Consider the following 50,884-nt stretch of genomic DNA (forward strand, 5'->3'; position numbering starts at 1 on the left):
CGGGCGTCGCCGTCGTGGTCGAAAAGGCCCAGGGCACCAAATGCGCGCGGTCGTGGAAGATCCTCCCCAGCGTGGGCGAAGACGCCGAATATCCCGATGTGTCGCCGCGCGACGCGGCGGCGCTGCGCGAATGGAAGGCGCTCGGAGTGACGGTTTGACCCATCCTTTGCGCCCCGGCGTCATCGCCGCCATCGTGGCACTGGCGCTCGATCAGGCCTCGAAACTCTGGCTGCTGTTCGTGTTCGACATCGGCCACCGTGGGGCGGTGAAGTTGACGCCGTTCTTCGATCTGGTGCTGGCATGGAATGTCGGGATCAGCTTCGGCTGGTTTCAGAACGACAGCCCGACCGCCCAGATCGTCCTGATGCTGGTCAAGGCCGTGGCCGTGATCGTGCTGGCGATCTGGATGGCCCGTTCCCGCACCCCGATCGCGACCATCGCCCTCGGCCTGATCATCGGCGGGGCTGTCGGCAACGCCATCGACCGCTTCGCCTACGGCGCGGTGGTCGATTTCGCCCTGTTTCACGTCCAGATCGGGGGAAAACCCTTCAATTGGTACGTGTTTAACCTTGCCGATGTCGCGATTGTTGCCGGGGTAGCGGCCCTGCTGTATGATTCCTTGCTGGGGGTACCCGCCGCAAAAGCGCCCTGATCCCGGCTGATACGACCCCCTCGAGATTGAAGCTTGCAGGAGTGGAGATTGCGCCCTGGATCGGCGACCCACGGGAACCTTTGAATAGGAACAACGCGATGCGCGAGACCGAGGCTAGCGGTTGGATGGTGCGGAGTTCGTCGAGAGCGCCGGTGCGTGCCCTGCGACTGAGCACCGTCATCATCGGCGCCGCCGTGGGAGTGGGAATTGGCCTTGTGATGACCGCCGGCGCTGCGCGCGCGGGCGACGATGAAGTCGATCAAAGGTCCTTCTCGGAAAGATTCGTCGACAGCTACCATTCGATGATCCGCGGCAAAAACATGGACAATGGCGGGATCGACTATCGGGAGCGATCGCCGCTGGTGGTGCCTCCGAACCTTGATCTGCCGCCGCCGGCCGCCGGGTCGAGTCCGGCGAATGTCACGAACTGGCCGAAAGATCCGGATGAACGTCAGCGCAAGGCCATCATCGCCGCCAAAAAGAAAAATGCGCTTCCTGCCGTTGTCGTGACGGCTGCTCCCGCCGCGGGCGCGGTTCGGCCCATCAATATCGCTCCGCCCGTCGCAGAGCCCGTCGCCCCTGTTCCCGGCACAACGCGTCCCGCCTATGCGAATGACGCCAATGGAACAGCCAAGATCGATCCCGTCTATGACCAGCCCGGCGATTTGTTCACAGGCGGAGCTACGGCGCTGGTCCCATCGAGTGTCAGCGAGACTCTGGGCCTCGACAAGCTGAACCTCGGTGGTCTCTTCGGCAGCAAGAAAGCAGATGCCGCCGCGCTGCCGCCTGGCACCGAGCCGACGCGCGAAGCCCTGACCCAGCCTCCTACAGGCTACCAGACGCCGTCGCCGAATTATCCCTACGCCGTCGAGTCGAAGGGAATATTTAGCGGGCAGTCGAACCCCGACCGCAACCCCGCCGCCCAAGCGTCTAGCGCATCCAGCGTCGTGCATTAGCGCCCTCCGTGTCTCGGCTGCCTGGTGACGTCATCGCCAGCCGCCTATCGTCCGATGCCGTGATGTCTCCCGAACGTTTCTGTTCGGGCCTTCCAGATAGGCCATAATGACCTCGCACCGCTTTACGGTTTCGCTCTTCGCCGCGCTGCTCCCGGCGTTCGCAGTCTCCGCCAGCGGCGCGCTCGCCCAGACCACGGTAACCTCGGCACCTCCCGCCACATTTACCCTTGGCAACGGTCTTCAGGTGGTGGTGATCCCGGATCACCGCACGCCGGTCGTCACGCAGATGATCTGGTACAAGGTCGGCTCGGCTGACGAGACCCCCGGCAAATCGGGTCTGGCGCACTTTCTCGAACATTTGATGTTCAAGGGCACCAGCAAACATCCGGCCGGCGAGTTTTCACAGACCGTGCTTCGGGCCGGCGGCAACGAGAATGCGTTCACCTCGACCGACTACACCGGCTATTTCCAGCGCGTGCCGCGCGAGGAACTGGCCAGGATGATGGAATTCGAGGCCGACCGCATGACCGGCCTGATCCTGAAGGATGAAAACGTGCTGCCGGAGCGCGACGTCGTGCTCGAAGAATACAATATGCGGGTCGCCAACAACCCGGAAGCGCGGCTGACCGAGCAGATCATGGCGGCGCTTTATCTCAACCACCCCTATGGCCGCCCGGTGATCGGCTGGCACCAGGAAATCGAGAAGCTCGATCGCGAGGATGCGCTGGCGTTCTATCGGCGCTTTTATGCGCCGAACAACGCGACGCTGGTGATCGCCGGCGACGTCGAGGCCGCCGAGGTGCGCCCGATGGTGGAGCGGACATTTGGTGCGGTCGCCGCACAGCCGGCAATACCGGCGCAGCGCCTTCGGCCGCAGGAACCCGAGCCGGCCGCGCCGCGCACGGTGACGCTGTCCGACGCCAGGGTCGAACAACCGAGCCTGCGGCGCTATTATCTGGTTCCGTCCGCCGCCACCGCCGCATCGGGAGAAAGCCCGGCACTCGACGTGCTGGCGCAACTGATGGGAGGCGGCAGCAATTCCTATCTCAATCGCAGGCTGGTGGTCGACCGGCCGCTCGCCGTCAGCGCCGGTGCCGGATACCAGGGCACATCGCTCGACGCGACGCAGTTCACGATCTCGGCCGCGCCGAGAGCCGGGGTCGAATTCGCGCAAATCGAGCAGGCGATCGACGATGTGATCGCGGATATCGAGCAAAATGGGGTTCGCGCCGAGGATATCGAGCGCGTCAAGACCCAGCTGATCGCCGAAGCCATCTACGCCCAGGACAACCAGGCGACGCTGGCGCGCTGGTACGGCGGCGCCCTCACCACCGGCCTCAGCATCGACGACATCAGAAGCTGGCCGGATCGCATTCGCGCCGTCACCGCCGAACAGGTCCGCGCGGCCGCGCAAAAATGGCTCGACAAGAAACGTTCGGTGACCGGATATCTGATCAAGGACGCCAAGCCGAAACGTGAGGAGAAGCGCTCGTGACCCATTGTATCGTTGGCGCGCGGCGCGCGGCCTTCATTTTTGCCGCGTGCCTGACGCTGATGCCATGGGCGCCAACGCCGTCACACGCCGCAGCCAAGATCCAGCATCTGGTTTCGCCCGGGGGAATCGAGGCCTGGTTCGTGCAGGACGCCACCGTACCCTTGATCGCGATGGAATATGCCTTCGGCGGCGGCGCGACGCAGGATCCGGCGGACAAGCCCGGCGTCGGCAACATGGTCGCCGATCTGATCGATGAAGGCTCGGGCGATCTGGATTCCCAGACGTTTCACGAACGCCTCGACCGCCGCGCCATCGAGCTGAGCTTCAGTTCGGCGCGGGATTATTTCCGCGGCTCGCTGCGCATGCTCAAGGATAACAAGGACGAAGCGTTCGACCTGCTTCGGATGTCGCTGACATCGCCGCATTTCGAGAGCGCCGATGTCGAACGCATTCGCACGCAGATCCTCTCGGGCCTGAGGCACGACACCTCCAATCCCGGCGCCCTGGCCAGCCGCAAATTCCTCGAAATCGCCTTTGGCGACCATCCCTATGGCCGGCAGGCCAGCGGCACCCTGGAAAGCGTTCCAACCATCACGATCGCCGATCTGAAGGACTATGTCCGCCGCGTGCTGGCCAAGGACACGCTTCGGATCGCCGTGGTCGGCGACATCGACGCGGTCTCGCTCGGCAAATTGCTCGACCAGACCTTCGGCGGATTGCCGGCCAAAGCCAGCCTCACGCCGGTGGCCGATATTGAGGCTGCGCGGCCGCCGCAGCGCGTCTTCATTCCGCTCGACGTGCCGCAGACCGTGGTGACGTTCGGCGGCCCCGGCATCAAGCGCAACGATCCGAATTTCATGGCCGCCTATGTGGTCAACCACATTCTCGGCGGCGGTACGCTGTCGTCGCGGCTCTATCGCGAAGTCCGCGAGAAGCGCGGCCTCGCCTATTCGGTCTATGACGCGCTGTTGTGGATGGATCATTCCGCCGTCTTCGTCGGCAATACCGCAACCCGCGCCGATCGCGCCGGCGAAACCATCGATGCGGTCAACACTGAAATCCGCCGCATGGCCGAGGACGGTCCGACCCAGCAGGAACTGGATGAGGCCAAGTCCTATCTCAAGGGCTCGCAGATGCTGGCGCTCGACACCTCCTCGAAGCTGGCGTCGGCGCTGCTGCAATACCAGCTGGACCGGCTTCCGATCGACTACATCGAGAAGCGCAATGCGATCGTCGACGCCGTGACCCTTGATGACACGAAAAAGGTCGCCCAGCGCCTGTGGGGACATGGCCTGCTGACCGTGATCGTCGGCCGCCCGCCGGCCGCCGCCGCTCAGCCCGCGGCCGCGACCTCGACCAAGGCGAACTAGCTAGACCGGCGCTCCGGATGCAGTGCATCCGGATTCCCTGTCCTTCAGCGCCGCGAACAAAACCGCTATCCTTGGGCGACCCGATTCCCGTCAGGGGAAATCCTGGCTTTTGGTGACGCCATGCTGCGGATTTCCCGCGACCTCACAATCGATGAGAATGACATCGAGATCAGTTTCGTGCGCGCCTCGGGACCGGGCGGGCAGAACGTCAACAAGCTCTCGACGGCGGCACAATTGCGGTTCGATACAAGCCGGATCACGCTGCCGGCCGATGCGAAGGCGCGGCTCAACCGGCTCGCCGGCCAGCGCATGACCAAGGACGGCGTGATCGTGATCCATGCGCAGCGTTTCCGCACCCAGGAGCGCAACCGCGCCGACGCCATCGACCGCCTGCTCGAACTCCTGCGCGAGGCGATGATCCGGCCGATTCCCAGGCGCCCGACCAAGCCGACACTGGGATCAAAGAAACGCCGGCTCGAAGGCAAAAAGCGCCGCAGCGACGTCAAGGCAAAGCGCGGCTCGGGCGGCTTCGACGATTGAGGCGCGCATCAAAGGAACGTTGTTATTTTCATTTATAGTTCCTTGAATTATAGTTCATATATCTATAGGTTATAGAAATGCGAAGGTAATTGTGCGCATCTTCAAAACCAAGGCTCTTGCCCGTTTTACGAAACGCGAAGCCATTGGCGATGATAGCCTCGTGGCGGCGATCGAAACTGCGAGGCGTGGTTTGATCGACGCCGATCTCGGCGGCGGCCTCATTAAGCAGCGGGTCGCAAGGCCGGGGCAAGGCAAGAGAGGCGGCTTTCGGATGCTGATCGGATTTCGGTCAGATCGCGCAATCTTCCTGTTCGGGTTCGCCAAGAATGAACGCGACAACATTGACGACAAACAACTTACGACGCTCCGTGAAATCGTCGCATCCTGGTTTGCCGCCGATGACAAGAAAATAGCGCAGGCGCTAAAGGACGGACTTTTAATAGAGGTGAAACATGGCCAAGAAGACAAAAACCAACCGCCGGCTAACTGAGGAACTGCTGGAAACCGCGCAGGACATGCGCGCGAGCGGCCTCATCAGTAAGGCCGCCCATGAAAAAATTACCATGCGCCACTTGGGTGACGGACCTACCGCTTCCACGGCAGTTCTATCCGGCAAGGAAATTCGGGCCCTGCGTGAGAAGGCTAATTTAAGCCAAGCGGTCTTTGCTCACTACCTGAAACTAACAGTGGGCTATGTGTCGCAACTCGAACGCGGCGCAAAGCGTCCCACTGGTCCCGCGCTTGTTTTGCTCGATGTCATCAGACGAAAGGGTATTGAGGCAATTTTGTAATTCTCGACCACTCGGCCTGCGCTCCTGACCCCGTTACGTCCTGGGAACAACGCCTCTCTCCACGTGAACAATGGGGAGAGATGACCAAACTCTCTCTGTCGCCCTCCCACGGAGCCGTAAAAGTCCCTAAATTCCCTCTCTACTCCCACGAGTCGCGCCACAGCCCATGCCCGTCCGCCAGCTCCCCGAACAGGTCGTCAACCGCATCGCCGCCGGCGAGGTGGTCGAGCGTCCGGCCAGCGTGGTCAAGGAACTGGTGGAAAACGCCATCGACGCGGGCGCCAGCCGGATCGATGTTTTCACCGATGGTGGCGGCCGGCGCCGGATCGGCATCACCGATGATGGCGACGGCATGACGTCTGGCGACCTCGCGCTGGCGGTCCATCGCCATGCCACCTCCAAACTCGATGACGAGGATCTGTTGCAGATTCGCACGCTTGGATTTCGCGGCGAGGCGCTGCCCTCGATCGGCGCGGTGGCGAAGCTCGGCATCACCACGCGCCATTTAAGCGAGCCGCATGCCTGGTCGCTGGCGGTCGAGGGCGGCGAAAAATCCGCGATCATGCCGGCGGCGCTGTCGCGGGGCACCCGTGTCGAGGTCAGCGATCTGTTTTACGCGACGCCGGCGCGACTAAAATTCCTTAAGACCGACCGCACCGAAGCCGAGGCGATCCGCGAGGTGGTGCGCCGTCTGGCGATGGCGCGGCCCGACATCGCCTTCACGCTGGCCGGCGAGGAACGCGCGCCCGTGACCTGGGCCGCCGCATTGCCCGGCGCCGCCGGCCGCCTGACCCGGCTCGGCGATATATTGGGCGCGGATTTCCGCAGTAGCGCGATCGAAGTGCGCGCCGAACGCGAAGGCGTCGTCGTTGAAGGCTTTGCCGCGGCGCCGTCGCTGACCCGCGCCAACGCGCTCGGGCAATATCTGTTCGTCAATGGCCGGCCGGTGCGTGACAAGCTGATATTGGGGGCGGTGCGCGCGGCCTATTCCGATTATCTGCCGCGCGACCGCCATCCGGTGGTGGCGCTGTTCGTCACTTCCGATCCGCAAGAGGTCGATGCCAATGTGCATCCGGCCAAGACCGAAATCAGATTCCGCAATGCCGGTCTGGTCCGCGCGCTGATCGTGCATGCGCTGAAAGAAGGCCTCGCCCGCGAAGGCAAGCGCACCGCGGCCAACAGCGACGGCGCGGCCATCGCCTCGTTCCGTCCGTCGTTCGTGCCACCGCCGCGCGCCAATTGGGACTGGCGCCGCTCGCCGGCCCATCCGGTGGGGCCGCTGCCGGCCGGCGCCGCCGCAGCCTTTGCCGAACCCGGACAGGCCGCATTCGATGTCGGCACGCCCACCGCGGACGTGCGCTTTGCGGACGCACCATCGGCCGATCTGCTCGACCGCCCGCTGGGCGCGGCGCGAACGCAGATACACGAGACCTATATCGTGTCGCAGACCCGCGACGGCCTTGTCGTGGTGGACCAGCACGCCGCCCACGAGCGCATCGTCTATGAAAAGCTGAAAGCCTCGCTGGCGAAAAACGGCGTGCAGCGGCAGATCCTGCTGATTCCCGATATAGTCGAACTGGACGAAGCCACGGTCGAGCGGCTGGTCGCGCGCGCCGACGAACTGGCCTCGTTCGGGTTGGCGATCGAATCCTTCGGGCCCGGCGCAGTCGCGGTGCGCGAGACGCCGTCGCTGCTCGGCAAGACCGACGCGGCGTCATTGCTGCGCGATCTCGCCGAACATATGGCGGAATGGGATGAGGCGTTGCCGCTGGAGCGGCGCTTGATGCATGTCGCGGCCACCATGGCCTGCCACGGCTCGGTGCGCGCCGGCCGCCGCCTCAAGCCCGAGGAGATGAATGCGCTGCTGCGCGAGATGGAAGACACGCCCAATTCAGGCCAATGCAACCACGGCCGGCCGACCTACGTCGAATTGAAGCTGAGCGATATCGAGAAGCTGTTCGGGCGGAGGTAGGGGCTCGACGCTTCGCATACTCGGTCGTCATCGTCCGCGAAAGCGGACGATCCAGTACGCCGCACTGTTCGAGATAATCTCCGACGCCTCGGAATACTGGATGCCCCGCTTTCGCGGCGCATGACGGCGGTGGTTGCAGCGATCACCCAGCCCGTAAAAACACAAACTCGGTATCGTCATACACCCGCCGCTCCAGCTCCTCGAAACCATCCGGCGCCGCGAATTCCGCCGCCTTGGCTTCCTCGACCACCAGCAGCGCGGCTGGCGTGAGCCAGCCGCCGTCCCGCAACGAGGCCAGCGCCTTCTCGGCCAATTTTTTTGCGTAGGGCGGATCGAGAAACACCAGCGAGAACGGCTCGACCGGGTGCGCCGGGCCGAGATCGCCGGCATCGCGGCGATAAACTTTGGTCACGCCGCCAAGCCCGAGCGTTTCGACATTGTTGCGCATCAAGGCGCGGGCCTCGGCGCCGTTGTCGACGAACAGCGCGAATTTAGCCCCGCGCGAGATCGCCTCGATGCCGAGCGCGCCGGTGCCGGCGAACAAATCGAGCACCCGCGCATCCGCGATCGGATCGTCATAGGCATGAACCAGGATATTGAACAGCGACTCGCGCAACCGGTCCGCGGTGGGACGGATGTCGCGCGATGACGGTGACGCCAGATTGCGGCCCTTCAATCGCCCCCCGACGACACGCATCGAATCCTACTCGTCCCGCGGCTTCAGATCGCGTTTGCCGTGGTAGCCGCGCTGCGGACGCCGCGGCGGGCCGAAGCCACTGGCCTCGGCCTCGTTGCGCGCGCGCGCTTCGTCGCTGCCGGTGCGCTGCACCAGCACGCGACGGCCCTTGCGATCGGCGATCAGGCCGTTCTTGCCGGCCGGCTTGAACGGCTTTTTGCCGCGCGGCGCATCGCTGTCTTCATGGCCGGATTCCGGTGGTGGCTCGCCCTGCATCGGCCGGTTGAAATCCGCCCCCGCCAATGCCGCGATCTTCTCGCCGAGCTGCTCGCGTAGCACCCGGGTCTTGACCTCCTCGACCTCGCCTTCGGGAAGTTCGGCGAGCTGGAACGGACCGTAGGACACCCGGATCAGCCGGTTCACTTCGAGACCGAGATGCGCCATCACGTTGCGGACTTCGCGGTTCTTGCCTTCGCGGATCGCAAATACCAGCCAGACATTGGCGCCCTGGTCGCGCTCCAGCGTCGCATCGATCGGGCCGTATTTGACGCCGTCGACCTCGACGCCTTTTTTCAATTCGTCGAGCTGTGCCTGCGTGACTTCGCCATGGGCGCGAACCCGATAACGCCGCAGCCAGCCTGTATCCGGCAGCTCGAGCGCGCGCGCCAGCCCGCCATCATTGGTCAGGAGCAGCAGGCCTTCGGTATTGAAATCGAGCCGGCCGATCGAGATCAGCCGCGGCAGGCCCTCCGGCAGATTGTCGAACACCGTCGGCCGCCCCTCGGGGTCGGCATGGGTGGTCATCAACCCGCGCGGCTTGTGAAACATGAACAGCCGGGTGCGCTCGCGCGGCGGCAACGGCTTGCCGTCGACCGATATGACATCGTTGGTGGTGACATCGAGCGCCGGCGAATTGATCACGCGGCCATTGACCGTGACGCGGCCCTGCACGATCCATTCCTCGGCGTCGCGGCGCGAGGCCAGCCCGGCCCGCGACACCACCTTGGCGATGCGCTCGCCGGATTTCTTTTCGCGCGGCGGCTTCGGCGGACGCCGCTCGTCCGGCTTGCGTTCGCGATATTCACCCCGGCCGCCGAACGCCGGGCGCTTGACGAAAACCTTGCTGTCATCCTCGTTGTCGCGCCGCGGCCGATCGTCACGATCGGTGGAACGCGCGTCGCTGCGCGGATGCTCCTGCCAGGAACTTCCACTTTCGCGAGGGCGTTCGAATTTCGGACGATCCTCGCGGCCCTCCCTGGGACGATCGAACTTCGGCCGCTCGCGAAACGGGCGATCACCGCGCGGGCGGTCACCCTGGGGACGATCTCCTTGGGGACGATCCTGGCGCGGACGGGAAAAGCGCGGACGCTCATCGCCGCCGCGGTCGTCACGAGGCTTATCGAAACGCGGCTTGTCGAAACGAGGCTTGTCGAAATTTCTTGCACCGTCGCGGGGGGAACGTGAATTGCGCCCCTCATGGTCTGGCGAAGAAGCATCACGCTTTTGCCATGGCTTGGAATCGCTGCGATCCGGACCACGTTCGGGGCGGCTGCCAAAATCCTTGCGTGGGCCACGGTCTCCAGGGCCGCTATTGCGGTCCCGCGGAGCGCCACGGGAGAATTTCTTGTCGCCGCCGAATTTTCTCTCGGGACGATCGCCGCGCGGACGGTCGCCATCACGCGGCGGCCGCGCGCTGTAGGGACGATCTCCCTGCGGCCGGTCACCGTCCTTGCGGAATCCTTCGCCACGCGGCGTATAGGGCCGCTTCTCACCACCGCCGTCGCGCGACGCGTAGGGTTTCTTGTCGCCGAATTTCCGGTCGGAAAATCGCGCGGCGGGACGGGCATCACTACGGTCGGAGCGGGGCGCTCGGTCGTCGCGGTTGTAATTCGGGCGATCGCCGCGCGGCGTATACGGACGCTTTTCGCCGTCGCCACGCGCGGGGCGGTCGTCACGGTTAAAGCGCGGCGGAGCGCCTTCACGTTTGCCGGCATAGGGTTTGCCCGGGCCCGAATAGGGCTTCTTGCCATAGGATTTGGCGCCATCGGGTTTGCCGGCATAGGGGCGCCGTTCGCCGTCGCGCTTGTCGCCGTCGCTTTTGCCGGCAAAACCGCGTTTGGCGAATTTCTTGTCGGGACCGCGGGCAGCGCCGGAGCGGCCCTTGCCACCGGAGGGCCGGTCACGCCGGCCGCGGGAATCGTTGTTTTTATCGTTATCGCGGGGCATGAATGGTCTCACGTATGAAATGGCGATCAGGTGGATGTGGAAGGGTTGTCATAGCGATAACGTGCGCGCACTTGGCTCAAGGCGCATTCTCACGCAAAACCGGCATCCACTTTTGCTGAAGCTGCATCTAGTAGCAGGTATTTTCTGATGATACGAGGCATGACCGCACCATCTTTCATGGATTTGGCGCTCAAAACAGCCAAAAACGCCGGAAAATCCGGCGAAGTCCCGATCGGATGCGTAATTGTGCGCAATTACGAACTCATCGCCACAGCCGCCAACCGGACGTTAACCGACCGCGATCCGACCGCCCATGCCGAAATACTGGCGATCCGGCTGGCCGCCGAGAGCATCGGCACCGAGCGGCTGGTCGATTGCGATCTCTATGTCACCTTGGAACCATGCACCATGTGCGCGGCCGCGATCTCGTTTGCACGGATCCGGCGGCTGTATTACGGCGCCGCCGATCCCAAGGGCGGTGCGGTGGAATCCGGCGTGCGGTTCTTTGCGTCGCCGACTTGCCATCATGCCCCGGAGGTCTATTCCGCGGTTGGCGAGAGCGAAGCAGCGACGTTGCTGAGGGAGTTCTTCAAGGCGAGGCGGTGAAGCGTAACCGTCATTCCGGGATGGTCCGAAGGACCAGACCCGGAATCTCGAGATTCCGGGTTCGCTACGCGCCCCGGAATGACAGGAAGGGCGCGGCCTCACTCGTGCCCGACTACGAAGCCGCAAAAAACTTCTTCAGCGCCTTCGCCGTCACATCCGGATTTTCCTCGGTCAGGAAATGACCGGAATCGACCGGCATGCCCGATACATTGGTCGCCCAAATCTTCCAGGTATCGAGCGGCGTGGCCGCGGCGCGCGCGATGCCGACCTCGCCCCACAGCGCCAGCATCGGAATCGTGATCTTCTTTCCGGAATCGCGATCGCTCTTGTCGATTTCGAAATCGGCGGTGGCGCCGGCGCGGTAATCCTCGCACATCGCATGCACCCGCGCGGGATCGCGGAACGCCGCGAGGTAATGTTCGAGCGCGCGCGGGTCGATCGCGTCCAGATTTTTCGATTTGGTCTGGCTCGCCATTTTCTGGCGGAGGAAGAAATCGGGACTGCCGCCGATCAGGGTTTCCGGCAGCGGATAAGGCTGCGCCAAAAACGTCCAGTGATAGATTTTCAGCGCGTAGCTCCAATCCATCTTCATCCAGTAATCGTAGGTCGGCAGGATATCGAGCACCGCCAGCCGCGACAGCCGGCCGGGATGATCGAGCGCCAGACGATAGGCGACGCGGCCGCCGCGGTCGTGCCCGGCCAGCGCGAAATGCACATGGCCGAGCTGTTGCATCGCCTCGATCATGGTCTGCGCCATCGCACGCTTGGTGTAGGGCGTGTGATCCTGGTCGCTCTGGGGCATATCCGACCAGCCGTAACCCGGCAGGTCCGCGATGATCAGCGTGAACCTGTCGGCCAGCTGCGGCGCGACGCGATGCCACATCACATGGGTTTCGGAAAAACCGTGCAGCAGCAGCAAGGGCGGGCCGTTGCCGCCGACACGCGCAAAAATGCGCCCGGACTGGGTGTTGATCCATTCGGAGGCATAGCCGGGAAACAGGTCGGCGAGATCGGGCATCAGGTGCACTCACGTATCTGCAAAAGCGAATGATCAGTAAGCACCAACATTTGCGGCCGACAAGAGGCGGCGCGGCAACTTCATCGCTACGGCGCGTCATTCCGGGGCGGCGTCACGCGCCGTACCCGGAATCTCGATATTGTTTCGTGTGCCTCATCTCGAGATTCCGGATCGACGCGCATCGCGTCGTCCGGAATGACGACTAACCCGCCTTCTCACGCGCCACCGCCTGCCAGCCGATGTCGCGGCGGCAGAATCCGTCGGGCCATTGGATGCGGTCGACCGCCTGGTAGGCGCGCTGCTGTGCCTCAGTGACTGAGCAGCCGGTCGCGCAGACGTTCAGCACACGGCCGCCATTGGCAAGAATTCTGGTCCCATCGGCCCTGGTTCCGGCATGGAATATTTCGACGCCCTCGACCTTGGCGGCGTCATCGAGACCATCGATCACCGAGCCCTTGCCGTAGTCGCCGGGATAACCCTTGGTGGCCATGATCACGGTCAGCGCGACATCGTCGAACCAGCGCAGGCTGAAATTCTTCAACTGACCGTCGGCGCAGGCGATCAGCGCCGGCACGATGTCGGACATCATCCGCAGCATCAGCACCTGGCATTCCGGATCGCCGAAGCGGGCATTGTATTCGACCAGCTTCGGCCCATCCTTGGTCACCATCACCCCGGCATAGAGCACGCCCTTGTAGGGCGATCCCATCGCCTTGAGGGCGCGCAGCGTCGGCTTGATCATCTCCTCCATCACCCGCGCGCACAGCGCTTCGGTCATGACAGGGGCCGGCGAATAGGCTCCCATGCCGCCGGTATTCGGGCCCTTGTCGCCATCGAAGGCGCGCTTGTGGTCCTGCGCGGTCGCCAGCGCCAGCGCGTGTTCGCCGTCGCACAGCGCAAAGAACGAGGCCTCCTCGCCCTGCATGAACTCCTCGACCACGACCTCGGCACCGGCAGCCCCGAACCCGCCGCCGAACATCATGTCGACCGCCGCGAGCGCTTGCTCGAGGTCCATCGCGACGACCACGCCCTTGCCGGCGGCCAGCCCGTCGGCCTTGACCACAATCGGGGCGCCCTGCTGGCGGATATAGGCTTTCGCCGCCTCGGCATCGTCAAAGTGGCCATAGGCGGCGGTCGGGATATGGTTCGCCCTGCACAGCTCCTTGGTGAAGATCTTCGAGCTCTCGAGCCGCCCCGCGGCTTTGGTCGGCCCGAAGGCCTTGAAGCCGGCGGCGTTGAGATCGTCGACGATCCCGGCGGCGATCGGCGCATCCGGCCCGACCACGACAAAATCGACGGCGTTGCCGCGGCAGAAATCGATCACCGCGGCATGGTCGGCGACATCGAGCGCCACGCATTCGGCCTCGCGCGCGATGCCGGCATTGCCCGGCGCGCACCAGAGTTTCGTCACCAGGGGCGACGCCGCGATTTTCCAGGCCAGAGCATGTTCGCGGCCGCCGGAACCGAGCAGAAGAATGTGCATTGAGGAAACCAATGGACGTTGACCAAACCGAGTCGGTCGCACGAACTCCTGCAACCCGCAAGGGGGACATTTCCGTCATTCCGGACGGCGCGCCAGCGCCGATCCGGAACCTCGAAAATACGATGGCCGCCCTTCAGCCCCGGTCTCGCTTCGCGCACGAGGCCGCTACCCCTGCGGAGAGATCACCCGCGTGATCGTCTGTGCGGCATCGGGATTGATGATCATGTCGGCGTGTTTCATGTTCGGCAACAACATGACCTGGATATTCACGCCAAGGCGCTGCATCAGGGGTGCGAACTGGTCGGCGAACTCCTGCTCGTCGGCGGTGCCGACCAGCACGGCAGCCGGCTGGCGAATGTTTTTCAAATAGGTCTCATACTGGCCGCCGGCGCCGAAATTCCTCATCAGCCGATAGGAATAGCCGGCGGTCACCCATCGCCACATCTCAGGGGGGACCGCGTAGCGGAGGACAGGAAATCCATCGAACCAGTGAATGCCGAAACGATCGAGCAAGTCGATTGTCACGACGCGTGGAACAGAAAGACCGACCCAGCCGCCGGAAGCCGGGCGCAGGGTTGGCGACCCCGGCAGGATCGGAGAAAGAAACACATAGCGGTCAAACAGCATTCCATGAGGGCCGCCGGCGAAGCGGACACTGAAGCCGGCGCCCGCGGAGAAGCCGACCAGCGTCCGCGTCTCGCCGCTTTTGGCCGGCCCAAGCTGGGCTACAAAGTCCACGAGATCGTCATCGATCTGTCCGATGTAATCGATATCGCCGCGCCGGCCCGAGCCACCGTGGCCGCGGATGTCCGGCACATAGACCGTGACGCCGGCGGCGCGCAACGACTCTGCGAGGGCATGCATACTGGTTCCTGGAAAAGCCGAGCCGTGGATCAGAACGGCGACTTTGTCCGGCCCCGCGGGATAGGCATAATATTGCAGGCTGTTGCCATCGTGGGCCACGAATTGTCGCGGCGCCGGAAAGTCTGCGGTGTCCTGGCTGGAGGACTTCGCCATGGAAGCCATGGCCGGCGGGGATGTGGGTGCATTGAACGCGATGACGGCAACGGGGATAGCCGCAATCACGACGAACAGGCTCAACAGACCGATCGCCAGCTTACCCATCATTTCTGTTCTCCTTTACTGCAAATCTGTATTTGGCTCACGGAGTCGCTTGCAACGATCGCTAAATCTGCCGCGCTGAGGCCGCGATGATTTCCTGCAGCGTGGCGACATGGCGGGCGAAGGCACCGCGCCCCACCGCCGTCGCGGTCACCGTGGTCTGGGGCTTCTTGCCGACAAAGGCCTTGTCGACCGCGACATAGCCGGCCTTCGCCAGCGTTTCGATATGGGCGCCGAGATTGCCGTCGGTGGCGCCGGTCAGCTTCTTCAGGCGGGAGAATTCAAGTCCCGCGGCGGCCGGCAATGCGTTCAGCGCGGCCATGATTTTCAGCCGCAGCGGCTGGTGGATGATGTCGTCGAGTTCGGCCATCGGTCAGCTCCGGCGCATCCAGAGACCGCCCAGAATGAGCCCGCCGCCATTGACGAAGGCCATCCACAACGGGAAAGCCTCGCCGATGAAATAATAGCCAACCAGCGTCAGCGCCACCACGGCAAGGCCGATCGCAACGAAAGCATGACCGAACCACAGACCGGCGATGCAGTACGTCAGCATGAAGTAGATCGGCCAGAAGGTTCCTTGCTGGCGTGGCGTGAAGTGGCCGAGAATGTCCACGCAGAAGAAGCCGAACGCAAAGAACATCAAGTATGTGACGAGTATCCTCAGATCGACGGTACGCACCCCGGATCTGGCGTGATTGACCTGACTGAACGCAGCCGAACCAATCACACCTCCGACATAAACCAGAAGCCACGCGTAGCCGGCGTAGAGCGGTGTCAGGTAAGTCACGAGGTTGCCCGCGAATACCAGAGCGCCCCACAGGATCATCAATTGGCTTGAGAGCTGGTAGATCGTCGATTGACGAACGCGGTGGACGATGGATTCGATTTCCGCCAGCGCCGAAGCGGCTTCCCTGGGATCGATGCCCGTCATGAGCTCACACCCGTGGTGGCGACGTCGTCGGCGATCACCGATATCGCGGCGGGATCATGGATGATGCCCATGTGGTCGACCCCCTGGATGATCCTGACGGCCGCGCGGTCTCCAACGGTCTGGCCGAATTTTTCGGAATCGATCAGTTCGTCGGCGGAGCCCGAAAAGATCGTCACGGGCTTGGTCGCCGCCGCAAGGTCGGCGCGGTAGTCGGAAGCGGCGAAGTTGCGCATCAGCCGGTAGGAATAGGTCGCGGTCAGTCTCTGGCTCGAATCCGGCGGTACCGCGAAGGCGATCGCCGGCAGCGATTCCGCCCACGGCATCCCCAGTTTGCGCAACACCGACAGCGCAAGGAAGCGCGGAATATCCGGATTGGCCCAGCCGCCGGAGTTGGGGCGGCTGCTCGGCGCGTCGTAGCCGAGATAGGGCGCCAGCAGCACCGTGCGTGTGAACAGGTTCTGGATCGGCGAGGCGGCGACGCGCAGCGCAAATCCGCCGCCGGAGGAATGACCGAGCAGCGTCAAAGGCGCGGTCGGATCAGTCTTGCGGATTTCGGTCACGAGATCGGCCATGTCGTCTTCAAGCTGGCCGAGATAGGTGATGTCACCCCTGTTGCCGGAGGCGCCGTGTCCGCGGATATCCACCGTATAGGTTTGCACCCCTCGCGCGGCCAATGCGAGCGAGAGCGAATGCACGGCTCCCTGGCTGGAACCCGATGAGCCATGCACGACGACGGCGATGCGGCCGGTTGAGGGCGTGTGCGCCGGATAATGCCGATACGCCAGTTCGGTGCCGTCGCGGGCCTGGAACCGGGTGAGTTCAGGCAGCGCACTGAAATCCATCAATTTGCGGTAGGCCGAAATCGATTTCAGCTCCGGTGGCTGATGGACCGGCCAGGCGATCAGACCGCCGAGCACCAGTGCAGCGATTCCCACCAGGGCCAGCCCCCACAACAGAGCTTTGAGACCGCCGGAAACCATTGTTACGACCATGACGCAGACCTCCAGGTTGAATTGTACGAAACTTGGAAAACGGAATCAGGCGAGACAGCGCTTCGCTGCCACTGCCCGTCGCCTACGGCGCAGATGTCACCACGACCACAAGAGAATGGTCATCGGGTCTCGAGATTTCGGATCGGAACGGCTGCTTGCTTGCCCAAGCCGGCTGGTCAGGATGCCAGTCGAGCACGTTGGCTTGATCGCTGCACCGGGTGGCTACGCTACCCCTGACCAGATCCGCGGCCGCTTTGATTGAAATCGAAAATGATGAGGATTGCTGTTGGCTGTCACGCCCGCAGGATGGCAACGGAGGATCGAAAACAACGCGGAGAAAGTCGCCATCGGCGCTGCGATCGACGTATTCCCTGAGTTGTCCGAATTGATCCGACAGCAGCGAGATGCTGCCACCCCAGGCCTTGTTCAAGACATACAGGTCAGCGCTCCCGGACGACGGCGCATAGCCTTCCGCGCCGAACGTGGCCTTGAATGAATTGTAGAGGATGAGGTTGATCGAGATTCCGTGGCTGTATGACCATTTGAAGGGAAATGAGCCTTGGGCGTCCTCAGGCGTGAAGGCGTAATTCCCGGGTCCGATCAAAGCGCGGCCCCCCCGGGCACGTGCGTTGGTGTCGCGATAGAAGATCAGGAACGCGCGGTCGCTCATGTGGCCGCTCTGGTCGGTCAGCCCCGCGCCTTGCCGGCTCAAGGTTTGATCTGGATCGAACTGGACGTCGATATCCACCGGGATGTTTTCGACGTCGTCAAAGCGCGCACGCACGCTACGTGGTCGCCCGTCATCTCCCGAGATCTGATAGTCGATCGGGCGGTAGGTGCCGCCGACGAAGGTCGCCAATTGAGGATCGTTGCGGTAGTGGATTTGGCGCTTGGAGCCGGCGCGCTCGGTGAACCAGACCCAGACGGCAACGCGGCCATCACGGTCCGGATCGCGGCTCGCCACCTCAACCGCTTCGTAAACCGGATGATGCGGGAGCCACAGAAACCAGTGATGATCCCAAGCGTCTACAATGGTGAAAAACGGCACCAGCGGATAAAGCATGGCGGCTTCCTCGGACTTGTCGGCAGCTGACTTGGCGGCAGCGGAACGGAGGACCCGGGATGGTGAACACGCGAGCAGCGCGACAGCCTCCATCGCGCCGAAGAGGAATTGACGCCGCGCCTTGCTGTCGTTGGCATTCATGAGCGTCCTCCACTCGAAGAAATCAGCCGGGCGTCCATTTCAGACTTATTCCGAAGACAGATAACTCTGTAATACAGAGTAATCTGAATTGCAAGTGCTGATTTGCGGTGACGGCCGAAATCCCTAACTTGTGCTCCAACCCGAAAAGCCCGATTCGATTGTCCGAGATGACCGCAGCCGAAGCCCTGATCAACGCGCCGGAGTTCACGGTGTCCGAACTATCGTCCGCCCTGAAGCGGACGGTGGAGGATGCCTATGGGCACGTCCGGGTGCGTGGCGAAATCACCGGCTTCCGCGGGCCGCATTCTTCCGGGCACTGCTATTTCGCGCTCAAGGACGAGGGCGCCAAGATCGAGGCGGTGATCTGGAAGGGCGTCCATGGCCGGATGCGCTTCAAGCCGCAGGAAGGCCTTGAGGTCATCGCCACCGGCAAGCTCACGACTTACCCCGGCTCGTCGAAATACCAGATCGTCATTGAAGCGATCGAGCCCGCCGGCATCGGCGCGCTGATGGCGCTGATGGAAGAGCGCAAGAAGAAGCTTGCCGCGGAAGGCCTGTTCGACGAGGCGCGCAAGCAATTGCTGCCCTGGTTGCCGGAGGTGATCGGCGTCGTCACCTCGCCGACCGGGGCTGTGATCCGCGACATCCTGCATCGATTGCAGGACCGCTTTCCGCGCCGCGTGCTGGTATGGCCGGTGCGGGTGCAGGGCGAAGGCTCGGCCGAACAGATCGCGGCCGCGATCCGCGGCTTCAATGCATTGCCGGAAGGCGGCCGGATTCCGCGGCCTGATCTGTTGATCGTCGCCCGCGGCGGCGGCTCGCTGGAAGATTTGTGGTCGTTCAACGAGGAGATCGTGGTCCGCGCCGCCGCCGACAGCATGATTCCGCTGATCTCGGCGGTCGGCCACGAAACCGATATTACGCTGATCGATTTTGCCGCCGACAAGCGCGCGCCGACACCGACCGCCGCCGCCGAAATGGCTGTCCCCGTGCGCAGCGAATTGTTCGTCGAGGTCGCCGGCCTGGCGCGCCGCACCATGGTGTGCTGGCAGCGCGGCCAGGAAGCCCGCCGCAACGAGCTGCGCGCCGCCGTACGCGCGCTGCCGGGGCTCAGCGAATTATTGGGGATTCCGCGACAGCGGCTGGATGGCGCTTCAAGCGCCCTGCCCCGTGGTTTGAAAGCCAATACCCACGCGCATTTCCGCCGCTTCGCGGGCGTCAGCGCGCGGCTGACCATGCGGGTGCTGCGCGGACAGCTCGCACAGGCCTCGCATCGGCTGACCGTATCCGGCGAACGAATGCGCAATTCCACGAGATCGCTGCTGCAACAACGCAGGGATCGCTTTGCCGGGCTTGAGGTCAGGCTGAAAGCCTCCAAACTCTCCAACGCGCAGGCGCAACGCAACGCGATTGCGCGGGACCGAGAGCGCGCGCTGCGGCTGGCCGAGCGTGCGCGGCGAGCGCTCACGACAACCGTGCAGCGCTTCCAGGCGCGGGTCGCCCATAGCGGTCAATTGCTGGGAGCGCTGTCCTATCGCGGCGTTCTCGCGCGCGGCTTTGCGCTGGTGCGCGACGAGCAGGGCCTCGCGGTGCACGCGGCCGCGGCGGTTGGACCGGGGGCGCGGCTCAGTCTGGAATTTGCCGATGGACACGTTGCCGCGACCGCCGATGCGGATCGGCCGGCCGCAAGGTCGGTGCCGGCCAAGCCGGCGGCGAGCGAGCCCAAGGCCCTGACGTCCAAGGCCGCAACGCCCAAGCACGCCGTCAAGCCGGTCGAGCAAGGAAGCCTGTTCTAGAGATTACCGCGCCAGCCATTCGGCGACGCGCTTTTGCGAATCGGCGCGCGCCTCGGGATCGGTGCCGAGATGGCCGCGTTCGGGCAGGGTGGCATCGGACGTTCCGGCCAGCGCATGCAGCGGAAAATTGGCGCGGTCGAAATCATGGTAGGCGTCGGGATAGACCACGATCCGCGTCAGCGCGCTGCGCCCCCGCGCGCCATCGATCATCTGATGGCAGGCCTGCGGCGAACTGACGTCGTCCTTGGCGCCGATCAGGAGCAGCGTCGGAACGCGCGCGCTCCATCCAAGCCCCGACGAGAGACGGCAGTCCGGATAAAACGCAATCGCCGAGCGGAAGTCCGGCTCGGTACCGCGCGAGGACAATTGCGGACGCACCGCCCACAACAGCGCGCTGGCGCCATTGGCCCAGCCCAGCAGGCTGATGCGGTCGTGCGCCGACCAGGGCTGCTGCATCAGCCATTGTCTCGCTGCCATGATGTCCGCCACCCGTTCGCGACGGGCATGGATCCGGCGATCCCCAACCCGGCATTGCGGACCGAGCTCGCGCGAGCCATAGCTGTCCGGCAACAACACGGCGTCGCCGTCCTTCAGCAATTGCTCCGCCCAATCGCGATAGCGCGGCAGGATCGGCTCGGCATGACCGGACAATCCGCCGCATCCGTGCAGCGCGATCACGGTCGGAAACGGCCCGTCACCTTCGGGCTTGTAAAGCTGCGCGTGCAATGTCCCGCCGCTCAGGGGAATGTCGACCTGACGCGGGGCAGGCAACGGCGCCGCATCCACCGCGCTGGCCGCGGCAAACAATGCCAGGAATGCAATTGCTGACAGAAGGCGCATCGCGGTTACCGGGCCGTTTTGGTGCTGGCACAGCAGCAATCCATGGGCGTCAAGGCTAGCATGTGGCAAACACGTAAATTCATCACAAATCGGTGGGTTTGACGGGCGGACACCACGACCTATTTATGCTAGATACCATTTCTGAATGTTGCCCGGTCGCGGTACCGGGAACTGAAACCGATCGGAGAGCTCTATCCGTGCTGAATAAATTCGGTCCCTCGGGCCATGGCGAAGCGCAGTTGCAATATCTGGATGGCGATTTCCGCGTGATCTCACCGGGGACTTATGTGCGCTGCGCGGTGACCGACGTGCGGATACCGCTCGACGAATTGAAATACTGGAGCGTCGATCTGCAGGAGGCCTACGCCATCCCCAGCGCCGTGCTGGAACGGCATTTTCCCGGCGCCCTGAAAGCGCAGGGTTAGCGGCGAAATTTCGTCTCGCGCGCGCTGAACAACCGGTCGGCCACGAATTTCCGTAATTGTACGGCATCGCCAAACCGGAGCGTCACCGCGAACGGCACAATCGCTTGCGCCCAGGGCGGCAGACCGTCGCGGCCGCGCAGCCGCGCCAGATCCTTTTCCGTGGTCACCAGCGTCAGCGCATCGCGTTTGGCTTCAGTGGTCAACGTCTCGATCTCACCTTTTGAAAACGCGTGGTGATCGGCGAAGGCGCGCTCCAGCACGACCTCGATGCCGCTGTCGCGCAGCGTTCTGAAAAACCGCGCAGGATCGCCGATCCCGGCAAAGGCCAGCACGCGCTTGCCGCGCAGCGATGCGACCGAGGCATCGTCTGCCTCAAGCTGCGCCGACAAGACCGGCTTGCCCCGCGCCGCAACGGCAGCGGCGACCGCTTCGGCCGCCGATCCACGGCCAATGACGATCAGGGCATCGGTGCGGGCCAGTTGCGGCGGCAGCGGTGCCCGCAACGGACCGGCGGGAAACACGCAAGAATTGCCGAGGCCGCGGTTGGCATCGATCACGATCAGGGAGGCGTCCTTGGCGATCGCCGGATTCTGGAAACCATCATCCATCAGGATCACGCTGGCGCCTTGCGAGCGCGCCAGGGCCACGCCATCGATACGGTCGCGCGCGACCACCACCGGGACCGTCCGCGCCAGCATCAAGGGCTCGTCGCCGACGTCGAACGCGGCGTGGCGGCCGAGATCGACCATGATGGGTCCGCGCAATTGTCCGCCATAACCGCGGCTGAGCACGACCGGCGTCTCGCCGAGTTCGCGCAGCAATTTCGCCAGGGCCAGAACCGTCGGGGTCTTGCCGGCGCCGCCGACATGATAATTGCCGACGCAAAGCACGGGGATGCCGGCGTCAAATCCCTCGCGCTGCAACCGGTGGCCGGTGATCACGCCATAAATGGCGCCGAGCGGCATCAGAAATCGCGACATCCATGATGAAGGCCGGTACCAAAAGGCCGGCTCATGCATTGGATGCCCCCATTTCGAGCCGCAATTGCAACAGATAGGGTTCGAGCGCGGCCAGCGTGCGGTCGAGCGCGCCGCCGAGTTGCGCAACCACCTGCTCCGCGGCCGCAACCGACGCGTCGCGCGCCGCCGGATCGGCCAGCAACTGGCCCAGTTGCTTGACCAGCGCTTCCGTCGTGTCGGTCCGCTTGGCGCCGCCGGCGCCGTCGAGCGCCTCGTAAACATCGGTGAAATTGAAGACGTGCGGCCCATGAACGATCGAGGCGCCGAGCTTGATCGCCTCGATCGGATTCTGGCCGCCATGCGGGACCAGCGAACCTCCCATGAACACGATCGGCGCCAGCCGGTAGAACAGTCCCAACTCGCCCATGGTGTCCGCGACGTAGATGTCGGTGGTCGCGGTCGGCAGTTCCTCGCGCGAACGCAAAGCCACATGCAGCCCGGAAGCCGCGACGATGCGGGCAATCGCCTCACCGCGATCCGGATGCCGCGGCACAATCACGCTCAGCAGCGATGGAAAGAATCCCGCCAGGGTGCGATGCGCGGCAATCAGGATGTCTTCTTCGCCGGGATGGGTCGATGCCGCGACGATGATCGGGCGGCCGCGCGTCACCGACATCAACCGCTCCAGCTTGGCGGAATCGGCCGGCGGCGCGGCAACATCCAGTTTCAAATTGCCCGTGGTCACGACGTTGCGGCTGCCGAGCGCGGTAAAACGCTCGGCGTCGACCGGCGATTGCGCCAGGCAGACGTCGAACCGGCCAAGCAGCGCCGAGATCGTGCCGCTGACGCGGCGCCAGCGCGGAAACGAGCGATGCGACATCCGGCCATTGATCAGCACCATCGGCAGCCGCCGCGCCGCGCTCGACAGGATCAGATTCGGCCACAAATCGGATTCGATGAACAGCGCCAGGCTCGGCCGCCAGTGATCCAGAAAACGCGCGACATAGCGCGGCGAATCGTAAGGCACATATTGATGGATGATGTCGGCGGGAAACCGCTTGGCGACGATCGCCGCCGAGGTCACCGTGCCCGAGGTCAGGAGGATGCGGATATTCAGGGCGCGCAACTTCTCGATCAAGGCCGCCGCGGCCAGCACTTCGCCGACACTGGCGCCGTGAATCCAGACCAGCGGTCCATGCGGCCGGATATCCCGGCTCATGCCACGGCGCTCGCCGATCCGCGCGGGATCCTCCTTGCCTTGTTTCAGCCGCCGCTTGATCAACGCCGGCGCCAGCGGCATGACCGCGGCGGACAGCCTGCGGTAGACGCGCAGGGTCATCGGCAGGGAATTAGCCATGACCCGCCTCTTCCGGACGGCCGACCTGCGCATAGGCACGGCGGGTCGCATCGTTCAGGGTCGCCTCCAGCCGAGCACGCAATTCTTCCATCGTCTGTGCACCGGCGTCGGATGGAACCATGATAATTTCGCCTCCCACCAGCGCCCCTCGTCCGAACGGCAGATTGATCGTGGTGCGGTCCCAGTTCTTCAGCCGCAAGAAGCGGCTGGTCGCCATTGCGAACGGCATGATCGGCCGTCCGGACTCCCGGGCCAGCATGATGATGCCAAGGCCGGCGATGCGCGAGCGCTTGGGCACGTCAGCGGTCAGCGCGACGTTATAATTTTCTGCGAGCGCGCGCACCATCTCTTTGAACGCGCCGACGCCGCCCTTGCGGTGAAACGCCGAGCCGTGATCGCCGGAACCGCGGATGGTGCCGATCCCAAGCCGCTCGGCCGCGAGCGCATTGAACTCGCCGTCGCGATGCCGCGAGATCAGCACTTTGCCGCGATGGCTTTCCTTGGTCTTGATAAACGGCGTCATGAAGTGCTGGCCATGCCAGAATGCCAAAATCGCCGGCATCTGCGGCTCGACGATGTCATAGACATCCGGCGGATCGAAACTGAACCGGTTGGTCAGCCAGACCAGCCGCAGGAACTCGGCCGCGAGAAACCCCGCAGCGCGCTGGACCCAGCTGCTGCGCAGCACATTACGGAGTAATCTTTTCAACTGGCAGGCTTCGTGTCTTGACCCGGGTCGAGCAGCCGGTGGAGATGGACGACGAAATAGCGCATGTGGGCATTGTCCACCGTCTGCTGCGCCTTGGCCTTCCAGGCCGCATGGGCGGTCGCGTAATTGGGATATACGCCGACGATTTCCACCTGATCGAGATCCTTGAACGTGGTGTGCTCAAGATCGATCAGTTCGCCTCCGATGACGAGATGGAGCAATTGCTGCGGAGCACTATCTGGCATGTTCTCTTTTCCTAACGCGGTGCTTCCCTAACGCAGTGCTTCCCTGACGCAGTGCTTCCCTGACGCAGTGCCTGGCGAGCAAGATTTTCAGCGCGCATCGGGGAGCTCAAGACAACGGGCTATTCCGAAAATGCTCGACAATGCTTGCATGACGATCGCGTCCCGCTGCCACCAGCACCCCGTGCGTTACCTCCCGGCGATTGTAGAGGATCGAATCCCCGGAGAGCGCGGTCATGTTACCATTCGCTTCCTGCACGATCAAATGGGCCGCGGCAAGGTCCCAGTCGCGACTTTGGCCACCCGCAAAGGCCGCATCGAGCCCTCCATGCGCGACCCGGCACAGCCGCAGCGCCAGCGATCCGATACGGGGATGAAGGATGATTTCGCCGGCCCCCAGCCTGAGCCGTTCGACCAGCGGTTTCGGACCCGCCATGCGGGAAAAATCCAGCTCGGTGCCGGGCGTCGCATAAACCGGCACATCGTTGCGCACGGCGCCCTGTCCGCGCTGAGCGAAGAAAAATTCATCGCTGGCCGGCGCGAACACGGCGGCCAGCAGCGGCTGCTCGTTCTCGACCAGCGCCACGCTCACGCACCAGTCTTCGCGGCCGGCAAGATAGCCGCGGGTGCCGTCGATCGGATCGACAATCCAGACCCGGTGCTTCTCAAGCCGCGCTTCGTCGTCGGCACTTTCCTCCGACAGCCAGCCATAGTCCGGCGTGGCGGATCGAAGCCTGCTCTCGATCAGGTCGTTGACCCGGATGTCGGCTTCGGAAACCGGCGACGACGCGCCCTTGGTCCAGCTCTTCAGCTCGGTGCGGAACAGGGACAGCGCCAGCGCACCGGCCTCGCGCACCGTATCGGCCAGCAACGCCGCATCGCGCGTCAGGACATCGCGCGTCAAAGTCTTGTCAGCTACACTTCCGGCGCTAGCGTCCGCCAAGCGTCAATCCCTCGATGCGCAGCGTTGGCGCATTGACGCCATAACGAAACACCAGATCGTTGGCGGGGACCAGCGACTTGAATATTTCGAGCAGATGACCCGCGATGGTCACCTCGCTCACCGCATAGGTGATCTCGCCGTTCTCGATCCAGAACCCCGATGCGCCGCGGCTGTAGTCGCCGGTCACGCCATTGACACCGGAGCCGATCAGGTCGGTAACGTAAAATCCCTGTTTGATATCGGATATCAGTTCGGCCGGAGTAGGCTCGCCGGCTTCGAGGTGAAGGTTATAGGATCCCGGCGATGGCGACGATGATACACCGCGCTGGGCGTGGCCGTTCGTGGTCAGCCCGAGTTCGCGCGCGGTCGCGCAATCCAACAGCCATGATGTCAGCACGCCCTGGTCGACGATGGCCAGCTTCTCGACCTTGACGCCCTCGGCGTCGAACGACTGCGAACGCAATCCGCGCACCCGCAACGGATCGTCGATGATGCGGATATTTTTGGCAAACAGCTGTTCGCCGAGACGGTCCTTCAGGAAGCTGGTCTTGCGCGCGATCGACGCGCCATTGATCGCGCCAATGAGGTGACCGACGATCGAACCCGATACGCGCGGGTCGAACACGACGGGCACCTTGCAGGTCTCGACCTTGCGCGGATTGGCACGCGCCACCGTGCGTTCGCCGGCGGTGCGGCCGACGCTTTCGGGCGAGGCGAGATCGGAGGCATGCGGCGCCGAGGTGAAGTCATAGTCGCGTTCCATGCCGGTGCCGTCGCCCGATATCGCGGTCATCGAGATACCCTGGCTGGAACGCAGATAGGAGCCGTGAAAGCCGGTGCTGGTCACCAGCACCATGCCGCCGATGCCCGTCGAGGCCGAGGCGCCGCCTGACTTGGTGACGCCCTTGACGGCGAGCGCCGCCGCTTCGGCTTCACAGGCACGCCGTTCAAGTTCCGATGTCGAGGGAACCTTGGGGTCGAGCAGATCGAGATCGGGAAAATCGCGCGCCAGCAGCGCCGGATCGGCAAGACCGACATATTTGTCATCGGGCGCGACACGCGCCATCGCGACGGCGCGCTCCGCGAGCCTGGCGACACCATCGCCGCTGACATCGTTGGTTGAGACCACCGCCTGGCGCTGTCCCACCAGCACGCGCAGCCCGACATCATCGCCTTCCGAACGCTCGGATTCCTCGACGCGCCCGTCGCGCACCTCCACACCTTGCGAAACGCCGCGCACCGCCACGGCGTCGGCGGCGTCCGCGCCGGCGCGCCGGGCCGCCTCGACGAGACGCTGCGCCAGCGTGCTGAGGGCGGATTGATCGAACAGATCGGAGGTACCGGCTTTTGCCGAAAGCGGCGATGCCGCGGATGGTGAAGAGATCACAAACAGAATCCCGCGAATTGAAGGAGGATGGACGGAGGACCGGAGGCGACGCGTCGGCAAATCAACTGATACATGAGATGTGCCTGATTCACACGGACTTCAAGCATTTTCACGCGCCGAAAACCAAAGATTTTCAAGCGCGCGGCAAGGTCTCGTCAATCATGTGGGCCAAGGTCTTGTCAATCATGCGGGCGAATGCAGCACCGGTGACGCCGGGTTAACCAGCCTTTTTAAGCGATTTCGGACACGGCCCGGCTAAGGTCTCGCGTATCGACCGGGAGCATAATCCCGGCGGGGAGATAAAGCCGTGAGGCGTCAAACAGCAACAAGCGGGATCAATCCCGCCGGGTCGAGCCGCGCCTTGCGGCTCGACCCTCTTTCTCTGCCCGTCAGTTTCGATGCGCATGATGCCCGCGCCGACGGCGGCGTGCGCAGAGTGGAACTTCACCGCGAACGCGTCGTTCTGCATCGCGCCGTCCACGGCATGCAGATGGCGGTCAGCGTTCGCGTGCGCGATTTTCTTGGCGTCGCGCTGCGCGGCATCGACGACGCCCAGATGCTCGTTCTGGTTCACCGCGATCCATCACTGAGCATCCCGCTCGGCGTGAGTTCCGATCGCGAGGAGATCGCGGCGGCCTGGCAGATGTGGAGCGACATCTTCGCGCTTCCGCTGTTGCCCGAAGACGAGGCCCGCGAGCCGGCCGCGCGGCGTCGGCGGCACAACGCGATCCGGGCCCGGCGTCCGAAATTCCTGGTGCGGCGGCGCGGCGGCGACTTGCTCAACCCGGCCAACATCCATCAGGGCGAACGCGAGATCATCGCCAGGGATTAAACCCCGGCCCGCAGCACCGCATCCGCGAGCAATCCGGCAAACAGCAACAGCCCCGCATCGCGGTTGGACTGGAAAATCCGCAGGCACAAAGCGGGATTGCCGGTGTCCAGACGCCTGATCTGCCAGATCAGATGCGCGGCGAATGCGGCAAGCCCGACCCACGCCGGAAAACTCGAGCCGGCCGACACCAGTGCTGCGCCGATCAAAACCACCGCCAGCGCGTAAAACACCAGCAACGCCTGATGCGTGCGCGCGGCGAACAAAAGCGCGGTCGACTTGATTCCGATCAGCGCGTCGTCCTCGGCGTCCTGGTGTGCATAGATCGTGTCGTAGCCGATCACCCATGCGATCGAGCCGGCATAGAGCAACACCGCCGCCGCATCGATCCGCCCGAACGTCACGGCGAATCCCATCAGCGCGCCCCAGGAGAATGCCAGCCCGAGCACGATCTGCGGCCACCAGGTGATCCGCTTCATGAACGGATAGACCGCGACGATCAGCAGCGACGCGATACCGGTCGCCACCGCGAAGCGGTTGAATTGCACCAGCACCGCCAATCCGATCAGTGCCTGAGCGACAAGAAACACCACCGCCCGCGGCACGCTCACCTGGCCCGCCGGTATCGGCCGTGAGCGCGTGCGCTCGACCAGCGCATCGAGGTCGCGATCGGTGATGTCGTTCCAGGTGCAGCCGGCGCCACGCATGACAAAAGCGCCGACGAAGAACAGCACGATGATGAGAGGCAATTGCCAGACCGCGTGGGCGACGCCGGCGGCCAGTGCAGCCGACCACCAGCACGGCATCAGCAGCAGCCAGGACCCGATTGGCCGGTCGAGGCGGGAGAGCCGCAGATAAGGCCGCGACCATCGCGGCGCGAGCGTGTCGACCCAGTTGCCGGTCGCGTCCGCAACGCGGGCGGCGGCGCCATTCATCTGAGTTCGGTCATCTGATGTTGGTCATCGCACGAGGGCGTTGCCGCTCAAGGTATCGAACGTGCTGCCTTTCTTGGTGGTGTTAACCTCCGGCAGCGCGGCCGAAGAACCCAGCACCTCGCTCAGGCTTGGGCCAGCCGGCTTCTGTTGCTGCGCCCCTTGCTCGGCCGCCGCGCAGACCCTCTGCTGCATGCTCTCGGTATTCTTGTGGCCGTTCTTCAACTGGTCCTGCACCTGCGGTGGAATCCCGCACTGCGCGGCGTGGGTCTCGACATATTTGATCATCTTGGTCTCGACCTGGGCGAAATTTCCGATCAGCTTGCAGGCTTCTGCCGGCGTCGCATGCCGATCGCTCGCGGTCTTGATCAGCTTGCCGCGTTTCTCCGCCTCTTCGCGCAACGGCAAGAATCCCTTCATGCAATCGTCGCCGCCTTGCTGCGATGGCCCTGGCGGCGCGAACCCTTGGCCACCGCCGCCGCCGCCGAAGGGCGCTGCGCCGGTTGCCGGAAACGAGCTCGGCGCTGCGCCAAAGGAAGGAGTCGGCGCCATTCCGTTGACCGGCGGAAATGCCGGATCGCTGGCCGCGGCAGCGGCACGACCGGGCAGCGGCGCTGGAAAGGCACCCTGGGCAAAGGCCTGGCCGACATAGAGAGTAGCGAGGGCCACGGTGAGCGGCACAATCAGACGACGGATCATCAAAGCTGTTCCTCAGGCAAGGTCCAATGGCCCTTAAGCGTCTTCCCGATAGAAGAGCGACTCCGATAGGGTATTTTACGATTCTTGCCAGCCCTTAACAACCCGTGGAATTGGGCGACAGCGCGGCGCCATGCCGCGCCGGAGCGCCAATAATCGCGTAAATTCTCATCCTTTGGGCTAAAACGCCGCGGATTGGAACATTGACCATGCCCCAACTCGATTTTCGCCAACCGAGGCTGTTCGTCGAGGCGCCATTGGCGCCGGGCGAGACGGCCACGCTTGAGCGCGACCAGAGCAATTATCTCGGCAACGTTCTGCGTCTGTCCGCGGGCGACACCATTCTCGTGTTCAATGGACGCGATGGCGAATGGCAGGCCACCATCGCCGGCCGCAAACGGGCCGACAGTCTTGAAATCATGACCCAGACCCGGCCGCAGGATCGGCTGCCGGACCTCGCCTACATCTTTGCGCCGCTGAAACACGCCCGGCTCGACTACATGGTCCAAAAAGCGGTCGAGATGGGCGCATCGTCGCTGCAGCCGGTTCTGACCCGCTTCACCCAGGTCAGCAGGGTTAACGGCGAGCGGATGCGGGCCAACGTCATCGAGGCGGCCGAGCAGTGCGGCATCCTGAGCATTGCAGCGGTCGCCGACCCGGTCCCGCTCGATCGTTATTTGAGCCAGCGCAATACCGGGCGCCTGCTGGTTTTCTGCGACGAGGCCGCGGAGGTACTCAATCCGCTGCAAGCGCTGCAAAGCGGCCTGTCGACGGCCCACGGCACCGACGTCCTGATCGGCCCCGAAGGTGGTTTCGCCGAGGAAGAGCGCGCCATCCTGCTGCGGCAGCCACGAACCTTGAGGCTTTCGCTGGGGCCGAGGATCCTGCGCGCCGACACCGCCGCGGTGGCCGCGCTGGCGCTGGTTCAGACGGCACTCGGCGACTGGACCGATCGCGGTTCGGCGGGGTAGCCGGCATTAAGACACTTGATTAAGGCACTTGCCCGATCCCTGTCGAAACCCGGCGCGGGCCATGCTATGGGCTGCGCCCAACCCCCTTGGAACCCGCTGCCGGGTTATTTGGACGTCGAAATGAGCCTGACCGCCGCCCCTCGCGCGACCGGATCCGCCGCATGGGCGGACGCACTGCTATTGTCGTTCGCGCAAGCCGGTTACAGCCGCGCCGAACCGGGGATTCTGCAGCCTGCCGAGCCATTTCTTGATCTCTCCGGCGAGGATATCCGCAAAAGCCTCTATCTGACCACCGACGCCAGCGGCGAGGAATTGTGCCTTCGCCCCGATCTGACCATTCCGGTCGCGCGGGATTATCTCGCGTCTGCCCAAGTCGGGCAGCCGGCCGGGTTCAGCTATCTCGGCCCGGTGTTCCGCTATCGCGGCGGCCAACCCAGCGAGTTCCTGCAGGCCGGCATCGAATCCTTTGGACGGCAGGATCGGCCCGCCGCCGATGCTGAAATGCTGGCACTGGCGCTGGAGGCGACCAGCGCGTTCGGCCTGACCGAGGTCGAGATTCGCACCGGCGATGTCGCGCTGTTCACGGCGCTGATCGACGCCCTCGATCTTTACCCGGTGTGGCGGCGGCGGCTGATCAAGGATTTTAATCGCAAGATCAGCCTGGCGCAGGATATCGAGCGCCTGACTCTGGCGACCGCACCTGGCCGCAACGAATATGAGGGGGTGCTCGCGGCCCTGGCCGGCTCCGATCGCAAGGCGGCGCTGGCGCTGGTGACCGATCTGATGTCGATCGCCGGCACCACCAATGTCGGCGGGCGCTCGGTTTCGGAGATCGCCGATCGCTTCCTGGAACAGTCGACATTGAAGGGCGGCGCGCTGCCGCGCGACGCGCTTTCGACCATCAAGCGCTTCCTCGCCATTGCGGGCGATCCCGACGATGCGATCGCACAGCTGCGCGCCCTGGCTGATGATACCAAGCTCGACCTCACCGCCGCGATCGATGCGTTTGAAAGCCGGGTCGGCTTCATGGCCGCGCGCGGCGTCGAAACCCGCCTGACCCGCTTCTCCACCTCATTCGGGCGCGGCATCGATTATTACACCGGCTTCGAATTCGAGCTGCATGCCAAAAGCAATGGCATCGAGCCACTGGTCGCGGGCGGCCGATATGACGGGCTGTTGAAGCGGCTGGGCTCCCCGACCGCGATCCCGGCGGTCGGATTCTCGGTCTGGGTCGAAACCCTGGCCAACATCGGCAAGCCTGACGCGAACAAGCCTGCCTCGAACACGCCTGCCGCGAAAGGGAGCGTGTCATGAGCGCACCCTTCGTTCTCGCCGTTCCCTCCAAGGGGCGCCTGCAGGAAAACGCCGAAGCCTTCTTCACGCGTGCCGGCCTTTCGCTGGCCAAGCCGCGCGGCGCCCGCGACTATCGCGGCACCATCAACGGCCTCGACAATGTCGAGATCGCCTATCTCTCGGCGAGCGAGATCGCCTCGCAGCTGGCACGCGGTGCGGTGCATCTCGGCGTCACCGGCGAAGACCTGGTACGCGAAAGCATCACCGATGCCGACAAGCGTGTCCTGCTGATCGACAATCTCGGCTTTGGCAGCGCCAATGTCGTGGTGGCGGTGCCGCAGGCCTGGATCGACGTCCGCACCATGGCCGATCTCGACGATGTCACCACCGGCTTCCGCGAGCAGCATAACCGGCGGATGCGGGTGGCGACCAAGTACATCAATCTCACCCGGACATTCTTCGCTTCCCACGGCGTCGTCGATTACCGGATCGTCGAAAGCGCCGGTGCGACCGAGGGTGCGCCGGCAGTCGGCACCGCGGAAATGATCGTCGATATCACCACGACGGGCGCGACGCTGGCCGCCAACGGTCTCAAGGTGCTCGACGACGGCGTGATCCTGCGCAGCCAGGCCAATCTCGTGGCCTCGCGCGACGCCGACTGGTCGAGCGAGGCGCGCGAGACCGCGCGCGTCATCCTCGATCACATCGCGGCCCGGGCCCGCGCCAGCAAGTATCGGGAAGTCCGCACCCGCTTTGCCGGGTGCAACGCAGCACTGCTCGCCGAGGCCCATAATCGCTTCGGCGTGGTGTCCCCGTTCGGCGGCCCGACGTCGTCGGGAATGGTGACGCTGCATTGTCCGCCGGCGCAGCTTTACGCGCTCGGCAGCTTCCTTCGCACCCACGGCGCCGAGACGGTTTCGGTGGCGTCGCTCGACTATGTGCTCGACCGCGACAATCCGCTGTTCGCCAGGCTTGAGGCCTTCTTGCGGTAGTGAGGCGGAGGGCCGCAGCCCACCCCCGTAGCGACAATGCGCCGCCGGTGCCATATGGTGTTTTTCGGATGGTTGGAACCTGATCGATGATGCTGGGTACGGATGTTTCTGGCCTGTCGACGACCGCGGCTACGGCTGCGGCGCAAGGGTTATCGATCGTGGTGCCGGTGTATAATGAAGCCGCCGGGCTGGCGCTTCTGCACCAGCGGCTCGGCGATTTGGCAGGAACGCTCAAGGACCGCTACCGCCTGGCCTGCGAGGTGGTCTATGTCGACGACGGCAGCACCGACACGACGCTCAGTATCGCACGCGGGCTTGCGGCCGATGCGCTCGATATCCAGGTGGTGTCGCTGTCACGCAATTTCGGCAAGGAAGCCGCGCTGATGGCGGGACTGGATCACGCCCGGCGCGGGGCCGTCCTGTTCATGGACGGCGATGGTCAGCACCCGCCGGATCTGGTCGAGAAGCTTGTCGGTCACTGGATCGATGGCGGATACGACGTGGTCTATACCGCCAAGGCGCACCGCGACAATGAATCGTTTCTGCGCCGGCTCGCGGTGCACGGCTTCTACGCACTGATCAATTGGGGCGCACGGCAGAAGATTCCCGAAGATGCCGGCGACTTCCGGCTGCTGTCGCCACGCGCCGCGGCGGCGCTGCGCCAGCTTCCCGAGCGCAACCGTTTCTTCAAGGGCCTCGCCAGCTGGATCGGATTCCGTCAGATCCGCGTCGACTACGAACCCGCAGCCCGCGCCCACGGCGTCACCACCTTCAGCCCGGGCCGGCTGGTCGGGCTTTCGATCGAAGGCCTGACCTCGTTCTCGGTCGCACCGCTGCGTTTTGCCAGCCTGCTCGGCGTGCTGCTCGCTTCGGCGGCTTTCCTGTTCGGCCTGTCGATCCTCTGGGAAACCTGGATGAGTGGAAAATCGGTCCCCGGTTATCCCTCGCTGGTGGTCGGCCTGATGACCATTGGCGGCGTCCAGCTGATCATGATCGGCATTGTCGGCGAATATATCGGCAAGATCCTTTCAGAACTGAAAGCCCGCCCGATCTATTTCGTGGCTGAACACAGCGAGAAACGCGTCGAAGCGAAGACCGATACCGGCGCCGGCGAGAGGACCGCCGCCGAATGAACGACGCCGCGCCGCCGCGCCGCATTTGGCTGTGCGCCGACGATTACGGTATCAGTCCCGGCGTCAACCACGCCATTCGCGACCTGATCGGGCGCGGCCGCCTCAATGCCACCTCGGTGATGGTGGTCGGCCCGACCATCGGCCGTGACGAAGCGAGCGCGCTTCAAACCCTCGCCGCCGACAGCCCGCGTTGCGCCATCGGTCTGCACGTTACTTTAACGGCGCCGTTTCGGCCCCTGACCATGCATTATCAGCCGCTCGATGGCGGCATGTTCCCGAGCTTTCCGAAACTGCTGCGCGCGGGTCTGCTGCGGCGGCTCGACCCGGAAATCATCCACGCCGAATTGAGGGTGCAACTGGCGACCTTCGGCGAACTGTTCGGCCGCGCGCCGGACTTTGTCGATGGTCATCAGCATGCGCAGCTGTTTCCGCAAATACGCGATGCGTTTCTGATGGCGGTCAAAGAGGCCGCCCCCAACGCCTGGGTCCGCCAGGGCGGACGCCGTCAGCCCCTGGCCCGGCGGCTCCATTCGCCCAAGGCACTGGTTCTCGACACCTTGAGCGCGCAGTTTCGCCGCCGTGCCTCGCGCGCCGATATCGCATTCAACCCCGGCTTCGCCGGCGCCTATGATTTCTCACGGCAAGCCGATTTCGGCGCGCTGATGCGACAATTTCTCGATGGCCTGCCGGAACACGGCGTGATCATGTGTCACCCCGGCTTGGTCGACGAAGTCCTGGTCAGCCTCGATCCGCTGACCGACCAACGCGAACGCGAATACGCCTTTCTCGGCGGGGAGCACTTCCTGCCTTTGCTGGCGGCGAATAAAGTTACATTGGGCTGATATTTCGGGTTGGTATTTCCCGCCCCTCCCCGGGGACGCTTTGTCGCATACATAAATTTAATCTCGGACAGCACTACTTGCGACACAAAGCGCCCCTACATCTGCCCCGCGCTTTCAAGCGAGGGAGAAACTCCATGACGCCGCAAGAACGCCAATTGGTTGACGATCTTTTCGACCGGCTCTCCAAAATGGAGGCTGCGCCGCGCGATTCGGACGCCACGGCGGCCATCGCGCAAGGCTTGCGCATGGCACCCAATGCCGTTTACGCGCTGGTGCAGACGGTCCTGGTCCAGGATGAAGCGCTCAGGCGTGCCAACAGCCGCATCCAGGAACTGGAAGCCGCCGGCGCGCCTGACCAACATGCGTCCGGCGGGTTCCTCGATTCGATGCGCGATTCGATATTCGGACAAAGCCAGCCGCGCGGCTCGGTGCCGAACGTCCGGCCACCCGAAATCCCCAGCCGTCCGGTTTGGAACAGCGGCCAGGTGATGCAGCAGGCACAGCCTGCGGGACAATATTACAATGAGAGTCCGTACGGTCAGCCCTATGGCGCGCCGCAATCCCCCATGGGCGGCATGATGGGCGGCGGCGGTTCGTTTCTGGGAACCGCGGCGGCGGCCGCCGCCGGCGTGGTCGGCGGATCGCTGCTGCTCGGCAGCATCCGCTCGATGATGGGAGGCAGCCATCACAGCTTCGGCGACACCGCAGGCCTTGGTGACAGATCTCTCGGCGACGGCGCCGTGAGCCAGACCCCATGGAGCGATCAATCCGGCAGCGCACTGGCACGCGACGCCGGGGTCAACGATATCGGTTCATCCGCGGGCCGCGCCGACGACAGTTCGCGTGCAGGATTTTTCGATTCAGCATCGAACGACGATCACGACGACATGGATCTCGATTCGGATGATTTCGGCAGCGACGGCGACAGTGACTACGCCTGACGAATTTCTGCTAGAGCATGATTCAACTGGGTTGAATCATGCTCGTCGTCCATCTTCTGGTTTGAGCATGATCTCCGCGCAAACGCCTCTGGCGTTTGTCGCGAGGGAAAACCGGTTCCCACTTTTCCGGATCATGCTCTAGCGCAACGAAAAACGGCCGCCCCGGACGGGCGGCCGTTTTCTCTTCAAGACCAAAGCCGATCAGATGACACCGATCAGATAACGATGACCCGCGCGCCGACATTGACGCGGCTGTAGAGGTCGATCACATCTTCGTTGCGCATCCGGATGCAGCCCGACGACACGTTGGTACCGATGGTCCAGGGTTCGTTGGAGCCGTGGATCCGGTAGAGCGACGATCCCAGATACATCGCACGGGCACCGAGCGGATTTTGCGGACCGCCTTCCATGTGCCGCGGCAAATCGGGGCGACGCACCAGCATTTCCGGAGGCGGCGTCCAATCCGGCCATTCCTTCTTGGCGGAAATCTGCTTGACGCCCGACCAGGTGAACCCGGGGCGGCCGACGCCGATACCGTAACGCATCGCCTTGCCGTTGCCCTGTACCAGGAACAGGAATTTGTTGGGCGTGTCGACGACGATCGTGCCGGCGCTCTCCTTGCCGTGATAATCGACGAGTTGCTTCTCGAATTTCGGATCAAAGGCAGGATGCGCGGGCTCGCCCGGATTTTCCTGCTGACGCATGGTTTGTTGCGGCTCCCCCGGCAACAGCGGACGCTGCGATTGGAATGATGGCTGCTGTTGATAGCCGGGTTGCTGCCGGTAACGATCGCCTTGAGGCGGCGCATCACCGAACAGAAACTGGATGAAGCCGCCGCCCAGATTGGACTGATCGGCCGAAGCCATCCGCACCGGCGCCGCGGGGCGCTGTGGGGGCTGGTTGGCATAGATCACAACGGGTTCCGGGACCGCCGCAGCGTCAAGCGCGACGGCCTGATGAAGTCCGGCATCCAGAAGAGACGCGCCGGCAAGGAGCGCAAGATACATTTTATGGGACATCGACGTACTCTGTACTGTTTCGTCTTGGGAGCGCCGGAGCGGCGCCTTTGCACATCGCCAGCTAAGATCAAAACCGCATCGGTTTGGTAAACAGAAACGGCGTTTCGATTCACCACGTCGTCAATTGCGCGCGGTTTTGGCCGGTAGCGTTTATTTTCGGTGAACGCGGCGCATGCATGGTTAATCGTTGGTATCGGCGATCAACATCGGCACCCAGAACAATTTCCGGCGTGAACTCCATGTTAAATCGAGTCTGCGTAAAACGTGAGGAGTGAAGGTTCAGGGAAAGTCTCATGCCGGTTCATCGCAGACGTTTTCGTATCGAAGAAGCCATTGTCGGCGACATGCCGATGCCACCGGAATTAGACAGTGGAGAGGTCGGGCCCATGCATCGCGAGATCATGTCCGAGTTGCGCGCCATCCGTGCCCAGATGGGCACCCCCGGCCACAGCGTGGCAGCAGGAACCATCGGCGATTCGTTGTCGCGCGAGGCTGCTGAAGCCCAAGCGCTGCTCGAAACCTATCGCGCCCAGATCGAGCAGTGCGAGAAGCTCAAGGTCGAACTCGATCTCATCTATGATGCGATCAGCCGCACCAAACGCGAAATCGCGGTGCTGCACGGCAACAGTTTCAACGGCGAGGAAATGGCCAAGGTCAACGGCGAACTCGGCGCCGTGGTCGGCGGTACCGAAGAAGCCACCCAGCAGATCCTCGAAGCCGCGGAATCGATCGATAACGCCGCGACCGCTTTGAGCCGGGTAACTTCGCCGGATCAGCAAAAGCTGCTCAGCGAGGAAATCCAGGAACGCGTGGTTTCGATCTTCGAGGCCTGCAATTTCCAGGATCTGACCGGTCAGCGCATCAAGAAGGTGATGACCACGATGAAGTTCATCGAAAATCACATCACCGTCATGATGGATATCTGGGGTGGCGTCGACGCCATCAAGGCGCACGCGCCGGCGATCGTTGATCATCGCGAGGGTGACGCCCGGCTGTTGAACGGTCCGAAGGTTGAGGGCGACGTCGGCCACGCCTCGCAGGACGACATCGACGCGCTGTTCGATTAAGCCTCGATTACTTCAGGTGGCTGGAGCGCAGCGCCCGGCCACCACAAAAACAATACGAAAACGCCGGCCAGAGGCCGGCGTTTTTATTTCAGGATGACGAAATTCCAGTTTAGGCCCGCGGGGCGCAGCGAACGTAGACCATATTGCCGTAACGGGTCGCCGCATCCTTGTCGGTGAAGCGGGTGATCAGGACGCGCCCGTCGAAGGAAACGATTTCGCGGTCCTGTTCGCCACCGGCCGGTCCGGGCGGGCCGATATAGTTCTTGCCGCTCGGGCTGCCCTTGAGGCGCAATTCCTGCGGCGTCGCCTGATCGGCCAGATGCATGATCACGCCGCCGGTGGCGCCGGCCCCGATCACGTAAGGTTGCTTGCACTGTGCCCGGGCCGCGACTTCGGTACGCGCGCGATCGTTGGGATTCTGGAACGACGCCAGGCCCCAGCGGCCGACAATCTCGTCCGAGCGGATGGTCGCCGGCATCTCGGGTGCGGCACTTGGCTCCGGCGCCACCGCAGGCGACGATGAAAAAGACGGCAGACTCATGCTGCTGCAAGCCCCCAGGAATATCGTCAGCGCCGAAGCGATCCCCAGATTGGCAACCGTACGCGCGCTACGTGACCTGACCATGGCTTCCCCCAAGCAATTCCCGGCCGCACCGATCCGCAGCCAAGCGTAAAACTCCTGTCGGAGCAATGATGTCCAGCAAATTACGCCGGCGCTCCGATTTAGTTTCCTCAAGCATCCTATATCTGCCTCACCAAGGGCTTAACCCCATTTGCTTGACAGGATCGGCGTCAAGCCATATTCCCGGGCGTACAATTAGCACTCCGAAAGCGCGATTGCTAAGGGTGCGAGCTGTCCGACCCTTGTCAGCCCCTTGGCGGTGTCGAATACGCCCGTACTCCCATCCACTTTCGATGGCACACCAGACCTGAACCAGACCTGAAAACGAAGCCTTCAAAAGGAACTGTCATGGCTAAAACCCAATTTCGTCCGCTGCATGACCGTGTCGTGGTCAAGCGTATCGACGCCGAGGAAAAGACCAAGGGCGGCATCATCATTCCGGACAGCGCCAAGGAAAAACCCCAGGAGGGCCGGGTGGTCGCGGTCGGCCCCGGCGGGCGCGACGAGGCTGGAAAGCTCGTTCCGATCGATATCAAGGCCGGCGATCGCGTACTGTTCGGCAAATGGTCGGGCACCGAGATCAAGCTCGACGGCGAGGAACTCCTGATCATGAAGGAATCCGACATCATGGGCGTGCTGGCCTAAACGAACCCACACAGCCGCCGCACACCACAGTCGTCATGCCCGGGCAAAAGCGCGAGGCGCGTCTTCGCGCTAGATGACCCGGGCATCCATCCTCTTCGGAAGATTCTAGCGAAGGCCGATGGATTGCCGGGTCAAGCCCGGCAATGAAGGTGAACAGCGCGGCGATCGACCGTATCCAATCCATCAGGAGTGTATTCAAATGGCTGCCAAGGACGTTAAGTTTTCCGGAGACGCACGCGATCGCATGCTGCGCGGCGTCGATATTCTCGCCAACGCCGTCAAGGTGACGCTCGGTCCCAAGGGTCGCAATGTCGTGATCGAAAAGAGCTTCGGCGCGCCACGCATCACCAAGGACGGCGTCACCGTCGCCAAGGAAATCGAGCTTGAGGACAAGTTCGAGAATATGGGCGCACAGATGCTGCGCGAGGTCGCCTCCAAGACCAACGATACCGCCGGCGACGGCACCACCACCGCCACCGTGCTGGCGCAGGCGATCGTGCGGGAAGGCGCCAAATCGGTTGCCGCCGGCATGAACCCGATGGACCTCAAGCGCGGCATCGAGATTGCGGTGACGGCCGTGGTCAAGGACATCCAGAAGCGCGCCAAGCCGGTGGCGTCATCTTCCGAAGTAGCCCAGATCGGCACGATCTCGTCCAACGGCGACGCCGCGATCGGCAAGATGATCGCGCAGGCGATGCAGAAGGTCGGCAACGAAGGCGTCATCACCGTCGAGGAGAACAAGTCGCTGGAGACCGAAGTCGACATCGTCGAGGGCATGAAATTCGACCGCGGTTATCTGTCGCCCTATTTCGTCACCAACGCCGACAAGATGACCGCCGAGCTCGAGGACGTCTACGTGCTGCTGCACGAGAAGAAGCTGTCCGGCCTGCAGTCGATGCTGCCAGTACTGGAGGCCGTGGTACAGTCGGGCAAGCCGCTCCTGATCATCGCCGAAGATGTCGAAGGCGAGGCCCTGGCCACGTTGGTCGTCAACCGCCTGCGTGGCGGGCTGAAGGTCGCCGCCGTCAAGGCGCCCGGCTTCGGCGATCGCCGCAAGGCGATGCTGGAAGACATCGCGATCCTGACCGGCGGTCAGCTGATCTCGGATGAACTCGGCATGAAGCTCGAAAGCGTCACGGTCAACATGCTCGGCCGCGCGCGCAAGGTGGTGATCGACAAGGAAAACACCACGATCGTCAGCGGCGCCGGCAAGAAAAAGGACATCGAAGCCCGCGTCGGCCAGATCAAGGCCCAGATCGAGGAGACCACCTCGGACTACGACCGCGAAAAGCTGCAGGAGCGTCTGGCCAAGCTGGCAGGCGGCGTCGCGATCATTCGCGTCGGCGGCGCGACCGAGGTCGAGGTCAAGGAAAAGAAGGACCGCGTCGAGGACGCCCTCAACGCGACGCGTGCGGCCGTGCAGGAAGGCATCGTGCCGGGCGGCGGCGTGGCGCTGCTGCGCGCCAAGCGGGCCGTCGGCCGCATCAACCATGACAACGCCGATGTGCAGGCCGGCATCAATATCGTGCTGAAAGCGCTGGAAGCGCCGATCCGCCAGATCGCGGAGAACGCCGGTGTGGAAGGCTCGATCGTGGTCGGCAAGATTCTCGAGAACAAGTCCGAGACCTTCGGCTTCGACGCCCAGACCGAAGAATATGTCGACATGGTCGCCAAGGGCATCATCGACCCGGCCAAGGTGGTCCGCACCGCGCTGCAGGACGCCTCTTCCGTCGCCGCCCTGCTGGTGACGACGGAAGCCATGGTCGCCGAAATGCCGAAGGAGCCGGCGCCGGCGGCGCCCGGCGGCGGGCACGGACATGGCGGCGGCATGGGCTTCTAAGGGCCCTTCTCCGCCAGCATGATCGATATCGATCGAAGAAGGCCGCCTCCGGGCGGCCTTCTTTTTGGCGAATTGTGCGGGGGTTTGCTAGTGAAGGCGTCGGCTGCCGATTCTTTCTTGCGAGGATTCCATATGCGCGCGCTTCTGCTCTGCCTGATCGGACTGATGACGGCCTCGACCGGTCTGGCCTACGGCCAGATGAAGCTCTCGCCAAAGGCCGCGCCCGGCGCCAACGAGATTCGCTATTTCACGGCCATCGACGGATTGATGGACGGCAATGCCGACGTCATCCTCAAGGAAACCCGCCAGGGCAAGACCGTCACCGCGGCGACGCTCGATGTCTGCTATCCCGCGGCCAAAGGCTCCGACCGCAAGGACCGCTTTGTCGCCAACCTCGCGATCAATGGTCAGACCTTGACCGGCACCACCCAGAGCCTTGGCGACAAATTGCCGGTTACGGTGAAACTGGTGCGCAAGCCGACCGGCGACAATTTCGAGTTCAAGGGCCAGATCAGCATCGGCCAGACCGTGACCGAGGTAGCCTCGAGCGACAATTCCGACATCAGCGAAAAGGAATTCGAGGAAAACCAGACGACCGATGACGGCATCACCGCGACGCCGAAGGATTTTACGGAAGTGTCGCCGGAATCGGTCGGCGTGCGGATCAAGCTGGACGCGGCGCTGGATTTCCTCAAAGGGCTGAAGGGACAGAACGTCGAGGTTTCCCTCGGCAGCCTTGCGGTCACATGCGACGCGATGCGCGCCGGTGAGCAGACCATCACCCTCAGCGTCGATCCGGATCGCGCCGCGGCCCTGATCGCGAAATCAAAATCATTGCCCGGTGTCGTCGCTGTCGGCTGGACCACCGGCGTGGTGGAGATGGAGCGCACCATCCGTTTTGCGGCCGCCGACTGGCGCGACGGCGACCGGCTTGACCGGGACAAGCTCGCCGCGGCGATCGCCAACGTGCTGGCCGGAACGCTTTCGGCAAAATCGTCGACGGCGGCATGGAGCGCCAACACCGGCAAGCTGAAATTGACGTTCAAGCGGCCGAGCCGGATATTTCCCGCGCTCGAACTCACCGAAACAATTGAGGTGACAGCCCTGGTGGCACCGGACAAGCCGGGCGCGTCCGACCGGTTGATGCTGTGGATCGGCAATCCGGCGATCTCGACGGCGGACGAGACCGCGGGCGCAAAACTCAATCTGGCCGATGAAGCCAGCGGCGACGAGGAAGGCGAGCAAAAGGCCGATAACGGCTCCGTCGAAGCGCTGGCGAAGGAGTTCAAGGGCCAGCGCTGGGACGCGGATAAATCGGCCTGGAAATAATACGATGCCGCTGGTGCTTATTCCGGTGGCCTCGGAATGCACCATCTCCATGCAATCGTGCATTTGACATGCCGCGTCTTAGCGGCAATGAACGGTGCCGGTCCGGACCAGGGCTTTTGGGATCTCAGGGTTAATGGCGCGCTATGATGTTGTGGTGATCGGCGCCGGCCTTGGAGGCTTGACGGCCGGTGCGATCCTCGCGCGCGCGGGACGCAAGGTTGTCGTGATCGAGCGCAGCAACTCGGTAGGCGGCGCGGCGTCGAGCTACAAGTCCGGCGATCTGTTCGTCGAAGGTTCGCTGCACGAGACCAGCGATCCGCACGACCCTCGCGATCCGAAACACAGCGTGCTGGCGCGGGCGGGCGTCATCGACGCGGTCAAATGGATTCCGGCCGGCGCATTTTACGAAGCCCGCGGCGGCCCGCTCGGTCAGCCGTTCGTGATGCCCGACAATTTCGATGCGGCGCGGCGTGCGTTGACGACGCGCTTCCCGGAGGCCCAGACCGGGATCCATCAATTGCTGGGAGAAATGGAACGCATTGCATCCGCCCTGGGTACACTCTCGCAAGGCCGCGACGCTTTCAAAAAGCCCCGCGAGGCCCTGGTCGCACTGTTGAAATTCGCTCCCGCACTTGCCGACTGGCGCTTGTCGCTGTCGCAAAAGCTTTCCAAAGTTTTCGGCGACAACGAAGCCGTCAAATGCGCGCTGGCGGCCAATCTTTCTTATTATCACGACGACCCCGCGACGCTGTGGTGGATTTTCTTTGCGATGGCGCAGGGAAGCTATCTGTTGAGCGGCGGCCGTTACGTGCAGGGCGGGTCGCAACGGCTCTCGAGTGCGCTCGCCCGCGCGATCAGGAACTCGGGCGGCGAAGTCATGGTACGCCGCGTTGCGAGCCACATTGCGCTCGACCCGCAGGGACGCGCCGGCATTGTCACCCACACCGCCCGCGACGGCAGCGATCCGCAGATCGTCGAGGGCCTTCGGATCATCGCCAATGCGGCGCCGGCGGCCCTTGCGCCGCTGATGCCGGCGGCGGCGGCAGAGAAACTGACGCAGGATTACGCAAGGCGGACCCCGTCGATTTCGCTGTTCGCGCTCACACTCGGCCTGTCGAAACCGCCGCGCGAATTCGGAGTATCGGCCTATTCGACGCAGTTGCTGCCGCGCGAGATGAAGCGGCTATCGGATTATGCGCAAGGAGCCGCGCTGATGGCGGACGAACCCGATGGGCGAATGCCGCCGCTGTCGGTCGTCGATTACGCCGCGATCGATTCCGGAGTTCCGGCTCCGCCCCATGTATTGTTGATCTGCGGGCCCGACCTGGTGTCGAACTGGGACGGTTCAGACACCGACGCCTATCGCCGCAAGCGCGGACGATGGCAGGACGCCATCGTCAGCTATCTGTCCTCGTTTTATCCCGGGCTGGCGCAAGGCGTGGTCGCGTCGTCATTCAATACCGCGCTGTCGGTCCGGCAATATCTCAACGCGCCCGGCGGCGCCGTCTATGGGTTCGCCCCGACGCCGCCACGCCCGTTCTGGCGCAGCCCGGCTGGTTCGCCGCGAACCGCGGTGCCGGGGCTTTATCTGGCATCGGCCTATGCCGGTTTTGGCGGCTACACCGGCGTGGTGCAAGCCGCCGGCACCTGCGCCGACATGATCTTGCGCGAGGGGTAGCGCGTTCAATTGGTATTGATCCGGAAGCGCAGCGGCCTGGTTCCGATGAATGAAACCAGATCGCCCTGCCGCTTCCAGGTCGCGGCCTCGCCCAGGGCTGCGACCAGGTCATCGTCCGCCTGCGCCCGCGCCGACGGGCAGGAACGGTCCTGCAACGGGCCGGGGACGAAGATCACGGTATTGCCCGCGACCGAAAACTGGCCCTTGCCGCCCTTGCACCACAACTCGAGCGTCGCCTCGCCATTGTCACCGATCTCCAGCGTCGGAAGCCGCTTCGATCCGGGCTGAGGGGCCGTCTCCAACGTCATCTCGAATCCGAACGGAAAACCTTCATCGGCGTGAGCCGATACGGGTTTGAAGGCCACCACGGCCAGAACCAATGCGGGCAGGACCGCAACCTGTCTCAGAAAAACTGTCGCTGAAAGCATTCAACCCTCTAACTATCCGGGCATTCACAGCCGGGCTGTTTAATCGGCCAGCACGACAATGACCAGATCGACCGCGTTAAAAATGCGGCCGGCAAACAAATCCCCGCAGGCCACCGGCCGCGGGGATTTTTATCGATAGGCCGAACCGGCGTTTACTTCAGGACCATCGCCGTGAACGGATAGACATAGGCCTGCAGCATGACGAAGAGGCCGACCAGGCACGCCAGCGCGATCGAGTGTTTGAACACGAAGCGCAGAATCGTGCCTTCATGTCCGTACCAGTTGGTGGCGGTGGAGGCGACCACGATCGACTGCGCGTCGATCATCTTGCCCATGACGCCGCCGGACGAGTTCGCCGCCCCCATCAGGACCGATGAGAGGCCGAGCTGCTCCGAGGTAATCTTCTGCAGATTGCCGAACAGAATGTTCGACGCTGTATCCGATCCTGTCAGCGCCACGCCCAACCAGCCGAGCAGTGTGCCGAAGAAGGGATACAGCACGCCAGTCGCCGCAAACGCGAGGCCCAGCGTCGCATCGACGCCGGAGAGACGTGTCAGCGTACCGATCGCGAGCATCGCCGAGATCGTGATCAGCGAAATCGCGCACAGCTTGATGGTCCGGCCATACTCCGCGATCATCTTCGCCGGCGACAACCCCATCAGAAAGCTGGAAATGATCGCCGCCAGCAGCATGCCCGTTCCGGTGAACGACAGGTAGGTGAAGCCGAACACCGCACCTTCCGGCGTTGGCTTCGCCGCCACCGGCGGCACCTTGTTGATCATATTGTGCAGATCGGGAACCGGATAATTCCAGGTGAAGATCGAATTCGCCCAGGTCTTGAACGCGCCATTGCCCCAGACCAGCATCACGATGCAGACGATGATCCATGGCAGCAGCGAACTCCAGAGCTGCGCCTGGGTCAGCGGTGTCTGGTCCAGCGGCTTGACCGGCGTCATGGTCGCGGCCGACTCGTCCCTGCCGCGCAGCACCGGCGACAGCCACAGTTGCTTCGGTTGCCATACTTTCAGGAACAGGATGAGGCCGCCCATCGAAATCAGCGAGGCGCCGATATCGACGATCCAGGGATTGATATAGTTGGAGATCACGAACTGCGGAACCGCAAACGTCACGCCGGTGACCAGGATGGCGGGCCAGATCTCTTTCATGCCCTTCCAGCCGGCGAAGGCCCATACCACCCAGAACGGCACTAGCAGCGAGAAGATCGGCAACTGGCGCCCGACCATCGCGCCCAGAATGTAGGGATCGAGACCGGTCACGGAAGCGAGACCCTGGATCGGCGTACCCAGCGCGCCGAAGGCGACCGGCGCCGTGTTGGCGATCAGCGACAGGCCGGATGCGGCGAGCGGCGAGAAGCCGAGACCGATCAATACCGCACCCGTCACGGCGACCGGCGTTCCGAAGCCCGACGCGCCTTCAAAAAAGGCGCCGAATGAAAACGCGATCAGCAGCAATTGCAGCCGCCGGTCCTCGGTCACACCGCCGATGGCACGCTGCAGCAGCTCGAAGCGCCCGGTTGCGACCGTGATGCGGTAGAGGAAAATGACGTTCAGCACGATCCAGCCGATCGGGAAGAACCCGGCTACCACACCCAGCAGCGACGCGCGGACCGACATGCCTGCGGGCATCGTGAACACGAAAATGGCGATGATGTTGGCAATGATCAGCGCGGCGATGGCGGCGATGTGCGCCTTGACCTTGCCGCTGGCGATCAAAACCAGCAGCGTGACAACGGGTATCGCCGCGGCGATGGTCGAAAGCGCGGCATTTCCGAACGGATTATAGACCTGATTCCACATTACAATTCCTCCCCCACGCGCTTATTCAGCGTCCCGACCGGCATGGATGGTCTGGTACGCTCGGCGCGATTGCGGGGTGTCTTTAGCAAAGCGCGAAATCGAAAGCGAATTGGGCAATGCCAATCCGCTCACAAACGCGCGAAGTGATGGCCCCCGCCCCTCGCCATTGTGACCATGCTAGGATTGACTATGAGGCTTGGACAAGCCAACGCAGACCCTGACAGTTACGACTTTAGTCTACAGACCTTCTAGTCTAGAGACCTCGATTCTTCCGCTTTACCCATCCTCCCGGAGAACTTGATCTGTGAACAACATCCGCTCGACGCTCGCGACCGTATGGCGGATCGCTGCCCCCTATTTCCGTTCCGAGGACAAGTTTGCAGGCCGCCTGCTGCTCGCGGCGGTGATCGCGATCGAACTTGCGCTGGTTCTGATCAACGTTCTGCTCAACCAGTGGAACAATCGCTTCTATAATGCGCTGCAGGAGAAGAACTGGGACGGATTCGTCACCGAAATCGGCTTCTTCTGCATTCTGGCGACGTTCTACATCGCGCTTTCGGTCTATCAGCTGTATCTCAATCAATGGCTGCAGATCCGCTGGCGCAGCTGGATGACCAGCCTCTATCTCGGTCAATGGCTGCACGACGCCAACCATTATCGCATGCAGCTAAAGGGCGATGGCGCCGACAATCCGGACCAGCGCATCACCGACGACGTCAAACTGTTCGTCGACCAGACGCTGAATATCACCGTCGGCCTTTTGAGCGCCGTGGTGACGCTGGCGTCCTTTGTCGTGATCCTGTGGGGCCTGTCGGCGGACTCCCCGCTGCACATTTTCGGCCACGAATTCGCGATCCCCGGTTATCTGGTTTGGGGCGCCTTGATCTATGCCATCTTCGGTACCGTGCTGACGCAGTGGATCGGCTCCCCGCTGGTTAATCTCAATTTCCAGCAGCAGCGCTATGAGGCCGATTTCCGCTTCAACCTCGTTCGGGTGCGCGAAAACTCCGAACAGATCGCGCTGTTGCAGGGCGAAAGCGCCGAACGGGGCCGGCTTTCGGAACGCTTCGGGCGCGTCGTCGACAACTGGTACGCCATCATGCAGCGGACCAAGCGGGTGACGGCGTTTACCTCCAGCTATTCGCAAGCCGCGGTGGTGTTTCCCTACATTCTGGTGGCGCCGGCCTATTTTGCCGACAAGATCCAGCTCGGCGGCATGATGCAGACCGCCTCCGCCTTCTCCAGCGTGCAGGGATCGCTGTCGTTTTTTGTGACCGCCTACCGGACGCTGGCGGAATGGCGCTCGGTGATCGCGCGTCTCGACGGGTTCGAGACCGCGATCGACGACGCCGCGACGCTGAAAACCCAGGCGTCGTCGATCGATGTCGTGTCGTCGACCGGCAGCCATAATATCGATCTGGAGCAGTTGCTGGTCCGCTTGCCGAACGGAGCGCCGCTGGTCTCGGCTGACGGCTTCAGCCTGCGCGGCAATGAACGCACCCTGGTCAGCGGCCCGTCCGGTTCCGGCAAGTCGACCTTGTTCCGCGCCATTGCCGGTATCTGGCCGTTCGGGACCGGCTCGATTGCGATCCCGGCCAACGCCTCGCTGATGATGCTGCCGCAGCGGCCGTATTTTCCGGTCGGCTCGCTGAAGGCTGCGATCGTCTATCCGGCGGAAGCCGGCGCCTACAATTCGAACCTGGTCGAGGATGTTCTGACCTCGGTGGGCCTGCCTCAACTGGCGTCGCGGCTGGAGGAGGAGGCGCACTGGAATCGCATGCTCTCGCTCGGCGAACAACAGCGTCTCGGGCTCGCCCGCGCGCTGCTGCATGCGCCGCAATATCTGTTCCTGGATGAAGCGACCGCGTCGCTCGATGAAGCGTCCGAGGCCATGCTCTACCGTCTTCTCGAGCAGAAATTGCCGGCCACTACCGTGGTCTCGATCGGTCACCGCAGCACGCTGGAGGCCTTCCATCAGCGCCATGTCGTGCTGGCCCGCAACGGCGATCGATGCACGCTGCAGGACCAGGGCGACGGCGGCAAACCGTCATAGCGCAAGGCTGTAAGCCATGTTTGACGCGTTTTCCCGAGGCGAACCGTTACCAGCTCGAATCGGGTCCGGGGCGAGGCCTTGGCCTGAAAAAAGAGCGGCAGATTGCGCTGCCGGCCTTTCTACAGTCTCGGGAGAATAATTACTTCAGGTTGGCCATCGCGGTCAGGTCCGCCGAGAGCTTGACGATGCCGACCGGGCCACACCAGTTGGACCCGAATCCGTTGGGATTTATCGCCGTCACGTTACCGGGGATATTCGCGTTGTAAGCGCTCGTGAGCGCGGCGCAATCGCCCTTATGCAGGTCCGTATCGGAGTAGCGCAGATCGAGCGTGAACACCTTGTAGGTGAAGCCGATGCCGATGTTCCAGGTATCGTAACTCGGATAGGGGATTCCGACCGGTGCCGCCGTAACGCGATAAAATGAATCGGTGGTTCCGAGCCACTGGCGGCCAACTTCGGCCGACAGATAAGCTCCGACACCGCTGGTTCCAAACCACGCCGCCGGTGCCGTCGCCCTGGCGATGACGGAGGCGTAATCACCCCACGCGCCTGAATTCAGGTAATTCGGCGAGTAGTATTCGTTGGCGGCCAGCGCGAAACTGTCGTTGATCGTCCAGGTGCCTTTGCCGAAGACTTCAAAAAAGCTGACGTCTTTCTTCATCTGGGTGAAATCGGGACCCAGGGCCAACGGCGACCCGGCTGGGCACACGGCAACACCACCCGGCAAGCCTTCCTGACACTGCCCGCCCGGATAGAGGTAACCCCAGACACCGAAATCGAAGGCGAAAGCACCGAAGGTCGGCCGGATACCGCCATAGACGTCGACCTCGGCGGCAGCGCGGTTCGCAAACGAGATGCTCTCGCCGGAGGTGCCGATATACAGCTGCAGGTCCTTGCTCACATTGTAGCGCGGCTCGAAATAGGCCGCGACCGAAGGCTGGTGATTGGACTGGGTGACGCCGCGGAAGACGTAGTCGCTCATGGCGGCGCTGCCGAACGCGATATCCCAGGGATCGAACGGCGCCGGCGCTTTAACAGCCTTCAGAGGCATATCCGCCGCGAAGGCCGCCCCCGTCATCGCAAGCACCGCTGCGACCAACACCATTCTCTTCATGACGCCCCCACCAGATTTTTTGTTCATTCCGGATTCGGGGGTCCTCGAGGACTGCGCGATGACCGGCGGCAACGAAAGTCGTTAACCGGACAGCAATCTGGTATGAGCCGCCCATAGCAGAAAGCAAAAAACTTAATCATTTGCATATTTTTTAATCGTATTTGGAATTGCGCCAAATGTTGTTGACCGGTGTGGCATTCGGACAACAACTTTTACGGAACCCAGCGCCGGTTAGACAACTTTGGGGGCGATCCGATCGGGTATCGGGTTCGCGCAGGACCAGGCGGCCCAACCGCGGATGCCCCGGCCCCGAATCAGCAATCTTCGCGACCCTCGATTCGCCGACCCCAAAACCAAAAGGCCGCAGCGACTGGCGCTGCGGCCTTCAAGGTAACCCGGATTAAGCCGGGCGCCCCGAGCTAGCTATGGTCATCGCCGCCGGAGGAGGACGGGCTCGCCGAATGCTCCCATGACGGCGCGGGGCTCGGTGCCGGAGCGGGAGCAGCCCAACTCGGCTCCGGTGCCGGAGCCGGCTTCGGTGCCGCCGCCGGCTTCGGTGCCGTTGTTTTAGGTGCAGCCTTCTTTTTCGCAGGAGCCTTCTTGGCGCTGGCCTTCTTGGCAGATTTTTTCGGCGCTGCCGCTTTCGCCTTTTTGGCGGATTTTTTCGCGGACTTCTTCGCGGATTTCTTGGCTTTCTTCGCCGACTTCTTGGCGGACTTCTTTGAAGATTTCTTCGCGGACTTCTTCTTCGCCGTCACCAGCTTTTTGCTCTTTTTAGCCTTCTTGCCTTTTTTCTTTTTGCCTTTAGCCATCGTGATCCTCCTGTTGCCGCCGATCAATGTCTATCGGGCTTTTCAAGTCGTCCGCCTCACAAGGCGGGGCCAATTGATCAGTTCAATCCTGGCCGGGGACCGCCCGTCGCCCAATCGAGAAGCTCAACTGTGTGCACCACGGGAACTGACGTGCCGCCGGCAATCTGCACCATGCATCCGATATTGCCCGCAGCAATCATGTCCGGCTTGACCATCGCAATATTGGCGACCTTTCGATCGCGCAATCTGTTCGCAATGTCAGGCTGGAGAATGTTGTACGTTCCCGCCGAACCGCAACACAAATGGCTCTCGGGTACATCTTTCACCACGAATCCGTTCTTGGAAAGCAATTCTTTCGGAAGCAGCGTGATTTTCTGTCCGTGCTGCAGTGAACAGGCCGAGTGATAGGCGATCACGAGTTCGCCGGGCTGCTGCGTCTTCTGCAACGGGATGTTGGCGACATACTCGGTAATATCCTTTGCCAGCGCCGATATCTTCGCCGCCGCCGCGGCGAAATCGCGGTCCTCGCGCAGCATGTATCCGTAGTCCTTGATCACCGTCCCGCAACCCGACGTCGTCACCAGGATGGCGTCGAGGCCGCCCTCGCCGGCCTCCTTGAGCCAGACCGCGATATTGGCGCGCGCGCGCGCCAGCGCGGCGTCGTCGCGTCCGAGGTGATGGGCCAGCGCGCCGCAGCATCCTTCGTCCTTCACCAGCACGACCTCGACGCCGTGACGCGTCAGAAGGTTGATGGCGGCCTGATTGATGCGCGGGGCCAGCACCTGCTGGGCGCAGCCCTGCAGCAGCGCGACCCGGCCGCGTCTTTCCCCGGCAGCGGCAAAAACGCTCCCGCCCGAGGGGCCCGGCGCCGGCAAGCGGCCGGGCGCCAGCGCCAGCATCGCCTTGATTCGGCTTAATAAAGTCGGCGTAGCCGATCCCGCTTTGGGGGTCGGCAGCAGGGCCGCCAGCGGCCGGCCGAACCGCCCCAGGATCATGCCCAGGCGAAACAGTTGCGGCCGCGGCAGCAGGAAGGCGAGCGCCGCCCGCAGCAGCCGTTCGGTCAGCGGCCTTCGATAGTCCCTTTCGATCCTTGCCCGTCCCTGATCGACCAGATGCATGTAGTTCACGCCCGACGGACA

General features: G+C 63.3%; 49 protein-coding genes. 24 read left to right on the forward strand and 25 right to left on the reverse strand.

Features of this window, described 5'->3' with window-relative positions:
• Positions 1-130 precede the first annotated feature (130 nt).
• From lspA to mutL, 8 genes are all read left to right on the forward strand, one after another.
• The gene (lspA, locus tag ABR948_RS02090) at positions 131-652 is read left to right on the forward strand and encodes a signal peptidase II (protein WP_428113715.1); all 522 of its coding nucleotides are present in this window, start codon (positions 131-133) and stop codon (positions 650-652) included.
• 98 nt (positions 653-750) lie between these two features.
• Complete coding sequence (locus ABR948_RS02095; protein ID WP_428113717.1) at positions 751-1,608, forward strand: hypothetical protein; 858 nt, start codon at positions 751-753, stop codon at positions 1,606-1,608.
• Between the two features lie 106 nt (positions 1,609-1,714).
• Positions 1,715-3,103, forward strand: a complete 1,389-nt coding sequence (locus ABR948_RS02100; RefSeq protein WP_428113718.1) for a M16 family metallopeptidase — start codon at positions 1,715-1,717, stop codon at positions 3,101-3,103.
• A gap of 59 nt (positions 3,104-3,162) precedes the next feature.
• The gene (locus ABR948_RS02105) at positions 3,163-4,473 is read left to right on the forward strand and encodes a M16 family metallopeptidase (RefSeq protein ID WP_428113786.1); all 1,311 of its coding nucleotides are present in this window, start codon (positions 3,163-3,165) and stop codon (positions 4,471-4,473) included.
• Between the two features lie 120 nt (positions 4,474-4,593).
• Complete coding sequence (gene arfB / locus ABR948_RS02110; RefSeq protein WP_428113719.1) at positions 4,594-5,013, forward strand: alternative ribosome rescue aminoacyl-tRNA hydrolase ArfB; 420 nt, start codon at positions 4,594-4,596, stop codon at positions 5,011-5,013.
• A gap of 91 nt (positions 5,014-5,104) precedes the next feature.
• Entirely contained in the window at positions 5,105-5,503 is a 399-nt protein-coding gene (locus tag ABR948_RS02115) for a type II toxin-antitoxin system RelE/ParE family toxin (RefSeq protein WP_428113721.1), read from the forward strand.
• Entirely contained in the window at positions 5,466-5,804 is a 339-nt protein-coding gene (locus ABR948_RS02120) for a helix-turn-helix domain-containing protein (RefSeq protein ID WP_428113723.1), read from the forward strand. Before ABR948_RS02115 ends, ABR948_RS02120 begins: the two co-directional genes overlap by 38 nt.
• Before the next feature lie 166 nt (positions 5,805-5,970).
• Positions 5,971-7,776 carry a DNA mismatch repair endonuclease MutL gene (gene mutL, locus ABR948_RS02125; protein ID WP_428113724.1) on the forward strand — a complete coding sequence of 602 codons (1,806 nt, stop codon included), beginning with the start codon at positions 5,971-5,973 and terminating at the stop codon, positions 7,774-7,776.
• A 142-nt stretch (positions 7,777-7,918) separates the two neighbouring features.
• Here the strand turns inward: mutL and rsmD are convergent, their stop codons facing one another.
• Both rsmD and ABR948_RS02135 read right to left on the reverse strand, forming a co-directional pair.
• On the reverse strand, positions 7,919-8,473 hold the full coding sequence (rsmD, locus tag ABR948_RS02130) for a 16S rRNA (guanine(966)-N(2))-methyltransferase RsmD (protein WP_428113726.1): 555 nt from the start codon (positions 8,471-8,473) through the stop codon (positions 7,919-7,921).
• A 6-nt stretch (positions 8,474-8,479) separates the two neighbouring features.
• On the reverse strand, positions 8,480-10,678 hold the full coding sequence (locus ABR948_RS02135; protein ID WP_428113728.1) for a pseudouridine synthase: 2,199 nt from the start codon (positions 10,676-10,678) through the stop codon (positions 8,480-8,482).
• A gap of 147 nt (positions 10,679-10,825) precedes the next feature.
• Here ABR948_RS02135 and ABR948_RS02140 point away from each other — a divergent pair, with 147 nt between their 5' ends.
• Positions 10,826-11,284 (forward strand): nucleoside deaminase, encoded by a 459-nt coding sequence (locus tag ABR948_RS02140; protein WP_428113730.1) that lies wholly within the window; start codon positions 10,826-10,828, stop codon positions 11,282-11,284.
• Between the two features lie 112 nt (positions 11,285-11,396).
• Here ABR948_RS02140 and ABR948_RS02145 read toward each other — a convergent pair whose 3' ends face one another.
• The 7 genes from ABR948_RS02145 to ABR948_RS02175 form a co-directional block, all read right to left on the reverse strand.
• The gene (locus ABR948_RS02145) at positions 11,397-12,302 is read right to left on the reverse strand and encodes an alpha/beta fold hydrolase (RefSeq protein ID WP_428113732.1); all 906 of its coding nucleotides are present in this window, start codon (positions 12,300-12,302) and stop codon (positions 11,397-11,399) included.
• A gap of 202 nt (positions 12,303-12,504) precedes the next feature.
• Positions 12,505-13,785, reverse strand: a complete 1,281-nt coding sequence (gene purD / locus ABR948_RS02150; RefSeq protein WP_428113733.1) for a phosphoribosylamine--glycine ligase — start codon at positions 13,783-13,785, stop codon at positions 12,505-12,507.
• A gap of 165 nt (positions 13,786-13,950) precedes the next feature.
• Positions 13,951-14,913 carry an alpha/beta hydrolase gene (locus ABR948_RS02155; RefSeq protein WP_428113735.1) on the reverse strand — a complete coding sequence of 321 codons (963 nt, stop codon included), beginning with the start codon at positions 14,911-14,913 and terminating at the stop codon, positions 13,951-13,953.
• A gap of 58 nt (positions 14,914-14,971) precedes the next feature.
• On the reverse strand, positions 14,972-15,277 hold the full coding sequence (locus ABR948_RS02160; RefSeq protein WP_428113737.1) for a transcriptional regulator: 306 nt from the start codon (positions 15,275-15,277) through the stop codon (positions 14,972-14,974).
• Positions 15,278-15,280: 3 nt separating this feature from the next.
• Entirely contained in the window at positions 15,281-15,838 is a 558-nt protein-coding gene (locus ABR948_RS02165) for a hypothetical protein (RefSeq protein ID WP_428113738.1), read from the reverse strand.
• A complete protein-coding gene (locus tag ABR948_RS02170; protein ID WP_428113739.1) occupies positions 15,835-16,830 on the reverse strand; it encodes an alpha/beta hydrolase in 996 nt (331 codons plus the stop codon). Before ABR948_RS02170 ends, ABR948_RS02165 begins: the two co-directional genes overlap by 4 nt.
• An 82-nt stretch (positions 16,831-16,912) precedes the next feature.
• Complete coding sequence (locus ABR948_RS02175) at positions 16,913-18,034, reverse strand: hypothetical protein (RefSeq protein WP_428113740.1); 1,122 nt, start codon at positions 18,032-18,034, stop codon at positions 16,913-16,915.
• A gap of 167 nt (positions 18,035-18,201) precedes the next feature.
• Here ABR948_RS02175 and xseA point away from each other — a divergent pair, with 167 nt between their 5' ends.
• Entirely contained in the window at positions 18,202-19,830 is a 1,629-nt protein-coding gene (gene xseA, locus ABR948_RS02180) for an exodeoxyribonuclease VII large subunit (RefSeq protein WP_428113741.1), read from the forward strand.
• A 3-nt stretch (positions 19,831-19,833) separates the two neighbouring features.
• On the opposite strand, the gene ABR948_RS02185 is transcribed toward xseA, so the two are convergent.
• Positions 19,834-20,670, reverse strand: a complete 837-nt coding sequence (locus ABR948_RS02185; protein ID WP_428113742.1) for a dienelactone hydrolase family protein — start codon at positions 20,668-20,670, stop codon at positions 19,834-19,836.
• 197 nt (positions 20,671-20,867) lie between these two features.
• On the opposite strand from ABR948_RS02185, the gene ABR948_RS02190 reads away from it, so the two are divergent.
• Positions 20,868-21,095, forward strand: coding sequence for a DUF2093 domain-containing protein (locus tag ABR948_RS02190; RefSeq protein ID WP_428113743.1), 228 nt, complete (start codon positions 20,868-20,870; stop codon positions 21,093-21,095).
• On the opposite strand, the gene lpxK is transcribed toward ABR948_RS02190, so the two are convergent.
• From lpxK to ABR948_RS02220, 6 genes are all read right to left on the reverse strand, one after another.
• A complete protein-coding gene (gene lpxK / locus ABR948_RS02195) occupies positions 21,092-22,114 on the reverse strand; it encodes a tetraacyldisaccharide 4'-kinase (RefSeq protein ID WP_428113745.1) in 1,023 nt (340 codons plus the stop codon). The genes ABR948_RS02190 and lpxK overlap by 4 nt on opposite strands.
• Positions 22,107-23,444 carry a 3-deoxy-D-manno-octulosonic acid transferase gene (locus tag ABR948_RS02200; RefSeq protein ID WP_428113787.1) on the reverse strand — a complete coding sequence of 446 codons (1,338 nt, stop codon included), beginning with the start codon at positions 23,442-23,444 and terminating at the stop codon, positions 22,107-22,109. Before ABR948_RS02200 ends, lpxK begins: the two co-directional genes overlap by 8 nt.
• Entirely contained in the window at positions 23,404-24,120 is a 717-nt protein-coding gene (locus ABR948_RS02205; RefSeq protein ID WP_428113747.1) for a lysophospholipid acyltransferase family protein, read from the reverse strand. Before ABR948_RS02205 ends, ABR948_RS02200 begins: the two co-directional genes overlap by 41 nt.
• On the reverse strand, positions 24,117-24,365 hold the full coding sequence (locus ABR948_RS02210) for a DUF4170 domain-containing protein (RefSeq protein WP_428113749.1): 249 nt from the start codon (positions 24,363-24,365) through the stop codon (positions 24,117-24,119). Before ABR948_RS02210 ends, ABR948_RS02205 begins: the two co-directional genes overlap by 4 nt.
• Before the next feature lie 106 nt (positions 24,366-24,471).
• Positions 24,472-25,305, reverse strand: a complete 834-nt coding sequence (locus ABR948_RS02215; protein WP_428113751.1) for a 3'(2'),5'-bisphosphate nucleotidase CysQ — start codon at positions 25,303-25,305, stop codon at positions 24,472-24,474.
• Complete coding sequence (locus tag ABR948_RS02220) at positions 25,292-26,692, reverse strand: TldD/PmbA family protein (protein ID WP_428113753.1); 1,401 nt, start codon at positions 26,690-26,692, stop codon at positions 25,292-25,294. Before ABR948_RS02220 ends, ABR948_RS02215 begins: the two co-directional genes overlap by 14 nt.
• A 307-nt stretch (positions 26,693-26,999) precedes the next feature.
• On the opposite strand from ABR948_RS02220, the gene ABR948_RS02225 reads away from it, so the two are divergent.
• The gene (locus tag ABR948_RS02225) at positions 27,000-27,524 is read left to right on the forward strand and encodes a DUF6101 family protein (RefSeq protein ID WP_428113754.1); all 525 of its coding nucleotides are present in this window, start codon (positions 27,000-27,002) and stop codon (positions 27,522-27,524) included.
• Here the strand turns inward: ABR948_RS02225 and ubiA are convergent.
• Positions 27,521-28,456, reverse strand: coding sequence for a 4-hydroxybenzoate octaprenyltransferase (gene ubiA, locus ABR948_RS02230; RefSeq protein WP_428113755.1), 936 nt, complete (start codon positions 28,454-28,456; stop codon positions 27,521-27,523). The genes ABR948_RS02225 and ubiA overlap by 4 nt on opposite strands.
• 24 nt (positions 28,457-28,480) lie before the next feature.
• The gene (locus tag ABR948_RS02235; protein ID WP_428113757.1) at positions 28,481-29,152 is read right to left on the reverse strand and encodes a hypothetical protein; all 672 of its coding nucleotides are present in this window, start codon (positions 29,150-29,152) and stop codon (positions 28,481-28,483) included.
• A gap of 206 nt (positions 29,153-29,358) precedes the next feature.
• Here ABR948_RS02235 and ABR948_RS02240 point away from each other — a divergent pair, with 206 nt between their 5' ends.
• The 6 genes from ABR948_RS02240 (at position 29,359) to ABR948_RS02265 (ending at position 35,321) form a co-directional block, all read left to right on the forward strand.
• Entirely contained in the window at positions 29,359-30,120 is a 762-nt protein-coding gene (locus ABR948_RS02240) for a 16S rRNA (uracil(1498)-N(3))-methyltransferase (RefSeq protein WP_428113758.1), read from the forward strand.
• A 120-nt stretch (positions 30,121-30,240) separates the two neighbouring features.
• On the forward strand, positions 30,241-31,434 hold the full coding sequence (locus ABR948_RS02245) for an ATP phosphoribosyltransferase regulatory subunit (protein ID WP_428113760.1): 1,194 nt from the start codon (positions 30,241-30,243) through the stop codon (positions 31,432-31,434).
• Positions 31,431-32,405 carry an ATP phosphoribosyltransferase gene (gene hisG / locus ABR948_RS02250; protein WP_428113761.1) on the forward strand — a complete coding sequence of 325 codons (975 nt, stop codon included), beginning with the start codon at positions 31,431-31,433 and terminating at the stop codon, positions 32,403-32,405. Before ABR948_RS02245 ends, hisG begins: the two co-directional genes overlap by 4 nt.
• Before the next feature lie 86 nt (positions 32,406-32,491).
• The gene (locus tag ABR948_RS02255) at positions 32,492-33,538 is read left to right on the forward strand and encodes a glycosyltransferase family 2 protein (RefSeq protein ID WP_428113762.1); all 1,047 of its coding nucleotides are present in this window, start codon (positions 32,492-32,494) and stop codon (positions 33,536-33,538) included.
• Positions 33,535-34,380, forward strand: coding sequence for a ChbG/HpnK family deacetylase (locus ABR948_RS02260; protein ID WP_428113764.1), 846 nt, complete (start codon positions 33,535-33,537; stop codon positions 34,378-34,380). The genes ABR948_RS02255 and ABR948_RS02260 overlap by 4 nt, the downstream gene beginning before the upstream one ends.
• A 134-nt stretch (positions 34,381-34,514) precedes the next feature.
• On the forward strand, positions 34,515-35,321 hold the full coding sequence (locus ABR948_RS02265) for a DUF2076 domain-containing protein (protein WP_428113765.1): 807 nt from the start codon (positions 34,515-34,517) through the stop codon (positions 35,319-35,321).
• Positions 35,322-35,536: 215 nt separating this feature from the next.
• Here ABR948_RS02265 and ABR948_RS02270 read toward each other — a convergent pair whose 3' ends face one another.
• Positions 35,537-36,340, reverse strand: a complete 804-nt coding sequence (locus ABR948_RS02270) for a L,D-transpeptidase (protein WP_428113767.1) — start codon at positions 36,338-36,340, stop codon at positions 35,537-35,539.
• Between the two features lie 293 nt (positions 36,341-36,633).
• Here ABR948_RS02270 and ABR948_RS02275 point away from each other — a divergent pair, with 293 nt between their 5' ends.
• Positions 36,634-37,407 (forward strand): protein phosphatase CheZ, encoded by a 774-nt coding sequence (locus ABR948_RS02275; RefSeq protein ID WP_428113768.1) that lies wholly within the window; start codon positions 36,634-36,636, stop codon positions 37,405-37,407.
• 109 nt (positions 37,408-37,516) lie between these two features.
• Here ABR948_RS02275 and ABR948_RS02280 read toward each other — a convergent pair whose 3' ends face one another.
• Positions 37,517-38,032 carry a hypothetical protein gene (locus ABR948_RS02280; protein WP_428113769.1) on the reverse strand — a complete coding sequence of 172 codons (516 nt, stop codon included), beginning with the start codon at positions 38,030-38,032 and terminating at the stop codon, positions 37,517-37,519.
• 345 nt (positions 38,033-38,377) lie between these two features.
• Here ABR948_RS02280 and groES point away from each other — a divergent pair, with 345 nt between their 5' ends.
• From groES to ABR948_RS02300, 4 genes are all read left to right on the forward strand, one after another.
• Positions 38,378-38,674 carry a co-chaperone GroES gene (groES, locus tag ABR948_RS02285; protein WP_428113771.1) on the forward strand — a complete coding sequence of 99 codons (297 nt, stop codon included), beginning with the start codon at positions 38,378-38,380 and terminating at the stop codon, positions 38,672-38,674.
• Positions 38,675-38,873: 199 nt separating this feature from the next.
• Complete coding sequence (gene groL / locus ABR948_RS02290; RefSeq protein WP_428113772.1) at positions 38,874-40,514, forward strand: chaperonin GroEL; 1,641 nt, start codon at positions 38,874-38,876, stop codon at positions 40,512-40,514.
• Positions 40,515-40,646: 132 nt separating this feature from the next.
• The gene (locus ABR948_RS02295) at positions 40,647-41,843 is read left to right on the forward strand and encodes a hypothetical protein (protein WP_428113774.1); all 1,197 of its coding nucleotides are present in this window, start codon (positions 40,647-40,649) and stop codon (positions 41,841-41,843) included.
• A gap of 133 nt (positions 41,844-41,976) precedes the next feature.
• On the forward strand, positions 41,977-43,521 hold the full coding sequence (locus ABR948_RS02300) for a phytoene desaturase family protein (RefSeq protein WP_428113775.1): 1,545 nt from the start codon (positions 41,977-41,979) through the stop codon (positions 43,519-43,521).
• Between the two features lie 5 nt (positions 43,522-43,526).
• Here the strand turns inward: ABR948_RS02300 and ABR948_RS02305 are convergent, their stop codons facing one another.
• Positions 43,527-43,949 (reverse strand): META domain-containing protein, encoded by a 423-nt coding sequence (locus ABR948_RS02305; RefSeq protein WP_428113777.1) that lies wholly within the window; start codon positions 43,947-43,949, stop codon positions 43,527-43,529.
• Between the two features lie 152 nt (positions 43,950-44,101).
• Positions 44,102-45,766 carry an L-lactate permease gene (locus tag ABR948_RS02310; RefSeq protein WP_428113779.1) on the reverse strand — a complete coding sequence of 555 codons (1,665 nt, stop codon included), beginning with the start codon at positions 45,764-45,766 and terminating at the stop codon, positions 44,102-44,104.
• Positions 45,767-46,070: 304 nt separating this feature from the next.
• On the opposite strand from ABR948_RS02310, the gene ABR948_RS02315 reads away from it, so the two are divergent.
• Positions 46,071-47,819, forward strand: coding sequence for an ABC transporter ATP-binding protein/permease (locus ABR948_RS02315; RefSeq protein ID WP_428113780.1), 1,749 nt, complete (start codon positions 46,071-46,073; stop codon positions 47,817-47,819).
• Between the two features lie 139 nt (positions 47,820-47,958).
• Here the strand turns inward: ABR948_RS02315 and ABR948_RS02320 are convergent, their stop codons facing one another.
• The 3 genes from ABR948_RS02320 to ABR948_RS02330 form a co-directional block, all read right to left on the reverse strand.
• The gene (locus ABR948_RS02320; RefSeq protein ID WP_428113781.1) at positions 47,959-48,933 is read right to left on the reverse strand and encodes a TorF family putative porin; all 975 of its coding nucleotides are present in this window, start codon (positions 48,931-48,933) and stop codon (positions 47,959-47,961) included.
• 419 nt (positions 48,934-49,352) lie between these two features.
• Positions 49,353-49,745, reverse strand: coding sequence for a hypothetical protein (locus ABR948_RS02325; RefSeq protein ID WP_428113783.1), 393 nt, complete (start codon positions 49,743-49,745; stop codon positions 49,353-49,355).
• 77 nt (positions 49,746-49,822) lie between these two features.
• Positions 49,823-50,884 (reverse strand): heterodisulfide reductase-related iron-sulfur binding cluster (locus tag ABR948_RS02330; RefSeq protein WP_428113784.1); only part of this gene is annotated, 1,062 nt, incomplete at its 5' end.

It is taken from the genome of Bradyrhizobium sp., assembly GCF_050014615.1.
Classification (GTDB): domain Bacteria; phylum Pseudomonadota; class Alphaproteobacteria; order Rhizobiales; family Xanthobacteraceae; genus Bradyrhizobium.

What these genes read in the sequence shown, in the direction of transcription:
- lspA (WP_428113715.1), top strand. Translation starts at nt 131, where the DNA reads ATGGAAGGCGCTCGGAGTGACGGTTTGACCCATCCTTTGCGCCCCGGC.
- ABR948_RS02095 (WP_428113717.1), top strand. Translation starts at nt 751, where the DNA reads ATGCGCGAGACCGAGGCTAGCGGTTGGATGGTGCGGAGTTCGTCGAGA.
- ABR948_RS02100 (WP_428113718.1), top strand. Translation starts at nt 1,715, where the DNA reads ATGACCTCGCACCGCTTTACGGTTTCGCTCTTCGCCGCGCTGCTCCCG.
- ABR948_RS02105 (WP_428113786.1), top strand. Translation starts at nt 3,163, where the DNA reads ATGCCATGGGCGCCAACGCCGTCACACGCCGCAGCCAAGATCCAGCAT.
- arfB (WP_428113719.1), top strand. Translation starts at nt 4,594, where the DNA reads ATGCTGCGGATTTCCCGCGACCTCACAATCGATGAGAATGACATCGAG.
- ABR948_RS02120 (WP_428113723.1), top strand. Translation starts at nt 5,466, where the DNA reads ATGGCCAAGAAGACAAAAACCAACCGCCGGCTAACTGAGGAACTGCTG.
- mutL (WP_428113724.1), top strand. Translation starts at nt 5,971, where the DNA reads ATGCCCGTCCGCCAGCTCCCCGAACAGGTCGTCAACCGCATCGCCGCC.
- rsmD (WP_428113726.1), bottom strand. Translation starts at nt 8,473, where the DNA reads ATGCGTGTCGTCGGGGGGCGATTGAAGGGCCGCAATCTGGCGTCACCG.
- ABR948_RS02135 (WP_428113728.1), bottom strand. Translation starts at nt 10,678, where the DNA reads ATGCCCCGCGATAACGATAAAAACAACGATTCCCGCGGCCGGCGTGAC.
- ABR948_RS02140 (WP_428113730.1), top strand. Translation starts at nt 10,826, where the DNA reads ATGATACGAGGCATGACCGCACCATCTTTCATGGATTTGGCGCTCAAA.
- ABR948_RS02145 (WP_428113732.1), bottom strand. Translation starts at nt 12,302, where the DNA reads ATGCCCGATCTCGCCGACCTGTTTCCCGGCTATGCCTCCGAATGGATC.
- purD (WP_428113733.1), bottom strand. Translation starts at nt 13,785, where the DNA reads ATGCACATTCTTCTGCTCGGTTCCGGCGGCCGCGAACATGCTCTGGCC.
- ABR948_RS02155 (WP_428113735.1), bottom strand. Translation starts at nt 14,913, where the DNA reads ATGATGGGTAAGCTGGCGATCGGTCTGTTGAGCCTGTTCGTCGTGATT.
- ABR948_RS02160 (WP_428113737.1), bottom strand. Translation starts at nt 15,277, where the DNA reads ATGGCCGAACTCGACGACATCATCCACCAGCCGCTGCGGCTGAAAATC.
- ABR948_RS02165 (WP_428113738.1), bottom strand. Translation starts at nt 15,838, where the DNA reads ATGACGGGCATCGATCCCAGGGAAGCCGCTTCGGCGCTGGCGGAAATC.
- ABR948_RS02170 (WP_428113739.1), bottom strand. Translation starts at nt 16,830, where the DNA reads ATGGTCGTAACAATGGTTTCCGGCGGTCTCAAAGCTCTGTTGTGGGGG.
- ABR948_RS02175 (WP_428113740.1), bottom strand. Translation starts at nt 18,034, where the DNA reads ATGAATGCCAACGACAGCAAGGCGCGGCGTCAATTCCTCTTCGGCGCG.
- xseA (WP_428113741.1), top strand. Translation starts at nt 18,202, where the DNA reads ATGACCGCAGCCGAAGCCCTGATCAACGCGCCGGAGTTCACGGTGTCC.
- ABR948_RS02185 (WP_428113742.1), bottom strand. Translation starts at nt 20,670, where the DNA reads ATGCGCCTTCTGTCAGCAATTGCATTCCTGGCATTGTTTGCCGCGGCC.
- lpxK (WP_428113745.1), bottom strand. Translation starts at nt 22,114, where the DNA reads ATGCATGAGCCGGCCTTTTGGTACCGGCCTTCATCATGGATGTCGCGA.
- ABR948_RS02200 (WP_428113787.1), bottom strand. Translation starts at nt 23,444, where the DNA reads ATGCGCAGGTCGGCCGTCCGGAAGAGGCGGGTCATGGCTAATTCCCTG.
- ABR948_RS02210 (WP_428113749.1), bottom strand. Translation starts at nt 24,365, where the DNA reads ATGCCAGATAGTGCTCCGCAGCAATTGCTCCATCTCGTCATCGGAGGC.
- ubiA (WP_428113755.1), bottom strand. Translation starts at nt 28,456, where the DNA reads ATGAATGGCGCCGCCGCCCGCGTTGCGGACGCGACCGGCAACTGGGTC.
- ABR948_RS02235 (WP_428113757.1), bottom strand. Translation starts at nt 29,152, where the DNA reads ATGATCCGTCGTCTGATTGTGCCGCTCACCGTGGCCCTCGCTACTCTC.
- ABR948_RS02240 (WP_428113758.1), top strand. Translation starts at nt 29,359, where the DNA reads ATGCCCCAACTCGATTTTCGCCAACCGAGGCTGTTCGTCGAGGCGCCA.
- ABR948_RS02245 (WP_428113760.1), top strand. Translation starts at nt 30,241, where the DNA reads ATGAGCCTGACCGCCGCCCCTCGCGCGACCGGATCCGCCGCATGGGCG.
- hisG (WP_428113761.1), top strand. Translation starts at nt 31,431, where the DNA reads ATGAGCGCACCCTTCGTTCTCGCCGTTCCCTCCAAGGGGCGCCTGCAG.
- ABR948_RS02255 (WP_428113762.1), top strand. Translation starts at nt 32,492, where the DNA reads ATGATGCTGGGTACGGATGTTTCTGGCCTGTCGACGACCGCGGCTACG.
- ABR948_RS02260 (WP_428113764.1), top strand. Translation starts at nt 33,535, where the DNA reads ATGAACGACGCCGCGCCGCCGCGCCGCATTTGGCTGTGCGCCGACGAT.
- ABR948_RS02265 (WP_428113765.1), top strand. Translation starts at nt 34,515, where the DNA reads ATGACGCCGCAAGAACGCCAATTGGTTGACGATCTTTTCGACCGGCTC.
- ABR948_RS02270 (WP_428113767.1), bottom strand. Translation starts at nt 36,340, where the DNA reads ATGTCCCATAAAATGTATCTTGCGCTCCTTGCCGGCGCGTCTCTTCTG.
- ABR948_RS02275 (WP_428113768.1), top strand. Translation starts at nt 36,634, where the DNA reads ATGCCGGTTCATCGCAGACGTTTTCGTATCGAAGAAGCCATTGTCGGC.
- ABR948_RS02280 (WP_428113769.1), bottom strand. Translation starts at nt 38,032, where the DNA reads ATGGTCAGGTCACGTAGCGCGCGTACGGTTGCCAATCTGGGGATCGCT.
- groES (WP_428113771.1), top strand. Translation starts at nt 38,378, where the DNA reads ATGGCTAAAACCCAATTTCGTCCGCTGCATGACCGTGTCGTGGTCAAG.
- groL (WP_428113772.1), top strand. Translation starts at nt 38,874, where the DNA reads ATGGCTGCCAAGGACGTTAAGTTTTCCGGAGACGCACGCGATCGCATG.
- ABR948_RS02295 (WP_428113774.1), top strand. Translation starts at nt 40,647, where the DNA reads ATGCGCGCGCTTCTGCTCTGCCTGATCGGACTGATGACGGCCTCGACC.
- ABR948_RS02300 (WP_428113775.1), top strand. Translation starts at nt 41,977, where the DNA reads ATGGCGCGCTATGATGTTGTGGTGATCGGCGCCGGCCTTGGAGGCTTG.
- ABR948_RS02305 (WP_428113777.1), bottom strand. Translation starts at nt 43,949, where the DNA reads ATGCTTTCAGCGACAGTTTTTCTGAGACAGGTTGCGGTCCTGCCCGCA.
- ABR948_RS02310 (WP_428113779.1), bottom strand. Translation starts at nt 45,766, where the DNA reads ATGTGGAATCAGGTCTATAATCCGTTCGGAAATGCCGCGCTTTCGACC.
- ABR948_RS02320 (WP_428113781.1), bottom strand. Translation starts at nt 48,933, where the DNA reads ATGAAGAGAATGGTGTTGGTCGCAGCGGTGCTTGCGATGACGGGGGCG.
- ABR948_RS02325 (WP_428113783.1), bottom strand. Translation starts at nt 49,745, where the DNA reads ATGGCTAAAGGCAAAAAGAAAAAAGGCAAGAAGGCTAAAAAGAGCAAA.